Genomic DNA, 57671 nt, shown 5'->3' with positions numbered 1-57671 from the left:
TTCATATGTTAGATATATGTAACCAGGCTTTACAAACCCATCCTGTAAAGGCTAATGGCTCGGGAGGATTAAAAGGTGGTACGGAATTCGGCAATGCCTGGAACCATTACCAGGCGTTATACGAATATCCCGAAGGCATCAATGTAAGCTATCACTCCACACAGTTAGGACCTGTTTTCGGTGATGTATGTGCAAGATTTATCGGAACAAAAGGAATGGCCGAAGCTCATTATAGCGGAGGAGTGTTTATTTCCGGTGACAATGAATGGGATTCCGGTATTGCCAAAGGGAAAGCTGAATTGACGGAAGAGCAGCGTGCTGCCGGAGTTTTTCTTTCTTCCCTTCATAATGCCGATGAAAACAAACACAAAAGTTTTATTCAAAGTATTGAAAGTGGAAATTACCTCAACGAAGCCGAAAGGGGGGCTGAATCCACTTTGACCGCCATACTAGGTAGGAATGCGGCAGAAGCTCAGGATACTGTGTATTGGGATGAACTTCATTACTCCAACCAGGTTATTGACCCGGCCTTGGACCTAAAGCAATTTGACAGATAAATATATTCGGAAAACTATAGGATAATATATATCATATTCTGTACCTAACTGTACTGATCAGTGGGAATATCTATTCCAGCCCACAGATTTCGCATATGTATGCAGATGGTTTTACTGTGTTATTTCTTTCGACTTCTAAAACTTCTGTTCTTATCAGCATCCTCAGAGGAATTGTCGATCCAATTCGCTAAACAAATAACTTGATACTATACCGGCGATCAGGGAAACGGGCATAATGGTCAGGACACTTAGGCCAAAAATTTCTGTAAAAGCAATTAAAATAGCTACCAACAAAGAAAAAATTCCTCCGAAGAACGTTCCCTTATCCGTTGCTTTGGGCACAAACAATGCCATAAAGAACAAAACGAACAAAGGTGCTACTACGAGATTAACTACTTTGATGACTACATCGAGTAAGTTTCCTTCTATATATCCTATGAACATACTACATACTGAAACAACGATACCTAAAATCACGGAAATCAGACGTACCTGTTTCAATGGATCCACCGTTTTGAATAATTTAGGGAAATGACGATCCAGGACATCCTCTGATAGCACGGAAGAAGAAGAATTGAGCCCGGAAGAAAGACTGGACATAGCTGCAGCCATTATTCCTGCTACCACCAGGCCACTGATACCAACCGGAAGTCCAACAAGAATAAACCTCGGGAACAAGGCATCGGCATTCTCATATACATTTGTTCCGAATTCCAAATCTTCGGGAAATTTCACAAAGTAAGAAAGAACAGCCAACCCCAATACTGCCAGCACCAATTGAACCAAGGCATTGGACATTAATGAAACTTTAAGCGACCATTTAGCTTCTCTTTTACTACCCGTTGAAAGGTAACGTTGAATAGCCATTTGATCGGAGCCAGCAGTACATACCTGCCACACAAGGGTCATTACAAAGATATTGCCAATAGTCATTCTCTGTTTGAAATCAATCCCCCACTGCAATTCTTCCCAGTGGGACAACCATTCCCGGGGAAACCAATCCATCGAATTACCGAATCGGGAAGATATAATAATTATGGTCAATATCGCCCCACCCAGTAAAATAAAAGACTGAATCGCATCTGTCAGGACAACTGCTTTTATTCCGCCCAGAGTAGTATATAAAACCGTAATTAACGCTATAATCAGGCAAATAAGGGGAACCCATTTCTCAGAAAAGCCCATAATCGTAGAAAGTGCCGTGGTGACCGTAGCATATATGATCGTGGACATCCATAAAAAACGGAGAAGAAGGAAAAATACTGTTCCCAGATTCCGTACGTTATGTCCCAGCTTCAGCTCCAACACTTCATAGGCACTGGTCACATTGAGCTTCATAAATTCCGGAATAAGGAACTTTCCTACGATCCAATACGCCACGGGAAAGGATAATATACCAAAAGCGACCATAGGCCCGTACTTGATCAGTTCCCCGGGATACGCCAGATAACTCAGTGTGCTCAATAAAGTAGCGAATAAAGAAAGCCCCACCATAAAGGGATTCATAGTCCGGCCTCCCAATAAATAATCTTCTTTACTGGAAGCCCTTCTCGAATAATAAAAACCGATCCCCAACATCATCAGGAGAAAAAAAGCAATAACGCCCCAATCCCAGACTGATAAATGCTTGTCCTTCTTACGCTCAATGGACAATAACGCAAAAGCAGCTGCACTCTGACAATCCAGGTTCATACTTTCCAAAACTGACCTGCCTTCTCCGGATTCCAAAACATTCTGCCCGGTAAGTACTCTATACAGGTCAGGTATCAGCGTTTTGTCCCCGTAATAAGCCATCATTTCACACGCTTCGAAACGAGTGCTCTTTACATTACTAAGAATCATATTCCTGTAATGATCTTTTATTCCCGTATCGCCCATGACCTGATGATTGTCAGCAGTCAGAGCCAAACTTATCCGATTCCGTGTCAAATTCGAAAACGAAAAATCCGCGGTTATGCCTTCCATTTCCAACCGGACCTCCTGCGGTATCTCAGCCTTCATCTTCATAATCCCGTAAGCCAAGATTTCCTGTACCTCTTTTTTTTCTGTCGGAAACAATTCCAGGAGGCCCTGAATATCAATTTCGCCTCCGGGATCTGCGGGAAGGCTGTTTCCCCAAAGTACAAATCCCCTCAATACACCACCGCTTTCCAAATCATTGCTTACCAATCCGGGTGGAAAAGTTTTAAGAGAAACACCCAACTTGGCCAATGTTTCAGCGGCATGCAAACGATCCGGACTTTTAGCGTTAAGGTAAACATCCCGAATTTTATCTATGTAATTTTCCTTTTCTTTCTTTGTTTTTCCTCCACGGACCCCAATTCTCCAAACTCCGATTCGTTTTTCAGGTTCATTTCCATAAACATCTAAAAGTCCGTAAAAAGACGAGTCCACCCACTCGTGATATCCCAATTGTTGTAAAAATTCGTATGCATGAACCCGAACCCAAAAATCATTGGACCGGGTTGCCTCTTTGAGTTTGTTCAGTGCTTGAATATTATTTTCGGGCATACTGGTAGAAATACCAGAACAGTTTAGAAATAAAAGAAAAGTACTAACCCAAAAAACACATCGGATATGAACTTTTAGCATGTTGATATGGAATTAAAAAAACCTAATACTTTCAGGTCTGCCTCCAGCGAGCGATTTTCAACATCTGTTAAATTTCTGAGAGGCAATCGGCAGGGTCCCAGGTCCAAACCCATGATTTTAAAAATTGCTTTGGAACTGACTATAGCATTCTCATATTTAAGCATTAACTTAACAAAGTCAATAGCTCTTGCCTGATAGTCTAAAGCTCCTTTTATATCATTATTCTCAAAAGCTTCTTTAATGTCCAAATACAATTGTGGTATAAAATTAAATGATGTTCCAATACTCCCTTCAACCCCGTATAGCATACCATTTAAAAAATATTCATCATTTCCGTTTAGTATATCAAACTTATAATTTTCCAACCGGATACATTCTTGAAAATCGACTAAATTCTTTGAAGTAAATTTAATCCCACAAAAATTTGGAATTTCATCTTCAACTTTGCTTAAAAATTGAACCATGGGTAAATCAACTCTTGATACACTAGGTATATGATAATAATAATAAGGAATTTCTGGGGCTGAATATGCAATTCTCTTATTAAATTCAACCAATTCTGAAACCCCGTTTGGGGGAAAATAACATGGTCCCATACAAGCTATTGCGTCAACCCCAATAGTTTTCGCATGAGACGCTAAACGTATTGAATCTTTATAACTTGTAGAAGAAATATGAACAATAACCGTAAGATTATTACTATGCAACATCCAAGCTTCAAGAATTTTTTGTCTTTCTTCAACAGAAAGCAAGAGTCCTTCTCCTGTTGTACCGCAAATAAAAACTCCATCCACACCGATCGACACTAAATATCTAGCATATCTATCAATCATTTCAAGTTTTAACTCACCTCTACTATCAAGAGGGGTAAAAGTAGGAACTATCAATCCCTTAATTTTGCTTTTAATTATCATAAATTTTTTAAATAATAAGAAATAAAACTTCTATTTAATACCTGTAAGGTCAGTTACCGACTGAGGAATGGGATAATAATATTTACTTCGATCCGTAAAATTATTAACAAAGGTACCACCTTGTCTTTCCAGGAAAGCTTGCATTACATCCAACGCCCGATCGGTACGTACGAGGTCAAACCACCTTTCGTTTTCGAAACAAAACTCACTCCTACGCTCCTGCTCCATCCACAGGCGGAATGTTTCCTTATCCGTCTGAGGGTTCGGTTCCAGACCGGCTCTTGCTCTTACCCTATTAAGGATAGCCAAAGCTTCTCCATTGGGACCTTCCAATTCATTTAAAGCTTCTGCATATAACATCATTACGTCTGTAAACCTTATTAATATAAAATCAATGTTCCAGTTATTGAGGCCACTTACCGGACCATTTATTTGGTCCTTGTATTCACTGTATTTTCGACACCATGGATCATTTGTTATAGTATCTCCAGATTTATTTAACCAAGACATTCTTAAAGCGGATTGTTTTCTAAAATCATTAGTTGCAGGAAATATTTCCTTAGCAATATCTTCTGTAATATGTAAACGAAATGGAGTCCCACCAAAGACAAAATCAGATGGATCTATTTCATTCGGTGCATTTCTTGAAGGGAAACTATTTCCTTCGTTAGTACCATCAACAAACTTAATAGCAAATAAACTTTGTCCGGCATTTTCATTTTCAAAGGCAAAAATATCATCATAATTTTCAAAAAATTCAAATTCTCCGGACCCAATAACATCTTCAAATAATAGTTTAGCTTGTGACCACTCATTAGTTCTCAATGGATAACCTGATCTATAAATCAATACTTTCCCCAAAAGAGCTTTTGCAGCATAAATGTTGGCTCGTCCAGGAAAAATCTCTGTGGACAACCAATTATTATTCACTATTTCTGATAAATCATTTTTGATAACATCATAAACTTCCTGAATCGTACTTTTGGGAACTTCATAGGCATCATCAATTGTCAACGGTTCAATTACGATTGGAACTTCTCCAAAAATACGGACAAGATCAAAGTACAGTAAACTCCTTATAAATAAAGCCTCCCCCTTCCATTGATTCTTAGAAGATTCTTGAGCATCAATTTCCCCAACATAATATATAACTCTATTACACCTGTTAATATAATTATACAGATTATTCCATGCGGTAGCTAAAGTAGTATTCAAAGCGTCTTCTGAGAATCTACAAAATTGTCCGTCATCGTAAAAGGTTGTTTGCCATGTATTATCAGATCTGGCCTCAGTCAACATATATGAAAAATTCTGATTCACTTTTGCCTCCTGTAATGCATCATAACATCCTGCAAGAGCTTGCTCAATATGCTCCGATGTAATATAAAATCCGGAATCAGTCTTTGAAGAAATTGGTATAAGGTCAAGTTTATTTTGACATGAAAACATCGTAAAGATTAAAATTCCAATTTTAGTTAAAGTTTTCATTTTTATTATTTTGAATTTTTAAAAAGTTACATCAATCCCAAAATTGAATGTCCTTGCCAATGGATATGTGGAATCAAATTCAACTCCAGGAACTAAGGCTGAATTACTCCATGTACCTGTCTGAACATTATGATAATATTCATCAAACATTAAAAGATTATCAATTGTCAAGCTTAATTTCAATACATTCAATCCTGATAATTTACTGAGTATCTTATCCGATAATATGTAACCTAGTGAAACATTTCTAATTCGAATAAAACTGGCATCGTGTAACCAAAAATCAGATGGAGTAGTAAGATTATCGGTCACAACAGCGCGCGGAGTCTTGCCATCACCCGGATTCTCAGGTGAACGCCACCGATTTAACCAATAATCGTATACATTCCCCCGTGATTGACCGTGCTGTGCTTTAGCTATATTTAGTAACTTGTTGCCATATTGGCCATCAATAAAAAAAGAAAATGAAAGATTCCCTAAATCAAATTTATTAGTTAGTCCGAAAATAAACTTAGGCAGATTACTACCTACATGTGTCCTATCTGCAATAGTAATTTGTCCGTCTCCATTTTGATCCACATAAATAAGATCACCTGGTTCCTGTCTTTTGTAAGTCGGATATTTATCTAAATCACTTTGATCCATAAATATACCACTGGTTTCAAACATATAATATTCTCCGATCGACCTACCAATTTCTGTTATTGTGGATGCTTCTCTTATGGAAGAAATAATTGGACTCCCAGTAGGACCCAACTTTTTAACGATGTTCTTGTTAAAAGAAATATTAAAAAAAGTATTCCAATTAACCTTTCCATTAAGATTATTTGTCATGAATTCCAATTCAACACCTTTATTTTGCACTTCCCCAATATTCTGTAGTGCCGAATTAAAACCTGTTATCCCAGGAATTGGTACGTTTAACAGAAGTCCCTTAGTATCGGATATGTAATAATCAATTGTCAAATTAATTCTATCTTTTAAAATACCTATATCAAATCCAAAGTCCAAAATTTCAGTAGTCTCCCATGTAAGATCAGTATTGGAAAATCCATTTTGACTATACCCCACAATAACCTCCTCATTTGGTCCGACGTAGTTATTTTGATTCAGAAGACTTGAATATGCATAATTCCCAACATTATTATTACCCGTAGTACCATAACTAGCTCTTAGCTTAAGAGAAGATAAAAACTTATTATTTACCATAAAATTTTCCCGATCGACATTCCAACCTATCGATAATGAAGGGAACAATCCCCATCTACTACTTTTATGAAACCTGGAGGAACCATCTCTCCTTAGACTCGTTGTCAAAAGATACTTTCCTTCATACTCCATATTCAATCTTCCAAAATATGAAATAAGATCCCATTCTGTTCTTGAATCAGTTGCAGAATTTACAACTGTTCCAGCATTTAATGTTTGTATTTCATCGTCAGGGAATCCGGATTTTTCCAAAAAAGAATTATAATCCATTTGACTTTGGAACGAATACCCAGCTAATAAATTAACCCCCAATTTATCCCTTTCCAATAAATAGGATACAGTTGTCTCACTCAAAAACCCCTTACCAGCATCATTTGTTGCATTTCCAACGGCTCCCCTCCCTCTATTAATATTATTTGGCAGAAAATATTCATTTGACTTATTGCTGACATCAAACCCGGTCATATTTCGTATGAAAAGATTTTTAACTGGTTCAAATTGAATGAAAGGATTGGCAATAGTTCTTTGAATAGTGATTAGATTCTTCATTTCATTAACCAAACTTACAGGATTCAGATACGCATCTAAGTGATATGGGTAATACCCACCCCTGAATGTTTGCTGACCCAACTCAACTATTGGAGCTACTAAAATAGATCTACTAACAGGCCCCTGGTTCCAATTGGACCTGGGATCATTCCCTGTGGAATAAGAAATACTAAAATTTATTCCCAAGGTCAAAAAATCTAAAGGACTTCCTTCTAAATTGGATCTAAATGAAGTCCTCTGAAAATCACTTCCTAAAATAATACCTTTTTGATCCAAATAATTTACAGAGGAATAATATTTAAGAGAACCCAAACTACCGGATAACGAAAGTTGATTGTTATTTATTGGCGCCACTCTATTGATCAAATCTTGCCAGTTGTTATCAGGAAATGATTCCGGATTTGAGATCCATTGTGGATCTATGGAATATCTTGTGTCTGGTGGTCGAGAAGTTAGAGTAGCAGGATCTATACCCTGATAAATGGCACTATTAGTTCTCTCTTCAATCGCAAATTCCAAATATTCGTCACGATTCAACACTCCTACTTCTCCTAATTGTCCCTGTAATCCAAAAGTACTGCTAAAACTAAAGGTCGGTGTTTTTTCTCGACCTTTTTTAGTTGTAATCAAAATAACACCATTAGATCCTCTTGAACCATAAATTGCTGCTGACGCAGCATCTTTCAACACTTCAATGGATTCTATATCTTTTGGATTTATAAAACCAATATCCCCCGAAATAGGAAAACCATCAACTACGATCAAAGGGCTATTAGATCTGGATATTGAATTAACTCCTCTAACTTTGATTGATAAACTCGATCCTGGGGCTCCTCCATTCGATTCTTGCAACTGTATCCCCGCAATTTTGCCTGCCATCGCCTGGTCAACTCGAGCAAAGGTTGAATTATTTAAGTCTTCTGAACTCAGTTTAGATACTGAACTAGAAATTCTCGAACTCCGTAATGTACCGTATCCCACAACAACAACTTCGTCGAGTACATCTGCGCTTTCCCGCAAAGTAATCGATAATCTGTTGTCGTTTTCGATCTTCAAACGTTGCACTGCATATCCTACATAGGAAAATACCAACCAGTCTCCTATTGAAGCCTCTATAATAAAAGTACCATCAAAATCGGTTGTTGTACCCTTACCGGAACTCTCATTTAAGACATTGACTCCTATCAGTATTTCACCCCGACTATCAACCACCTCTCCTTTAATATTTATGGTCTGAGCAGATAAAGTCCACGTTATTGCACAGCATAACGGTATTAAAAAAAGTTTAAAGCCCATATTCCGCAAGTAATACCCTAAAAGGCATTTTGAAATTTGCCAATAATTCATACTTTTGTGTTTTATCTATTAAGTAATATCGGATAAATTTAGAATAAGCAGGAACTGCTATTTCCTGCTTATTTTTCCTTTTTGAACTCATATACATAGTCTAGAAAAGCTCTTAAATGTCTTTCAATTCCTTCCTTATATCCACTTTCGTCACCCTCTTTTATAAAATCAACCAGATCATTATGAGAGACAATCCTACCTTCATCCCTCAATCTTTGAACATAATTATTGAAATCTAAAAAGTTGGAATGAGCATAGCTAAAGATTGGAATTAATACATTCTGTAAGGTTAACAATGAGGAATTATCCACTATTTGATATATTCTAGTATGAAAATTTATTTCATCTTCAACACTCACTTTTACATCCCCTAATTTGTTTTCTCGATCAACAATTTCCTCTAGTTCCAAAATATCATTGTGGTCCACACTCTTAAAAATCATGGGAGTAATACCAATTTCAATTGCGCAACGTAATTCTATCAAGTCAAGCATTGATTGTTTACCAATAAGATTAGACCTAATAACTTTAACAAAATTCACCATAGGATCTGCTTCTTTGATAACCATACCACGTCTTCTTCTACTCTCAATGATATTTAGCATTTTCAACCGAGACAGACTCTCTCTCACTAAATTTCTACTTACATTATACTTTTCCGAAAAGAAACTCTCCGAAGGAAGAGAATCTCCTTCTCTTAAATCAGCCTCTTTAATATATTTTAACAACTTATGTTCTAATTGATCTACTAGTGTAATACTTCTTAATTCTTCTTCCATATTTTAATATTAGTGATAAAGTCAATTTTACCTATTCCATACATAATTAGAGCGTCCCCATTTAATTTTCGAAGCATAAACATTTCCACTTGCTCCAAATAATTCTTCTCCTTTACCCGTCATCCTTTCGGCCACTGTTACCCATGTTTCATTTTCATTTATATTTGTAACACTAAAATTGCCCACACTAGCACCCCGATTGGGAACAAGTATTCTCTCTGTTTCCCTAATCAAGTTCATTGATTGCGAATTTACTTGAGCAATAAAAAGAGGCGCTCTGTGTCTCACTACATGATCATTATTGGCTCCCTTTCGCGTATATACCAGGAACAATCCTTCCGAATGCGTAACCCAATGCTGCATCGTATTATACGTCCCAACTTCTTCTCCGTTATCAAATCTCCAAACCTGAGGTTCCGAAAAATTCAAACCATCTTCGCTTTTTGCCCAATATCCTTTTTTATCATTTCTTATAGTCAGGTAGTATTCATCTCCAAACCGGGTCAGTGAAGGCTCGAACAAACCTCTGTCAATATCTATACTTAGTTCCGAGCCGTGTTCCAAATACCCCAAATCTTTTCCATCAAAAGAACATTTAATAACACAAGTTGTATATGTTTTCCCTCCTTTCCCTCTATAATATATTGGTAATAGAATATCTCCATTTGGCAAATCAATTCTTTGATCGGCACAGGTATTAGTTTCATAGTATTTAGGATCATTAGGGAGTTGCAAAAACTGCCATTTTGTCCATTCATGAGTCTTTGGATTATATATTGACCAAATGGGCGTTCTCTGTTCATAAACAAGCGCTCCATTTCTATACGGGACTGAATGACATGTTCCAAGTAAAGTTTTTGAAACTAAATGCCACTTAGGTGTAAAATTGCACATTCCTATTGTAAGTCCTTTTTCGTCCCTAAATGAAAATGCATCATTTCTATTCTGCAAACTTGACCAAGAAAATCCGTCATCCAGGCTATATTGAGAAACAACAGGAGTAAAAACATCTGATCTTCCCTTTTTCATTTCTTGAATAGTCAATACTAACATCTTCGGACTTTCCATAACTACACCAATACTAGGATAAAACCAGGTTGTACTATCAGTATGACCAGACATAATAGTATCCAAATCGATTTCAAAACTAATCTTTTTTACTCTAAGATAGTCATCATTGACAGTTCTAGTTTCTGAAGTGCAACTATTAAAGAGGATAAGTATGAAAGTAATACACACATAAAACATATCACACTTATTTAGATTTTTCAGATAACTTGTCAAGGGTTCTAATATTAATCCTATAAGCCAAAATATAGGGAGGATAATTTTCTTCCCAATGTCCGTACGTTGCCAAAAAAATATCTCCGTTTTCGAATAAATGGATAGTAGGATACCCGCAATCATATCCAACCAGATTATCCTTAAATCTTATCCTGTATTCACCTTCACTCCCAGCTAAAAGATCATCAAATTTTCCGATCCACCCAACCCAATCACCTCTCGTTGATGACTCTACTCCAACATCTCTAAAAGAAATAAATAGCCTTCCATCTGGCAAGACGACTCCTTGATGTCGGTCCCCTGTAAGTGCATCAGGCAATTGCCGCGGCTGAGACCATGTAATACCTTCATCATGGCTTATTGAAATAAAAGAATTAAAAATTCTATTGTTTTCTCTCATTAGCATAGCAATGGAACTACCGTCAGGGCTCCTTATCAACCCAGCTTCACATAAAAAAGCTTCAGAAAATTCAACAGCTAACTTAGGTTCTGTGAACTCATACCCATTTTCAGTTACAGCAGTAAATATTTTACCATTATTTCCCATTTCTTCATTTCTATCGTCAAAATGAAAGGTTCCTAGATATTTACCATCTTTAAGCTTAATTAAATCGGCGAATAAAACATTGGGTGAAATAGTCTTTCCTCCAAAAACTAAAGGCCGTAATGAAGACCACGTCCTACAGTCTGCAGCTAAATCCATACTAGCATATCTTGCAGGAAAGTATTCACCTGCCCGAGGTGTAAAAACTCCCGTATAAAGAAATACCCTTTCCTCTCCGAAATTTGGATTCAATTTATATGCAGTTGGAACTTGAGTAAAAGGGCTATTAACTTTGTAGCCTGTATAAATATTTGTATCAGGCAAGATATTCCACTCTTCGGGAATATCAAGATTCTCAATCCAGTTTATTCCCCCATCATAACTCTTAACAGACCTAATATTTCCCAAAGCATGACCTGTCAAGTAAATAATAGTAATCTCATCCTTGTTAGAAATAAATGAAGTTGGATGTCCCAAATATAAATTCGAATCAATATCTACGATAGTTTGCAAACCTAAACTATCATTCAAATCAATTTGCATAATGGACATTCCTTTATTCTCTGCTTTATCAAATGGAAATTTTTTTTGGCCATTTACACTACCGATAAAAATGAAGATAAAAATGATGTTATAATAAGCAGGAGACACAAACAATTCCATTAGTAATAAATTAATATTATTGATAAGAGAAAGTAATTTATTTTTTTTCATTATGTACTACATATTGGTTATAATGAACAAATATACACTACAAATTTAAATTTCCTAATTCGTTGTTACCTTTTTTTTAAATTTTTTTTCGTAGCTATTTCGCAATACCGGTTTCAGAATTATTGTAAATCGACCCAATAAATGAATACTTTAAAGGAGTTTCTCCAATGGGATTAACGGTTACAACTTCCACGTCATAACTGCGTTTTATTCTTCTTTCAGGCAGACCTGGTGATATATAAGCACGACTGTTGATAGAGTCAAACCATATCACAATGAGATTATAAACGACCAAGTCATTTCTTGACAAGTTGACAAGAATTTTATATCTTTTTTAAAAATGTATTATGAAAACAATGAGTGTGGGAGAATTTAAAACTCATTTCTCTAAGGTAGTAGAATGGGTCAAACAGGGGAACAAAGTGGCTGTCACCTTCGGTAAAAAGAAGGAAATTATAGGATATTTTATACCCAATAAACCTTTTTCACTGAAAAAGAGAACGTTGGGCATAATGGAAGGTAAAGCGCGGGCCGTTTTTCATAAAGACTTCAAGATCACCGAAGAAGAATTTCTGCAACAATGACGTATTTAACCGATACACATTCCTTAATATGGAGCGTTCTTCAACCGGGAAAATTATCTCGTAAAGTAAGGGAAATTTTAGAAAATCCGGCTTATACGATCTCTGTTAGCGCCGTTAATTTTTGGAAAATTTCGCTAAAATATTCTATTGGTAAATTGGAGTTGAAGGGCATTTTACCCCAGGAATTCCCTCAAATTGTACTCCAAATGGGGTTTCTATCCATTCCCCTTACACCGGTAGAAGCCGTATCGTATCACAATCTGAATGGGAACCGGCATAAGGATCCTTTCGATAAAATGTTAATTTGGCAAGCGATGAGGCATGACTTTACATTCATACGTAAAGATAAAAATGTAATGAAATACGAAGAAAACGGATTGAAAGTAGTGTGGTAAATGGATCATTATTTATGATCCAAATTCTAATTTCATTCGATTACCAGTAATTCCCACTGAAAATTTACATCCATTGTATGTGTCCGCAGATCCTTTTCATGGACTTGCGTCACAGACATTCAGATAGGGAACAAGATCGCTAAGTCAACCCCATTCGCGGCCTGCCGATCCTTTTCGATGACACAAGCGGGCTACCGACTTTTCAGTAGAAATTGCCAGAGAATCCATAAAATGCCTGCGGCATACTCTGTGCTTCAGTGGCAAAAAAGGAACAATTAGCCACGAATGCACGAATGGTGGTCCGCCGCGACGAACCACCCAAAATATCCGAATTGTGATTCACTCGTGCCTGTTTACAGCCAACAGACATTCGTTGCCCGTGAAAATCATAATGTTCGGTGGATTCATTTTAGTCAGATAGAAAAATTCATCATATTTTCCTACATCCGGGCCGAAACTTTCTCCGGAAAAAACATTTTGGGATGAATAGCCCGGATCAATACGTCCTCGTCATATTCTCCGGCACACAAATAATAAAATCCGCCCGTCCCTCGTACTCCTCTTCCAGCCTTTTCACATCTTCTTGCATTACCGTAGTAATGGTCCGGTATTCCCGGTCCGGGTCCAGTCTTTTCAAATACCACAGGATCCCCTCATAATTATCCGAATGATAGGAACCATTGAAGTGGACAAATAATTTCCCGTCCTCAATATTCTTGTGAATAAATTCAGCCATCGTAGCATCCTTTATAGCCTGGGCTTTGGGTAAATTCTCCCCTCCGTGGCCGCCTCCCATTTCCAGCATTTTTTGATAGCCTGGCAATTGCGGGTCATAAGCTATAGGCAAAGTAGCCATCCAGCCTTTTTCCCTGTCGGTCAACGAATCCAGGACACCAAAACCATTGCGGTACACCATACTTGCAAATCTCCTCGGAACATTCGTTCCGATAAAACGGATATCGTGTTCTTTGGCAAAATCCACCAGGGGCGCATAATCCGTATGATAATTTCGCCACAACCGGGCCAACGAATCCAATTCCTTCTCGTTAATTTCCCCGGCAAGGTACTGATCCAAAAAAACCTGGTTGTCGGTCTCAATCATTTCCGCTCCGAGGGTCAATTCGTGCTCCTCCGACAAACTGGTAATCAATTCCAGTTGTAACCAGTGCGAAATTGGATTGTCATGAAACTCCCCGAATAGTATAACATCCGACTGCTTCAACTTTCGAATCATTTTCTCGTATGAAACTTTATTCCCCTTTGTATTGAATAAAATATACGCTGGATTCTTTTGTGCAAATGCAGTGATTACAAAAAACAGGATAATTAGTAGACTAATAATTCGAATCATAAATATTGGTTTATGAAACAAACATACTCTATTTTGAATGATTCTTAATAACATAAAGAAAAAAACTATGAATCTCGTTTACTTATCGTACTATTTTCTTTTTTTAAATACTTCTTTCACAGCCATTTTCACAAACAAAATTACTGGCAACTTGACAAAAATGAGAAATTCCTCCCACAACGACGTCCTGTTATCAAGAAACTTAAATACACGGGACACAGGGTTATCTTGAAATAATGAAAAGAAAATATGGGCTCCTTTTTTAGGATATTCAGAAATTAATCGCAGTAATATACGGTCGTAGTACCAAAATCGGGAACTAAAATATTTTGGTTTTTCTAGAGGATGAATATTTTGCTCAAGATCGTTGACAATATTCTCCACTTCTCTTCTGACAAATGAAAAAGTATATCCTGTAGATGGTTTTGTCCATCCTCCTGCTGTACCTATTGGCAGTATATCCCTATACTTTTGAGAAAAGACTAAATCTGTCATGGGAATAATTCCATCTTCTTCTGAAATTATGGTAAATTTTCCACCCACCTTTTCATTGAGAAAACGGTTTAAAGCATTCTCATAGAATTCTCGCGGCTTTAATTCTAAAGTAAAAAGTGTAAACTCAATTAAAGCTTTTTTCGGGCTTACAGGAAGTACATAATAAAAAGCTACTGCATCTTCCTGGTTCGTCCTGAAATCCATTAAAGTAGCCTTATTCTGATCGAAGACCGCTGCTTCGGTCTCAATATACCACCCCCGAAATTGTTGCCAAAGTTTATTACCTGAATGATTGTTTAGTTCTTCTTTATTAAAACGGCTGTCGAAAACTTTCTGGCCTATATATTTCAACTGTCCAGCCATAACCACAGCCCCACCTCCTTCAAGCTGTGAAATATCCGTAACAATTGCTTCCACCATATCGACTCTTCCTGATGCTTCGATTTCACTGAATGCATAATGACGGAAGTCTTGGGAATCCATCATCTTATAACGATATCTCCCCAAGTCAATATCTAATAATTTATCCGAAAGACAAAGTCTGACATTCCTCCATTCTTTTGTAATAAGATCTTTGTAGGTGAAATTACCCGAATCCCAAAAACACCACGTCCTGTCTGGATAATTTGAAAATGATTTATCTACCAGCAATATCCTCCCTGTTAAATCCATTTTACTGGCTAAAAGTTCCAAACATAAACTTAGTCCAGCTAAACCACTTCCTACTATTATAAAAGAATATTTGTCAAGCAGACCCTGCTCTTCGAATGGATTCATCCTTTTTAATTTTATCCCTGTATTTTCTTTCTACCCATAGGAACCCGAATGATTCACCATCTTCTTTTCCCAGATGTTTGTGATGCATTTTATGCGCCCACCTCATAGCTCTTACATACTTATTTTTGGAATGGGTCCACCATTTTATTCTTTGGTGAATAACTACATCATGAACTAAAAAATAAGCAATACCATATAAAAACACCCCAATTGCAATGCAGGTCAACCAGGGATTATCATGAAAAGTCCCGAAGTAAAAAAGAGTGATGCACGGAACAGCAAATATGATAGCGAAAAGGTCATTTTTCTCCAAATCATGGTCATGAGGCTGATGATGATCTTTATGTAATACCCACAAAAATCCATGCATTACATACTTATGTGTAAGCCATGTTATTCCTTCCATTATAACAAATGTGGAAATAATTATTAAAAAATATATCAAATATTGCAAAACCATGATCTTAAAGAAATTTAGATATTTAAGCTACTGAAAACTTACTAAATATTGCCGTTTTGAGGATTAAATATAGTTTACTTGCATTGTTAATCCTTACTCTTTTCTGGAATATTACTTCCGGGGGTAATTTGCGAATTTTATTGAATAAAGACATGTAACATTTATAAGCTACCAACACTCCGAATTTAGACTTTACCGGAAGCAATTTTATTCCCTTGAATGCTTCTTCAAAATCTTTTTCTATACTACTTTCTATTGACAACTTAGCGGCTGCATTTAATTCACCATTATTCAATTCCGGAAAATAACTTCTGTTCAGATCCGCCACATCGTCTTTTAGGTCTCGCAGAAAATTTACCTTTTGAAAGGCCGCCCCCAAAGCTCTGGCAGAACTGGATAATTCCTCAAAAAGCCTTCTTTCACCATTCACAAATACACAAAGACACATTAAACCAACCACCTCTGCTGAACCATAAATATAATTATCTAATTCACTTTCGCTTTCCCAATTGGTTTTGTTCAAATCAGTAAACATACTGTCAAAAAATGCTTCTATCAATCCATTGTCGATATTATACGTTCTCACTACATTCTGGAAACCTTGAAGTATTGGATTGACACTAATTCCTTCATTAATAGCCAAATTTGTGTCCTTTTTGAATCGAATTAATAAGGATTTCTTGTCGAAATCGTGAAAAGAATCCACAATTTCATCTGCAAGTCTAACAAAACCATAAATATTCATAATGCTTTGTCTAATATCACGATGGAGAAGATTCGTCGCAAATGAAAATGACGTACTGTATGATGAGATCACAGACTTGTTGCATTTATCACTAACCTTATTGAATAATTGTAGCCTATCCATATTACGCAATTGTTTTGAGATTTTCAGAATAAGTATTGTGTTCCCTGATTACTTCTTTGGCCACTATTTTTCCAGATATTATAGCAGGCGGAACGCCGGGTCCCGGGACCGTTAATTGACCACAGTAATAAAGGTTTTTCAATTTTTTACTTTTCATTCGTGGCTTCAGAAAAGCCGTTTGATCCAGAGTATTGGACAAACCGTAGGCATTTCCTTTAAACGCATGGTAATCTTCCTTAAAATCTCTGATCGAATATGACCTTTCATAAATCACTTGGGATCTAATTTCCACTCCCAACCTCTTTTCAAGTCGTTCCAGTATTTTCTCTTTATACTTCCTGCGCAGTTGCTCCGTGTCCCCATCTAACCCCGCCGCTATTGGAACAAGGATAAAAAGATTTGTACAATTTTCAGGCGCTGTAGAAGCATCTGTCACTGATGTAGTGCAAACATAGAACATTGGATCTGAAGGCCATTTTGGTTGGTCGTAAAGTTCCCTTGCATGCTGATCAAAAGATGAGTCAAAAAATAACGAATGATGATCTAAAGAAACTTTCTTACCAATACCCAGGTAGTAAATTAAACAAGAAGGAGCCATTTTTCGTTTATCCCAGTACCCGGAAGAATAACTTTGTTTATGATTTGGTAATAATGATTCAATATGATGGTAGTCTCCACTGCCGACGAGAACCTGCGTGTCAAAATCTCCTTTATTTGTACAAATACCAGTGACAATATTTTTCTTAATAACGAAATCCACAACCTCTTTACCGCAATTAATTTCAACCCCCAATTCCTCTGCTAAAGATGCCATCGACTCAACAATCTTAAACATACCTCCCATTGGATACCATGTACCCAATTTAGTATCAGCGTAATTCATGAGACTATACATTGCAGGTATTTTGTCAGGCATTGCACCGAGGAATATTACGGGAAATTGCATAATTTTACGCAAGTACGGATGTTGAAAGTATTTATTAATATGTTTGTCCATGTTGTTGAACAAATTCATCTTAAAGGCAGCTTTTAACAACTTGGGATCAGCATATTCTTTTATCCCAAGTGAAGGCTTCGTTGCAAATCCCTTCATACCCAATTTATACTTGGCAGCAGCGTCGCTAAAAAATTGATCTAGTTTTAATGAACTACCCGGTTCAAACTTTTCGAAAAGGGATACAAATTCATTATATGATGCTGGTATTTCAATTTTTTGTTTTTCAAAATAAATTGAATAAGATGGATCCAATCTTCTCAATTCATAATAATCTTCAACCTTTTTGCCGAAGTCATTAAAAAAATCTTCAAATATATCAGGCATCCAGTACCAACTAGGCCCCATATCAAATGTAAATCCATGGGATTCAAACTTTCTTGCTCTTCCACCTATTTCCTCATTCTTCTCAAAAATACGGACCTTATACCCTGCTTTAGCCAGATAGCAAGCGGTTGTTAACCCTGAAATTCCAGAACCTATAATTGAAACAACTTTCACAATTAATATATTTACATACAAAAATATAAAAAAAAAGAATATTTACATTCTATTTTTAATTGAATTTCTAATATTTTTACGCAAAAGATTGTAATTTGGATTTTTGAATCAGATTTTGATCCATGAATGGAATTAAACTAGTAAAGGATGTTCTTGAAGAAATAGAAGACTTTGCTCTAGAGAATAACTTTAACGAAAGAGACGTATCACTATTTGAGTTTAGAGAGTGGTTGAATAAAAAATATAAAGGTGAAAAAGAGTCTCAGGAAATATATAAAGAATTAGAATGGCCGGGCAAAGGACGCGGAGTTGATCCACATTTTATTGCATGTTCCCTCGTAACTCATTTATCCCGTTACAAATTACATTATATAAAATTGGCATTAACCGATTCTATTTTTGATACATATGATGAATTTTCTTATGTGCTTAACTTAATTTTTACCGGATCTAAAAATCAATCCCAATTGATTGAAAAAAATATACAATCAAAACCTACCGGATCTGAAATAATACACCGTCTTGAAAGGAAAAAAATTGTATCTAAAACTCCTTCTAAAGAAGATAAAAGAGTCAAAATTCTAGAAGTTACCCCTTTGGGTAGGAAAGAATTTTATAAAATACTGAATAAGATCAGTTCTATATGTGACATGGTAACTTCTCCCATCACAGAGTTGGAAAAATTGCAATTATTAAAAATCCTACAGAAATTGGACGCTCCGCACCGGGAATTATTCTCTATACAAGGTAATTTGGACCTAAATGAATTAATGGATCATTTTGACACAGATATTAGACCTGCACTCAATCCCGAATAATACAGGCTGATTGAATACTCATATTAATTGGTCCACACTTAATAGTTTCGGATAAAACTGTCCTTCAATAGGATTCCCCCTTTTTATAGAAGGTGTACCCGGGAGAAGGGGTTCATCCGTATCACTGAATGTTCCATCCTTAAAATAATTCAAAACAACACCCCTTCGAGGTCTTTCAGAATGATTCTCATATGAACCATGAACTAACAAAGGATGATGGAAGGTTGCATACCCTTGCTTAAGTTCGATAGGTACAGGTTTGAAATCAGCCTGTTGTTTTTCATCCAAATAATCAAGAATCTTGTCCATATCTCCTCCCAATTCAGGCATATCAAGTAAATCCCACTTATGACTACCAGGTATATAATGCATACATCCATTCTCCAGAGTAGCATCATCCAGTCCCATCCAGCAGGTTAAATGTTGCATAGGTTTGGACCGGGTCCAATACGAGTAATCCTGATGCCATGCAACGACTCCTCCGTGTTTGGCAGGCTTGCAAAATAACTGATCATGCCAAAATCGAACATCTCCCTTTAGTAATTGCATTGCAGGCACTAAAATAGAGGGATTCCATAAAATATCGTGAAATCCGGGAAAAACCCGCCAGGCTCCTAATGCGTGAAATAAGGTAGTATCCGGATTTCCTGACTCATTAGAATAATATTCATAAAACAGACCTTGCTCACTCTCATTCATATCAAAAATATGCTGTAATTCTTCGCGTAGGATGCTTATATGTTCGGGTTCCAGAACTTTTACACCTGCTACATAACCAAATTCTTCAAAATGGTTCAACTGGTCTTGCGAAAGCTTATATTGCTTCCAATCAGTTTTCAAATCTTCAAAAGAGAAAAGATCATTGATAGGCGCATGAACAAAAGATAAATCTTTCATAATCTCAATAATTAAAATGTTATACCACAAAGTAAAATCAATAATCTTTAAATATCTACCCGAAATTTGCTTAATTGTGATACTAAATTGAATATTTTATTTTTTTCGGTGGTAAAAAAATCAATATAATACAGTGAAGATATACGACGAATCCATTCTTATTCCTTATGGCCAGACTCTTAATATAAAGTATATACAGCTCCAAAAATTTGATGCCCCTTATCACCAACATCCGGAGTATGAATTAACACTTATTATCCGTGGTTACGGGACCCGATATATCGGAGGACAAAAGGAACCATTTCAACCGGGAGACTTCGTTCTTTTGGGTTCAAAAATTCCTCATGCATGGATTACCGATAACAATTGTAAAATTGCAGAGGCAATTGTCATACAATGGCACAACAACAAAATAGCACGTATTTTAAGCAACGTACCTGAATGGCAAGTTTTGGAAAGCTTGATAGAAAGGGCTCAACTGGGATTACATTTTTCTGAAATACAAAGTATTTTACACAAACTATTTGAATTATATAAGGCACCATTGAGGCTAAGACTAGTAAGGTTTTTAGAAATCCTATGTATTTTGTCAGATCATTCAGAAAATTCTAAACAAATCCTTACCCATCGCTTCATTCATACATCCCGTAAAGATTGCCGCCGTATGGCACAAGTCCTGGAATACATTTCAGAAAATGTATTTAATGATGAAATTTCAGTAACTACTATCAGTAGAATATTATACATGACACCATCTGCCTTCTGTCACTTTTTTAAGAAAAGAACAAACAAAACTTTTATCGAATATATTAATGAAATAAAACTCTCTAAATCTACCCAACTATTGATCGACTCCGATGAAAAAATATCAGTAATTGCCTTTCAATCGGGGTTTAAAAACCTATCCAACTTCAACAGGCTATTCATTAAGAAATATGGAAGTTCTCCCAGCAATTACCGTAATCAATCCAAATCCGCCATGATACCTAATGAAACAAACCCCAAATAATTGGTGCCAGAAATACAGTTATAACGGCATTAATGGCCATTGCTAATCCACTATACAGGCCTGCTTTCTCATGTATTCGAATAGCTCTGGCAGTACCAATTCCATGACTACCCGTCCCAATGCCGACTCCAAGCTCCTCACTTTCTATAATTCCCAGTTTGTGTAATATCCACGGAGCACACATGTTTCCAAAAATACCTATAGCAATAACCACTACCGAAGTAATCCCGGGATCACCACCCAATCCTTTCGCAACATCAATTGCCACTGGTGTCGTAATGCTAATAGGCACCAAGGAGGCACTTAAATCATCAGGCAACTGAAATACCAAAGTGAATACCATTACTGAAAATACACTAATCAAAGTACCTCCACCAATAGATAATACAAGAGGTGTTAAATTCTTTTTGACATTACGAACCTGTTTAAATAATAATACACCAAGTGCAACAACTGAAGGACCAAGAAAGAATGTTATAGCTTCATTTTCCTTGAAATATTGATCGAAGGTAAAATCAAAAATCCAGAGGAATAGGATTGAACCAGAAACTGCGAAAAAAACAGGTACAAAAAGTAAAATAGGTAATTCCTTATACAGCTTGTTACCCAGCCAAAACAATAATATGGTTACCAACATTAACCATCCCATAATTACCTTTTCTTTAAGAGTTTAAACAAGGTCCCAGAAATGGCGAATGTTGCTACAGAAGTCAAAACTGCAATTAGAATGATATATAATCCCCAGCTTTCTACTAAATACCATGCATCAATTATACCCACTCCATAAGGAACAAAAAATAATCCCATCAATCCAAGTAAAACCATTGATGCTGCTTCAATCCATTTAAGTTTTATTATTTTTAATGAAAGTGCTGTAAATATAAGAATCATTCCAATCACACTCCCGGGAATAGAAAATGGCAAAAGACCTGCTATCCCTTTACCTACGAAGAAAAAGGTTAATAAAAGTAGTAATCCAACCGAAAATTCTCCAATTTTTTTTAATTGAGTTTTCATCATATATAGATTCGAAATTGTATAGTTTAATAGATAAAACTATTCATTAATGCTTTTATATCAACAATTTCTACCTATTTTCTTTGTAAGAAGGAATTTGGACGGTCTCAGGATCCCAGATAGTGGCCGCTATATGTTGCTGCTGGTGTTGTGGTGAAGACCAATAATAGACAACAATCAATTGCCCCCTATTATTCTGTGCGATCCTGGGATATCCAAAATCCCAGGTATTTTTCACATCTCTAAATCCGTCTCTTATTATAAATTCTTTCCCCCAGGTTTTTCCTTCATCGCTGCTATACTTACCCGCCATAACACTATTATGGCGGTCCCCGTATACACAAATAATTCTACCATCAGCCAACCTTAAGATTGCGGGGGGATTAGAACTGGATTCAAACTTTTTGACAGTGCCGTTTGATTTCCAGGTTTTTCCACCATCTTCAGAAATATATGACTCCACAGAATTATCTTCTTTATCTTTTGAAATTTTACGGTCTACTACCAGAAATCTATCGTTTGAAAGTTGAACCGAACTACTCATAATATGCCTTACTTTTTTCTTTCGGGGTGTAACCCACCCCAAAAAATCAAAAGTCTGTCCGCCATCTGTCGTTTTTATACATCCAATTCTTTTCGTTTTATCATTTCCGGCAGTAATGAAAACAAGCATCTCTCGCTGGCCTAAAATAATATAATCTGTCCGTGCTTGAATATCAACTTTCTTCAATTCCCTGCTATCTTTTACCTCTCCGAGGAAAAAAGGACCTTTCCAATTTTGACCGCGATCGTAAGAATAATAAAAACCTCCTTCAGGGTCATCATTACCATGATACCCCGAAGAAAACACCCTCAAAGCAAATCCGGGATGTCTAAAATCAAGGGCAGATTCCAAATGCTTTTTGCCATTTGGAAGCCATTTTTCGTTCGCATCGTCTAAAAAGTTTTCCGGATCAAAAACAGTCCAGTTAATACCACCATCCTTACTCCGTGTAAACAAACTTTCTTGAATTCCAGTAATATTATGTCCGTCCTGAATAGCATAGTCTCCCTGTGTAAAACCCACCAATATTTCGTCTTCCCAAAACCATAATCCATTATTTGCAGGCCAACCATGAAATCGATCCTTTTCTATGGCTGCAATATAATGTTCAGCTCTAATAACATCCTGCGCCTCTAATTCCACTGACAATGTAAAAAAGCAATAAAAGAAGTAAATCCAGACTAATCGACTAATCATTATTGTAGTTTATTATTGATACGCAAAATATCATATTCAAATGTAATCTTTACATACAATTATAACCAGATTTGTGCAAATTCTAACTGGGACCTGAATCCTTTTAAATCGTCTTTTAATTCTGCTCTGCCTGTGAATCACTATATAAATCCTCCAGGGATAAACCTCCTAGTTCTTCAAAAAATTCTGCAACCGAACCTGACACCTCTTCTATAAATCTTCTTCCATTTTCGGAAGTGGAAAATTGAGGATTACCCACTCCCGTATCCCGGGTAGCCTTACTCCATACCCTTTGAGTTGATACCCAACCCTCTTGTATTGCCTTTAGATTGAAGGGAAAGCTTTTTCCATCTCCGGCTTGCTCCAATGGCAAGACCAATTCCGGAAAAAGATACATAATAGCAGAAGTTTCCAACTCCCCAGCGTGATCCCCCGGTTCTTTAAAAAACTTCTCTGCCGGTTGTACTTGCCACCAATTTAATGCACAAACAAAAATATCGGGAAACTCCAGGTAGACCTCCCTTATCATTTGTTTGAAGTGATTGCCTCCATGAGCATTAAATATTACTAATTTTTGAATACCACTTTTCTTAATTACCAAAAGTAAATCTTTCAGGAGAGCTAACTGTGTAGAAGGGTTCATATTTAGACACAAGGGGATATCAATTTGACCGGTATTGACTCCGAAGGGTACAGGAGGAAGAACTACTGCTTTGACCCCCTTGCCCCATGCTTTTTCCGCACTAAGTATAGCTACCTCTTCTGCCAAATAGGTATCCGTACCATATGGCAAATGGAAATTATGCGCTTCCGTAGCTCCCCAGGGCAAAATTGCTATTTGATAATCTTCTTTTTTTACAGACTTCCAATTCGTCTCTTTAAGGACAAAAGGCCGAATATTATTAGACATTAAATTTCTTTTTATATTAATTAATAAAAACTAATATAATATTTTCTTCTAATCATATAGTTTGATAATTCCATTCATTTGGTAAATAGGAGCTTTTAATTATTTCCCTATCGTGGTTCTACATATTTATCTTCCCCTTCAGTCAACCACTCCAGCGAAAATTTGACAAAGGAATTTTGAGAATAGTCGTCCTTTTCAAATAATAACCCAATCTCCCCATTTTCTAAAACCGTCAAGGTAGAATAAGCTGATGGGCCATCATAAATGGTTCTCCCTTCAGTCCAGGTTTTACCTTCGTCATAACTGATCCTTACCGTCATATTCTTTCGACCATCTTTCATTTTGGCATTAGAAAATAAAAGCCGACTTTTATTATATCCGTCTCTAACAGAAGTATAGCGTATCAGACTGGCATTATTCCCCGGATCAATCAATTGTTTGTCAGTTCTTGTTTTCCAGGTATCTCCGTTATCATTTGAGACATGTACATAGCGAATTCCAGTCTTTTCCTTATCCCTTGAATTTATCATCCAATCGCCATTATCCAGTTCAACAATTTTGGATTCATCTCCCGGCTTTACAGGAGTGCCTTTATAAAACCATGTTTTCCCATGATCCTTGCTTCCGTAAACATAAACAGAGTTTTGAGTAACATTTACGAGAGTATGGAGAATTGTACCGTCTCGCGTCTGTATTCCCCGGCCAGAAGTTATAAACTTAAAGTCTTCATGCCATTCCTGTCGGGTAACCTGTGATGTAATGTCCCTTGGTTCACTCCAGGATTCACCGTTATCTTTACTTTCCGTAACATGGAGATAGTAGATCCCGTTCTCATTATCAAGGTCCATAAAATTGTAAAATAAAAATATATGCCCCGTTTCCCCATCCACTATCATAGAAGGATCTGAAGCAGATTGACCGTCCGGAAAATCTACTACAGTTTTCACCTTTGACCATGAGTTACCATTATCTTTGCTTATTCTCAATACTATATTAATATCCCGGTTATCACGTAAATCCCCACAGTGCGGCACCCTCTCGTCAATGGCAGCAATTAGATAACCATTGGGTGCTGTTACTAAGGAAGGGATTCTAAAACATTCTACGCCATGGGTCAGAGAAGCATTGAAAAGATCCTGGAAATTAGAAATTTTATCCAGTGCAATCATATCAGGGGACATCTTACGATTGCATGAAAAACCAAATAGAATTACAATAATTAAGTATAATGCTGTTTTCTTCATCCTGAGAGATTATGATACTTTATGAAAATAAAATTTCAAAATAATTACTATTTTCCAACTTTTCTATTAAATAGAAATAATTAATCACATACTACTATATGAAATGGATTAAAACCATTGGTCCCGGGCTTGCAGTAGCGGCCACAGGTGTAGGCGCAGGTGATATGGTAGCCGCAGCTGTAGCCGGATCAAAATATACTGTCGCCGTTGTATGGGCCGTAGTTTTGGGTGCAATTCTCAAATATACTTTAAACGAAGGAATCGGGCGCTGGCAATTTGCCACAGGCACTACTCTACTCGAAGGTTGGATCGCTAAACTCCCCAAATGGGTATCCTGGTACTTTCTAATTTATCTCTTCCTTTGGACTTTTATCGTCGGAGGAGCACTTATGTCTTCCTGTGGAATAGCAGCCCATTCAATTTTCCCAGGGATTTCCGTTTCTCAATGGGCCATCATCCATTCATTCGGCGGAATGGCACTAGTATATTGGGGCAAATATAGTTTTTTTGAAAAAGCCATTAAGTTTTTCATTGGGCTCATGTTTGGCACATTGATTATTTCTGCCGCTATGATTTTACCAGACATAGACTTTTTACCACTAACAACTACAGCCTCCTACATTCCTAAAGGTTCCGGTAAATTTTTGGTAGGCATATTGGGAGGTGTAGGAGGTAGTGTAACATTATTGAGTTATAGTTATTGGCTGAGGGAATCAAAATCATCTTCAAAAAGCAATTTCCGTAACTCAAAGTGGGAATTGTTAATATCATATGGTTTTACAGGATTATTTGGAATAGCCGTTTTGTTAATCGCTTCATCAGTTAACCTGCCGGGTGAATATTCCGGCTCACAACTTATACTGGCTATTGCAGATACATTGGAATCAAAGACAGGTACCCCAGGGCGTTTTATTTTCCTGTTTGGTTTTTGGGGAGCAGTAGCCTCTTCACTTCTAGGAGTTTGGCAAGGCGTCCCCTATTTATTCAGTGACTTTATCCATTCCTCAGGTTTCACGAAAACTTTAAAGGTCAATAACCTACAGAATAAATATTACAACGGATATTTGTTGTACCTGGGACTGGCACCCGTACTACTTTTGTATTTTGACAAACCGCTTTGGGTAGTCATTATTTACTCTATAATTGGTGCATTTTTCATGCCGTTCCTAGCCATCATTCTCCTGATATTGAACAATAAGAAAGAATGGGTAGGCGACTTTAAAAATCCCGTATTGATTAATATTTTACTTATACTATCGATACTAATTTTTGGATATTTGTGTGTAGTGGAAGTACTGGAAACCGTGTAGTGTTTTAATAATTTTCAAATTTGATCAAATCATTTTTGATTTCTACATGTTGTAAAATCGTAAAACATAGACAGTTGAATTTTATTTAGACAACAAAATGTTGCCAAGGAGTCAAAAATTCGATTTACATCATAGAAGTTCATAAAAGGTAGTTAATGATTCCCAACAATCTCTGCCTTCAGACTCTACTCCTATATTCACCTGACTTACAACCTGATATATCAAAAAAAATCCATATATTTATGGGTTACAATAAATAGTAAGAGGCCATGATCACCAAACTATCACAACTCGATTTTAATAAAAAATACACGTACGCCGAGTATCTCACATGGCGCTTAAAAGAGCGCGTAGAACTAATCAAAGGATATATATCCCGGATGAGTCCTGCTCCTACACGGAAACACCAGGAAATTTCGGGAATTATTTTTAATTCCATGTACAGTTTTCTAAAAGGAAAAAAATGCAAGGTTTATTCCGCTCCCTTTGACGTACGGTTTTTTACAAAAACTGAAACTGGTGAAATCATCCTTGACAATGTGGTACAACCCGACATTTGCGTAATCTGTGACCTGGACAAATTAGATGATAAAGGATGCCTGGGTGCACCGGATCTCATCGTAGAGGTCCTGTCCCCTTCTACTTCTGAAAAAGACCTCACCTACAAATACGATCTTTACCGTCTTAATGGGGTAAAAGAATATTGGGTGGTCAGCCCGGAAGATAAACATCTGGCCATATATATCCTGGATGATTCCGGAGAATATATCCCCAGTAGGTTATATACCCGTGGCATCACAGTCACTTCCACTGTACTTTCTGGTTTCTCTGTCGATCTGTCAGAAGTCTTCGAACCCTTTAATTGGAAAGTTCTGGAAGAACAAGAGAAGTATTACAATAGAGTCTAGAAATAATTCTGCTCATCCGAAGGCCTGATATTATCACTCCCCTCCCGGCCTCTTCAATTCCTCACCCGCCGGTAGAGGCTCCCCAAAGTCCGGAAAGCCATCCTCCTTCCAGGAAAAAGGCTGCATTCTCACATCGCGGTTCCACCCCGGCTCTGTCCCTTTTTTCGAGTGATATATAATCCAATCCTCCTTGCCGTCCGGTGACATGACAAAGCTAGCATGACCGGTACCATGAACATCCTTGGTTCCCTGAAATACCGGCCCTCGCTTTGACCAACTATCCGGATTTAGTATGTCTGTATTTCCCTTCTTTAAATACAACATGCCCAATCGATATTCAGGCAACCAGGATTCCCGGCAAGAATAAACAATAAAAACCCGGTCTTCATTTTTCAAAATCTGAGGCCCTTCATTCAGATTCAGGGGCCCTCCCGTCTCCCAATTCTCCTCGGGAGAAGAAAGCAGAACGCGCTCTCCGATCAACGTATATGGATTCTCCATTTTCTGAATATAGATATGCTGAGAAGTCTTATCCGTGTCTCTTTGCTCTTTCCAACCTGACCAAACAGCAAATAATTTATCTTTATACTCCAATACCGTCATATCGATAGCCCAAATATTACTTTTCGGTATTTCCGGGGTATCCCCGGTATACAATACCCCCATATCCTCATATTCGCTAAATACATCTGAATCCTTGGAACGCAACACCCCTGTTCGTTGATGAATATAGGGAGGACCTGAATTACCAGCAGCATAATAAACATACCAATGGCCGTCAAGGAAATGGATCTCCGGCGCCCAAACACATGACTGATTCCAGCCATCGTCAGGAGCTTCCCAAATCGTCTTGATTTCACCCATTTCCGTCATCTTGAGAGATTGCGACACTTTAATCTCATTATTCACTGTAAAGCAATAAAAGTACTCATTATCCACCTTCGTCATCCAGGGGTCTGCTCCGTCCCAAACCGGGTTGGTAAAATAAAGTTCATTTCCTTTCGAATCCTGAGACTTCCCTTTACCTAAAGTAGTTATAAAGACAAGCACTAGAAAGAATCCCATTACGATCCACCTTCCAATTTTTTTCTTTTGACCAACTCTAAATCCTGAAATATGCATTTCACACTACTTTTTCAAAGAATCTAAAATATAATTGCAGGAAATCACTTTTTCCATTAAATCCTCAGGTAAATAATAATATTGATTGGTAGCTTCAAAACCTATACGGGAATCATGGCAAGTAATCTCATATAATTCCTTGGCAAGTTGTATCTCTTCTTTAACAATCTCCAGAAGCCGCCCTTTTTCAGACTCGATACCTCTCTTCATAATAAATTCGCATTGGTTGGCTACAGAGGTATAATGCAGATATACCGCTTTAGCAATACCATAATCTTTTAGAACTATTTCCTTTCTGTCAGGATCTACTTCAGTAAAAATTTTTTCGAATTCTCCAAGACCCTCTTTCCACTTTTCGGAAAGCTTCCGAAATTGATTTGTAAAACTTTCGGGAGAATACGAACCGCGCCACCCATCCAGGTCATCGTAAGGAAATCCGACCATAGTAGCTCCATAATTAGTTGGATTCTCATACAATAAATTGGCCGGCCCATATTGCTGAGGTGCTTTGTATACAACACCTCCCCCATACGGAAACTCCGAAAATGCCTTACTGAACGCGGTCCAGGCATTCCGGACAAAGGCTGAAAACTCCTTTCCATACCTTTCCCTCGCCATTTCATTAAGGACTTTTTCCTTTGACAAACCAGGATCCTGATTAAATTGTTGAGCAATCCTTAAATTTGGAGAGGGATATCCACCCAAAGACCAACTCAACATATATCCATCCACTCCAGATTGCGTAAGATTTTCGGCATGTTCTGCGATGAGGTCCATCACGGGAATCCAGGGTACTGACGACAATTCCCAGGTATTATTAAACTGAACTTTTGCAGCTGTATTCAGTCCCATTTCATTTGCAACTTCCCAGTGCTTCCGGGCCCTCGGGCCGGGTCCAACAACAGAAATGGAATATTCCCCGACTTTTGAGTCCACACCTCCGCGATGAAAGGGTTGCGCCCATTCACTAACGGACATAAACCACACATCATCCGGCAATTTCCTGATGATCTCCGTACCATCTCCGTGCCCATTCCACCCCCAATCCCAAACAATAACCTTGGCTTCAGGATTGCCTTTATGCACTCCCTCTTCAATAATATGATTTACTTCTGCTATAATATCCGGATACTCCCTGTTTTTACAATTTTCGCACTCTTTCCAGTGGCCATGGGATGCACAACTTGTCAAATTTTCTGAGGCAGTAATTGTGAAAACGCCCCCTAAGCCATGCACTTGAGAAAATACATGCTCTAACGCTTTTTTCATCCAATCCTGCACTGTAGGAATACTTGTGCATAAAGTCTGGTATCCATTTTTTACTACGCCCCCCAATTCAGAATGATTATCAAAAAAAGAAACTGGCATTGATCGGGGTTCATTAATATATAAATAAATCTTAATACCATATTTTGCGGCCCTATCGACTATGGTTTGCAATCTTTTCAGCCTGATCGAACTATCCTCACCAAATTCAGGAAATACTGACGATTGATGTGACAATTGATTTAATACTACATGCATCCATACACCATTTACTCCAAATTCAGCTAATTGAGCAAGTAATCCATCGGGATAAGGATCTAAATCGGGATCCATAAGCGGGTCACCAAACACTCCGAAATAAGAGTATATAAACCTCAATCCCTCTTCGTTGTTCCGTGCAACACGAGACTGGTATTTTGACAGGTCTTTAATAAAACTTAATCGCGGTTCTTTATCAGTATCATCTCCATTAAAGTGGTTTTCAACTACTCCTTTTATCCAGGCCGCCTTTTCCCATTCACTCTCTGATGGAATTTCATATATTAATGGATTACATTTAGGTTTGAGATTGCCCAGTTTGATAAACAAGAAATCATCCTCTCGAAGGGAAAAGGCCAATTCTTCGGCACTCATTTCCAACAATTTCATAAGTTGGGAGTAAGGCAATAGATGCCAATTACGTCTAATTATTGTTATATATAATTGCTTTTGATATTTCCGTGAAGGATTCAGTGGTTCTGACAATCCCATAGAATACCCTACCTCCAATACATCTCTTGGGTGGCACTCAATTACCTCTGCCATTTTTTTAATATCGACCAAATTCCAGTTGCGCCATATAAATGCAAAAATCTTATTTGGGAAATGATCAAATTCTAGCGAAGAAGGATGTGAGCCCAGCGGTAAGGACTCTTGTGAACAGCCATATTTAAACAAACTCACCCACATAAAAACAAAAGAAAAAATGAAAATCTTCACATTTGTCATAATACAATTCCTCTAACGAACAAACCTATCTGCGAATTCAATATATTTTACCCAGTCATATTGCTTGACATCATGGTTCCCCGATCGCATATGATAAGATACCCCGGGAGACATTCTAGCTTCATTTACTTCCGGAGGTGTAGGATCATTATAAGATTGAATATTATATAGTTCATATACGGGATGTGCATAATATCCCGACAAATACTCCCCTTTCGGATCCGCCCACTCATCTCCTTGTGCACTTGCTATATACACCGGACGCGGAGCCATCAAAGAGATCAACATATGCTGGTCAAACGGCAAATCTTCCTCCTGGTCATTATACCTGGTAAAATAATCATTAAACCAATGCGGAAAAGCATTATTAATTACTTGTAAAGTTTCCCCGAATTCCCTTTTGGATAAAGCTGCCCCTCCGCACCCCGAGTCATTGGAAATAGCTGCTGCAAAGCGCTCGTCCTGAACACCTGTCCACAGGGATGTTTTCCCCAAACGGGAATGGCCAAATACAATTACCTTTTCTTCATCTACCTGAACATCCGTTTCAAGATAATCCAATGCACGTGATAGTCCCCAGGACCACAAACCTATACTACCCCATTCTTTTTCCGTTGGCCTGGATTGCCCATCTTTGTAAAAAAGAGGATGTAATCCATTTTGAAAATCATCATCAAAATCCGGATCCAGATCCCCATAATAAATAACACCTAAACCATATCCTTGTCGGATAATATATTCTACAGGCCAACGGGAAGAACGAACACCCCTAGAATTATCATCCACACGATTATTAAAAATGTAAAAATTGGGATTGTTTCTTGCAAAACTCTGATGCAAAGAAATTTCTAAACTTGGATTGACGGTATGATTCCCATAAAAATTTAGTCCCAGGAACATGGGAACCGGCCCCTTTACACCATTGGGAATAAATAATAATAAAGAAGCTTTATGTCTTCCGTTTTTACTACTGAAAATCATATCTATTTCCTTGAGAGTTGCTTCGCCACTTAAAGCCGTATTAATTTCCTTCCTTACAACAAAATTTACACTTACTTCTGTTTCTGGAACAGTCCCATACATTTGTTCACTAAACATCTTAAGGACTTCCGGTCTTCGTATATTTTCCCAATCATTTACACTCGAAACATCCTTTCCAGATTTAGAAAGTAATACCTTAGGTAATTCAAAATTAGGAACCTTGCTCTCGTCGTAATTAGTCTCCTGACTATATCCGATAGAACAAAACAGTGAAAAGAAAATAAAACAAATATTTTTTCGGGTATTCATTTGTAAAAAGCATTATAATATTACGTGAAAAACTCTAAATGTAAGGAAGAATTAAGGTTTGTAGCAACTTTCCAGGTAAAAATTCAATTCCAACTGGAAAAGGAATAAATTTGAAACAACTATCCTTTTAACATTAAAAAAAAATATGAAAACAGTAATAAAGTGGGAAGAAGCAGGAATGGTCTTACTTTCCGTTTTCGCATTTAACCAGACAGCGTTCCCATGGTGGCTATACCCATTATTGATTTTGGTTCCCGACATTGGGATGTTGGGATATCTAGTGAACCCCAGGATAGGTGCCCTTACCTACAACATTTTCCATCACAAGGGAATTGCTATTTTCCTATGGCTAATAGGATGGTACTGGTCCATTCCATGGGCAGAGTTGATCGGCATAATCCTTTTTGGACATAGCAGTTTGGACCGGATTTTTGGATTCGGGCTCAAATACCCGGACGACTTCAAAAATACCCATTTAGGAAGAATGGACTGACCAAATAAGTGCCTAAAGTTTGAAGTTTCTAAAACATTTAAAGTTGATTTCAGAAGCCACCTACAACTTCGCAGCTTTGGCGACCGGGGGAAGTCGGGGAACGGAATGTGCTTCTGACTCCAGCTTGAAGCTTGCGGCTTAAGTATTGTGGATTTCCTGACTTCCAACTTCTAACCTCGGACTTCCTACTTTAGGCACTCCCCGGACTGTAGACACTTCAAACTTCATATTCCCCTAAATATTCCCAAAAATATTCCAACATTTATTACATTAGCCAAATTTAAACAACCTAACAATCATGAAAAAAATCAATACATTCTTGTTTCTAACATTAATCACAATCTTACCTTTTCTATCCTTTTCGCAAACGATACTGCCCTCATTTTTTGCAGATCACATGGTATTGCAACAAAATGAAGAAGTCGCTATCTGGGGGTGGGATGAACCTGGTAAAAAGATCATTGTAGAAGGAAGTTGGGATCAGCAAACTAATGTTAGGACAGATGACTCGGGCAAATGGCAAACTTCAATAAAAACACCTACGGCCGGAGGTCCTTATACATTATCTATCTCTGGAAGTGAAGATATTACCTTCGATGATGTAATGATTGGTGAGGTTTGGATTTGTTCCGGTCAATCCAACATGCAAATGACGCTAAAGGGATATACAAACCAGCCCATCTTTGAAAGTGGAGAAGCTATTTTACGTGCCAACCAATCTGACATTAGGATGTACACAGCTACTAGAAATGCCAGCGCAGAACCAATCAGTGAAATGGAGGGCTCCTGGGAGGTCTCAAGTACAGCCACAGCCCCTGGATTTAGTGCAGCTGCATACTTCTTTGGTAGGTACCTGGAAGATGTTTTAGAAGTACCCGTAGGATTAATTGTCACCTCCTGGGGTGGATCTAAAGTAGAAGCCTGGATGGATGAGACTTCATTGCGCTCATCAGGAGTAACAGAATTTCCGAACGAAGTCCCTGAAGATAGGCCACATCAGACACCTACCCTTCTTTACAATGCAATGATAAATCCTCTTGTTCCTTTCAATGCTAAAGGTTTTTTATGGTACCAGGGAGAATCCAATGTAGGCAATGCCGAGGATTATACCGAGTTATTTTCCAATATGATCACCTTATGGAGAAAAGATTTCAAAAATTCTGAAATGCCATTTTATTTCGTAGAAATTGCTCCTTATAATTATGGTGGTAGAAATTCTGCATATCTCCGTGAAGCACAGCTTAACACTATGAAAAATCTTTCTAATGCTGGAATGGCTGGTACCATGGATATTGGAAATTGCACTAACATTCATCCGGGTGATAAAAAAAATGTAGGGAGGAGGCTGGCTCTGTGGGCACTTTCTCAGACCTATGGGCTGGAAGGATTTGAATACAGTGGCCCTGTCTACAAATCCATGGAAAAAAGTGACGATAATAAAATCAAACTTTCATTCGATCATGCAGAGAATGGATTTTCGACTTTTGGCCAACCTTTGAAAGGATTTGAAATTGCAGGCGAAGACGGAAATTTTGTAGAAGCAGAAACTTCTTTCAACAGGGGAGAAAAAACAATTTCCGTATGGTCAAGCCAGGTAAGTAGCCCACAGGTTGTGAGATATGGGTTTTCTAATTGTCCCGAAGCAAACCTCTACAATATGGAAAAACTACCGGCACCATCTTTCCGAACTGATCAGTAATATAAAAAAATAAATGCTTTAACTACTCAATGCCTCCTTTATGGGAGGCATTTTTATTTATTGTACAATTATTCTATGGAGGAGATCTTTTCGGCCAACTTTAAATAATATAAAGTATACTCCTGATTGTAATTCTCCCAGCAAAATGTGGTCATTTACCAAATTTTCAGATTTCACAACCTGTCCCAAGGTATTAATAATTGTGTATTGAATTTCTTCTTGACTAAAATTCCCAATATGTAACTTCTCGACCACCGGATTAGGATAAATAGAAATAACATCTTCATCGTTTCTATTATTGGTTAGTTGTATTGTATGAGAATACGAATCTTTACCGTCTTTATCCCACTGGTGTAATCGATAAAAATGAGTTCCATTATAATTCAAAAAATCTTCATATTCATAGGTATGTTCATTTCTATTCCTTTCGCTATCAACTGAGTGAATTTTCGTAAAATAATTTCCATCCAAACTATACTCAATATCAAAATGAGATGTATTTATTTCATTTGCGGTTACCCATTTAAGGGAGGCAACATTATGAGATATTTCCCCGGTAAAAGATAGTAAATTGAAGGGTAATGCCTGACTTTCCAAGTATGTATAATCAAGGCATTCTATATCCAGAGAAGAAATATCATTGCAACAATTCGGATTCATATTTGCAGCCCCTTCCGAACCTGAAATATGTCCAATTCCTAAAGCATGAGTTAATTCATGTGTAAGCATAGAAATGTAATCCGATGACGATTGGCACTCGCCCAAATCATTGTTTACGACTACAAAACCGGCACCAATCGTATACCAATTTTCTCCTTGAAAAGCATGAGTAGAAGTGGTACTCCAATACGCTCCTCCAATGGCTAAAGTTCCACTACAATTATTTAAATCCGAGATTTCATCAGCCGGATCATTATATTGTACCAGTATTTCATTAATACTGATATAGTCTAAATATGAATCATTGTCATAGGCTGAATTTTCCGAAGAATCCGGAAAATAATCGTGAGTACCACTAAACCCTAAGTTAATACCCGAATAATTATTATTTAAATTCGCCACAGCATCTGAAAGTAACATATTCACTGCAGAAACAGTAGAGTCACCATCTTCATGTCCATATACTTCCACCTGAATATCGGGAAATACATTCCATCTTACGGGTGTTTCAGAACTACTCCGTAAATTACTACAATGAGAAGGGGCCTCTCTGGGCTCAATTCCCCTGAAATCGCTGAGATTATATGGGGCTAGTACATTATTTTCATTCCACTCATCATTACCACTTAAATACGCTTCCATTTGATTGATCAACCTACTTTTCCAATAAACACCCATCGGCTCAGAATGTGTACTTCTTGCAATTGGTATAACCTCCAGTCCCCTGCTTTCGGGAACCGGGACTAATAGACTTTGGTCCTTCCTGTTTTCTTCTAAAAACACACCATATGAAAGCATTTTAGTTTTCCAGATATTCCTTTCTCCTGTGGGTTCCAAAATCATAAAATATGTACTCCCAACCTCAAAATTGACGTCACCAGACACACTTCTATACCATTCTCCTATAGTAAATTCAAGATTCTGGACAAAGAATCGATCAGCAATATTACCATGTATCCGATCACCTACAATAAACTCCGTTCTTTCTCTTTTAATTTGACCATCTGAGAAATTAATTTTCCCTATCGCTTGTGCTAAAACAACTACACTTCCATTCCTTGCCATTTCTCCCAAATTCTCAAAGGGAATTACTGTTGAAGCTTGCAAGGATTGAAAATTCAACATAAAAATAAAGCATATTGATACATAAACCATTAGTGCTCTATACTTGTAGAACAAATTTGTCATATCTTCCCTCCTATTTTATTAATAAAACCTTTACAAAGAGATTATAAAGTGTACCACATCTATGCGCAGCAAACAAATTATAGTCTGTTTGGCATTATTATCTTATCCATTTTAAACAGATTAAATACAAGATTATTGGATTGTTAAGAAAATTAACAAAAAAAGCTGAGAGTAAATTCTTACCCTCAGCTTCCATTGAAATATATATTATTATTTAATTACTCACAGTTATACAACTGCAGCTCCTGCCTTATTTTTACTTTCCAGATTAGAAAATCCCATCAAATATTCATCAACAGCCAACGCAGCTTCCCTACCTTCAGAAATAGCCCACACGACCAGGCTTTGCCCTCTGCGCATGTCACCAGCAACAAATATTCCATCAACAGAAGATTGATAATTCTCAGCCAATACATTCCCTCTGGGATCATATTCCACCCCAAGATCATCTAACATTCCTTTATGCTCAGGATGAATAAACCCAATAGCCAAAAGTGCCAATTCGCAAGGTATCTCCCTGGCAGACCCCTCTATTTCTACAAACTCACTTTTCCCGGTATCGGGATTAATTTTCCATTCAATATCAACTAATTCAACCCCTTTCAGATTCCCTTTATCATCACCGACAAAACGTTTTGTCAGTATGGCCCAATGCCGATCACATCCCTCTTCATGAGAGGTTGAAGTCCTCAGTTGCATAGGCCATTGAGGCCATGGAGTAGATTCGTGCCGCTCTTCGGGAGGTTTACTTAATAATTCAATTTGTGTAATAGATTTCGCCCTGTGTCGATTCGAAGTTCCTACACAATCCGATCCGGTATCACCACCGCCAATGACCACCACATTTTTGTCCTTTGCATGAATTTCTTCACTTTTAATCTCTTTACCACTTACCCTTCGATTATTCTGCTCCAAAAAATCCATTGCAAAATGAACACCTTTTAATTCACGTCCGGGGATCCCCAGGTCCCTAGGTATTGTGGACCCACCTGCCATAACAATTGCGTCAAAGTTTTCCTTCAGTTCAGATACTGGAACATTTCTACCAACGTAAGCGTTGGTTTGGAATTTAATCCCCTCCGACTCCATAACTCTTATACGACGCTCAACTATTTTCTTTTCCAGTTTAAAATCCGGAATTCCATACCGCAATAATCCTCCGACCTCATCATTTCTTTCCAAAACAGTAACCGTATGTCCTGCTCTATTGAGCTGAGCTGCGGCTGCTAACCCAGCAGGTCCACTGCCGACCACTGCTACTTTGTGATCCGTTCTCACGACCGGAGGAACCGGACGCACAAATCCTCTTTTAAAGGCCTCTTCTGCAATGCTTTTTTCAATATGTTCAATAGCTACAGGAGGTTGATTAATACCTAAAACACATGCGGTCTCACAAGGTGCAGGACAAATTCTTCCTGTAAATTCCGGAAAGTTATTGGTAGAAGACAGTATCTCATATGCCTCTTTCCAATTTTCCTTGTAAACAGCATCATTGAAATCCGGAATAATATTTCCCAGCGGGCACCCGCTATGACAAAAGGGAATTCCGCAATCCATACAACGTGCTGCTTGCTGATTGGTTTTTTCGTAATCAAATTCTTTATAAAACTCGTCGTAATGATCTATTCTCTTTTTTGGATCTTCCTTCTCTGGAAGTTCTCTGGTATATTTTAAAAAACCTTTTGGATCTGCCATAAATTTATGTTTTAGCTTACTGCTACTTTTTCTGTAATTTTTTCCGTTTCATTCATTTGTATAACGCGCTTGAGATCTTTTGGCATTACTTTAATAAAGTGTTTTTTCAATCGATCCCAATTCTGAAGCAATTCCAATGCTTTTTGACTGGAGGTGTAGTTGAAATGGTTCCTAATCAACTGTCGAACTTCCCCCAAATCATCACCTGTCGGACGATCCAGGTCCACCATTTCCAAATTACATGTTTCATGGAATGTGTTATCGATATCGTAAATAAATGCCATCCCACCACTCATTCCAGCGGCAAAGTTTTTACCCCAGGACCCAAGATTGAGCACAATTCCTCCCGTCATATATTCACATCCGTGATCCCCTACTCCTTCAACCACTGCTTTTACTCCTGAGTTTCGAACAGCAAAACGTTCTCCCGCCATCCCGTGTATATAAGCTTCTCCAGATGTTGCCCCGTATAAGGCTACATTTCCTATAATGATATTTTCCGAAGGATTAAATACTGCCTCACGGTCAGGAGTAGCTACTAAAATAGCTCCTGATAGACCTTTACCAAAATAGTCATTAGACTCCCCTTCAAGTCTAAATAATAATCCATTGGCCGAAAAGGCTCCAAAACTTTGACCTGCAGACCCTCTGAACCGATAATCGATAGTACCGTCCGGCAATCCCTTCTGGCCGAATTTTAATGATATCTGATTACTCAACATCGCACCGGTAGCCCGATCCGTATTCTGAATCCTAAATTCTCCACTAATCTTTTTACCTCCGGATTCCAAAGCTACTTTTGCATGTTCGATCAACTTCCGGTCAAGTACATTTTCCAAACCATGGTCTTGCTCCACCTGCTTATACTGTCCTGTTTCTTCATCAACAGGCTCTTTATATAATATGGGACTTAAGTCAAGGTTTTTATATTTCCAGTGATTGATCTCCTTTTGAGTTTTAAGTAATTCTACTTTTCCGACCATTTCATTTACGGTTCTGAAACCAAGTTGAGCCATTATCTCTCTCAATTCCATCGCCAGGAATGTAAAGAAATTGATCACGTGTTCCGGATCTCCGGTAAAACGTTTCCTTAATTCAGGATCCTGCGTGGCTATCCCTACCGGACAAGTATTCAAATGACATTTTCGCATCATAATACATCCCTCAACTACAAGTGCCGCTGTAGCAATACCCCATTCTTCTGCACCTAACAAAGTAGCTATTGCCAAATCCCTTCCGGTCCTGATTTGACCATCCGTTTGAAGGACCACACGATTCCTTAACTTATTCTTCACCAAGGTTTGATGCGACTCGGCAAGCCCCAACTCCCATGGAAGCCCTGCATAAGAAATGGAAGTTAAAGGAGAAGCACCTGTACCACCATCATGACCGGATATTAAAATCGCATCTGCATGGGCCTTTGTCACCCCGGATGCAATAATCCCCACACCCGCCTTAGATACTAATTTAACATTGATCCTGGCCTCCGGATTAGCATTCTTGAGATCATAAATTAGCTGGGCCAAATCCTCAATACTATAAATATCATGGTGCGGAGGAGGTGAAATTAAACCTACACCAGGTGTAGAATGACGAACTCGTGCAATCCACTTATCAACTTTGTGCCCCGGCAACTGCCCCCCTTCACCGGGCTTGGCACCCTGGGCCATCTTAATTTGGATCTCAATCGCATTGCTTAGATAGTGACTTGTCACTCCAAAACGTCCGGAAGCAACCTGTTTGGTTGCAGACTTCATAGAGTCTCCATTCTCATCAGGTTCATATCTAATTTCGTCTTCACCACCTTCTCCACTATTACTTTTACCCCCGATTCGATTCATGGCTATCGCCAGGGTAGTATGTGCTTCAAAACTAATACTACCAAAGGACATAGCACCCGTGGCAAACCTTTTCAATATATTTTCAACCGGCTCTACTTCATCGATGGCGATAGGACTTCCTTTCCTAAAATCCAATAACCCTCTTAATGTCATTGCCTGTTCACTCTGATCATTAATCAGACTTGAATACTTTTTAAATATTTTATAGTCTCCTTTACGGGTAGAAGTTTGAAGTAGATGAATAGTCTGGGGATTGAATAAATGCTTCTCTCCTCTCTGCTTCCATTGATAAATCCCCCCTTCATCCAATCCTTTATGCACAATAGCTGATGAAGGATACGCCATTGAGTGCCACTTCAATATTTCATTTGAAAGCTCATCAAATCCGATACCTTCAATTCTACTAACGGTTCCGCTGAAACATTTCGAAACAACTCTGTGATTTAATCCGAGTATTTCAAATATTTTTGCTCCCTGATAACTCTGGACAGTAGAAATACCGATCTTGGACATGATTTTAAGCAATCCTTTTTCAACGGCAGCATTATATACTTTAATTACTGCATCAAGTGACGCCAATTCTCCAAATTTTCCTTCTTTGTATAAATCAGCAAGGCAAGCGTAAGTCAAATATGGATTAATAGCATCCACTCCAAATCCGATCAACGTTGCAAAATGGTGAGTTTCTCGAACATCTCCTGCTTCTACCACCAATGAGGTCAAGGTCCTTAGCCCCTTATCAATCAAATGATGATGGATGGCCCCTGCTGCTAAAAGTGATGGAATGGGAGCCAAAAAGGAGTCTCCGTTTCGATCACTTAAAATTATTATATCGCAATTATTACGAACTAAGTCTTCGGCTACTGCACAAATATGATCAAGGGCCGCTTCCAGCCTTCCCTTCTGCTTATCTGCTTTGTAAACGATATCCACTACCCCGACTTTATGGTCAGGGTGATTTATATATTTTATCTTATTAAATTCATCATTGGTCAAAACCGGAGATTTTAACCGAATAAACTTGGCCAGTTCTTCTGAGGGTTGTAAAACATTTCCACTTTTTCCCAGTTTTGCCTTAAGAGACATAACCGATCTCTCCCGAATTGAATCTATAGGGGGGTTTGTTACCTGTGCAAATAACTGTTTAAAATAATTGGAAATGTGCTGTGCCCGACTTGACAATACAGCCAACGGAATATCTGCCCCCATAGATCCTATTGGATCTTTTTTTGAGTGTATCATCGGTTCCAACAAGAAGTTTATATCTTCCCTCGTGAGACCGTGTAACTTTTGCTTTCTCAATAGTGTTTTCGAATCAAATTCCACATATCCGGGGATATGCTGATTTAATTCTTCAAGGTTAATGGTATTAGCGTCCAACCAATCCCTGTAAGGTAATCTTTTACAAATTATTTTCTTGAGTTCATCATCACCGATAATCTTCTTTACCTCCATATCGGCAATCAACATTTTCCCAGGTTGCAGCCGTCCTTTGTACACAACTTTTGCCGGATCTATTTGCAAAGCACCAGCTTCAGACGCAACCACTAAAGTATCGTCTTCTGTAAGACAATATCTTGAAGGCCTCAGACCATTTCTGTCCAGTGTCGCCCCTACCAATATCCCATCAGTAAAACAAATAGATGCAGGACCATCCCATGGCTCCATTAATTGCGAACTATATTCGTAAAATGCTTTCTTATAATCATCTACATGGGGATCGTGTTCCCAGGCTTCCGGAATCATCAACATTAATGCATGTGGCAAAGAATATCCATTAAGTACTAAAAATTCCAACACATTATCAAAAGAACCCGAATCTGAAAGACCAGCCCAAATAATCGGCTTCATTTTATCTAATTCATTTTCGGAAAAGACATTTGATTCCAGAATTTGCTCCCGTGCTTGCCACCAATTAATATTACCTTGTATTGTATTGATTTCACCATTATGGGCAATGTATCTAAAAGGTTGCGCCAACCTCCATTTAGGGATTGTATTTGTTGAGAACCTGGAATGGATAAGCGCTATTGCTGATTTAAAATCAGAATCAGATAAGTCCAGGAAATATTGCTTTACCTGAAAAGTAGTTAACTGCCCTTTATAAATTATTGTCTTATAAGACAATGAACAAATATAAAACTCATCCATCGTCTGCGGGTAAGTTTGCCATATATTATGACCGGTAAACTTCCGTAATATGTACAATTTTCGTTCGAGGGTTTTCGGATCAATGTAATCTTTGGGTTTTACAAATACCTGTTCGATTCTTGGCTCCACACTTTTCGAGCCTTCACCGATCATTTCATTATCTACCGGTACTTTTCGATACCCCAACAGCTCAAACCCGGCTTCATCTATATAGTCATTAAATAATACCCTACATTGCTCTCTTAGATTTTTATCCCTCGGAAAAAACAACATTCCGACACCGTATTGTCCAAATTCGGGTAGATCAATCGAAAGTTCCTTACACTTTTTAACAAAGAAATCATGTGGATTCTGAAGGAGTATCCCCGCACCATCACCTGTTCCAGGATCTGCCCCGATAGCTCCCCTATGCTCCATATTACTGAGCATAGACAACGCATCCAAAACTAATTGATGTGTCTTATTCCCTTTTAAATTAGCAATTAAACCTGTTCCGCAAGAATCCTTTTCCATCTGCGGTCTATATAATCCCTGTTCACTTTGTTTCATACCTTTCATCCATCATGATGTTTATACAGATTCAAAAATATCAAATAGCAAATATATTAATAATATAGGTAAAGAATTGGATACCTGTTAATAATATTTAACTGATTTTGATACTCTTTAAAAAATAAAGCCAATTTTATGAATTGACACAAATTGATGCCAATTCAATTAAAATTGCAACCTTTCTCGATAAAATATACTAAAAAACACTGTCATATATGAATTGTTCTATCAAATATTTTACCCTCAAAAAGGAAATTGAAAATTTTAACAAAAAAATTATGAATATATATTACAAAAAATTTGAATATATAAAACCATCATACTATATTTGTAATAGAAACATATTAAAGAAATATGTAATACAAAATAAAAATATCAACACGATATAAAAATTCTAGTTTAGGTTCTTTTAGGTTTTTTCATTCACAGAGTCAAGTTCTTCTTCGAACTTGGCTTTTTTTTTAATACCATTCAGTAAACACAAGGGAGACAGCTCTTTATACAACTATCACTCAACTTGACATCGTACAAAAGACCTCTGCTAATTTATACTCATTTTAATTAGTCGAAACCAGAAAAATCTTCTTTGCCGATGCAAACTTAATAGCGATCTCAGATTTTGCAGCCAATAAAGCTCCCTCACCGGCCGATAGTATAGAAGTTCTTTTCATGGCTTCAAGCTCTACTTTACCTTCCAAAACAAATAATATTGCAATTCCTTCCGTCCGGATAATAGTATCAATATTTTCGTCTCTAATACGAAGAACTGATAGTTTAAAATCACGAACGGGCGGGACAAAATTTTCAAACTCCCTGAGATGAGGAAATTCATTTGACCCAGTCAATAGTGAGATACTCCTATCTTCAAAATTGACAAGCTCTATTAGCGATTGATAATTTATATACTTTTTTGTCAATCCCCCGCGAATCACATTATCAGAATTAGACATTACTTCTACATTTTGCCCTTCCAGGTATGCATGTGGGATCCCCGCCCCCTGAAAAATAACCTCTCCCTTTCTGAGATAAACTAAATTCAATAGATAAATTGAAAGCAATCCCCTATCTATCCAACCCGGGGTGCAAAACGTTTGAAATGCTTTGTAAGCCCAATAATCCGGATGATCCTTGGTATAAGTATCTGCTGACTTTTCTAGCTCGTCAAGCAAAGGATTCAACAAGGCATTTATTTCCTCCTGCTCCTTTTGCATAAATTCACAGTAAAACTTCTCCAACCCCATCTCTGAAATTGTATCTTTTACCCACCTGAGAGCATCCTTTTCTGAAAGTATTCCTATCAAATCTCCCTCTTCCCTAAAACCGTGCAATAAGTAAAAATCACTTAAAGCATACATTAATTCAGGTTTGTGATTCGGGTCCTTATAAGTCCTTTCAAAAGCTGTTATGGGAATTCCCTTGCTTTTTTCATCATCAAAGCCCAATTGAGCCTTTTCAATATCCGGATGTAATTGGATAGACAACATATCCCTAACATCCAGAACTTTACAAAGAAACGGTAGCGCCAAATGGGAGCCACCCAGGAATCCCGGATTTTTTTCAAGGAAATCAATTAATAACTCTCCATCTTCGGTAATCGAAGGACATGCTGGATGAACCCCCATCCACAACTCAGCAAACGGCTCACTTTCTGCATTCTCTCGACCCATAATTTGGGGAATAAAATCATAACCACCCCATCCATAATGCTGGACGCATCCTTTAAAGATCTTTACAGGATATTCACCCATTACTGATGCCATGACTTATATCTTTCGATCAAACCCTTAGTAGATGAATCATGGTTTTCGGTAGGTTCCCCATCTTCCAATTCTTTTAAAATATTACTCGCTAATTCTTTCCCGAGTTCAACACCCCATTGGTCAAAGGAGTAAATATTCCAAATTACTCCCTGGGTAAATATTTTGTGCTCATACATTGAAACCATCCACCCCAATGATTGAGGGGTTAGTTTTTTAAGCAGAAATGTATTTGTAGGCCGGTCACCACTAAATTCTTTAAAAGGTGACAGTTCCTTGATCTCATCTTTACTGGATCCGGCAATCTTCATCTCAAGTGCCACCTCTTCTCTGGATTTACCAACCATGAGTGCTTCTGTTTGAGCAAAGAAATTAGCCATCAGTATATCATGGTGATTTCCCGTCTCATTGTGGCTTTGGGCAAATCCAATAAAATCACAGGGAATTAATTTTGTCCCCTGATGAATTAATTGAAAAAATGCATGTTGGCCATTTGTTCCGGGTTCACCCCAAATTACTGGCCCGGTTTGATATCCGATTCTTCCACCGGCCCTGTCAATACTTTTCCCATTGCTTTCCATATTTCCCTGCTGGAAATAGGCCGGAAATCGATGCAAGTATTGATAATACGGGATAATAGCTTCCGTTTCAGCCCCAAAAAAATTATTATACCAAATGCTAATCAGTGCCATGGTCATGGGAATATTTTTTTCCATAGGAGCATTTCTGAAATGATTGTCCATTTCATGTAATCCTTGCAAAAACTCAAAAAAGTTTTCTGAACCAATAGCACACATTACGGGAAGTCCAATGGCGGAAGGCACACTATATCTACCCCCTACCCAATCCCAAAAAACAAACATATTCCTGGGATCAATACCAAACTCCTTTACCTTTTGCTCATTAGTAGAAACAGCTACAAAATGCTTCTTGATATCTTCTTCTCCAGCACCCTGGTCCAACAACCATTGCCTGGCAGTATGTGCATTGGTCATCGTTTCTATAGTTGAAAAAGATTTAGAAGAAATAATAAATAAAGTTTCCCCGGCATCTATCGAATTCAAAACTTCAGTAATCTGGTTGCCATCCACATTGGATACAAATTGGCAAGTAATACCAGTACTATGATATGGAGTCAGTGCTTCATAGACCATAACAGCCCCCAAATCCGATCCCCCAATTCCAATGTTTACAACTGTTTTGATCGAATTTCCATTATATCCCTTCCAGCTTCCACTCGTCAGTTCTCCTACAAATTTCTCCATTTGACGAAGGACTTCCCAAATTTGCTTATTAACATCCTCACCGTCAACAGTTAAAGGGCTTCCTTCCGGCATTCTTAAAGCTGTATGCAAAACAGCACGGTCTTCAGTTTCATTAATGTGTTCACCGCTAAACATATCCTTTATTGAAGATTCCAACTGGCAATCACGTGCTAAAGCCCTCAAAAGGTCCATCGTCTCATCAGTCACGAGGTTCTTTGAAAAATCAAATAACATATCCTCAAATGATAATGAATATTGCTCAAATCTTCGGTCGTTGAATAATTCAATAATAGAACGATCCCTCAATTCGTCAAAATGATCTGAAAGTCTGTACCAGCTATTGGTTCGGGTTGGGTTAATTTTCTCTAACATCAATGATTTATTTTATAGGGTTAAATATAAAAAAGACTCAGAACAATCAAACTTTCAAAACCTACGTAATTTATTTGATTTTTTTTATTTTAATTCAAAAGAAAATTAAAATCCTGTAATGGATTTCAAAAATAATTATCAAAAAGGTAAAAAAGGTGAGCGAATCGCTGTCGCCTTTCTAAGAACAAAAGGGTATAAAATGCTTTTTACGAATTGGCGACACAGTACCCTCGAAGTAGATATAATTTGTAAAATCAATACTACCATCGTTTTTGTTGAAGTCAAATACAGGAGCACTGACAAATTTAGTAATCCACTTGATGCTATTGACGAAGACAAAATTGAAAATCTTGCCATTGCAGCCGGTCATTTTACAGAACAATTCCAACACTCAGGCCCCTGTAGATTCGATATTATAATAATCCTTCCCAGTCAGGGGAATCTCTATAAAATTCGTCACTATAAAGATGCATTTTTCCCGGGGTGGGAGTAAATGACTAGTCCGGTATCTCATCCGGAAATGGTATTAGAACATCGGAAAATCTACAATTATGTGTAGAAAAAATTTGGAACTTGATTTTTTTGGGGTTGATAGGAAAGGTATATAAACTAACGCCTAATTGGAGGAAAAATTTATTTACCAGTTTTCTTGCGAAAGGAAAATGCTCCCATTTAAACATAGATCTTTACAAACTTAAAGGTCAATCCAAAATTCTACTTGATGCTAGCCCGATTAGCTACAATATCATTTATCTAATCAAAATTAGGTCGGTACTGTATTACGAGAGGGAAATTCAACCCGTCGCTTCCGAGGTTTAATTAAGGATCCAATTTGAGCCAAAATCAGAAATACAGGCTTTCTCCTTCCCCACATGATTCATGCCGGGTTTATCGACTAACTGATTCCACTGGAATACAAGGGAACCAATATTCAAAGAAAATGATGGACGGATACAATTCCATGACAAGTTTTTAAATTGAACATTTGGGAAGGCCAACGTTTACTACCAGTGCTCTTTTTAAAATAGTATCAAAACAGAATTGAAAACTCAATATTCACGTCTGAATAAGTCCTCCCTGTTAGTTCTTTTGGTACGAGGAAATTTCAAAGGAACGGAAGAGGTAAGAACAATATTAATTGACTATTTTCACCATCAATTCCTTGACCAATTGCCCGTTCTCTCCTGAAGGATTGTCTATTCCTTTTGATCGGCAATCGTACGTAAATAACGTTTGTAAAATTTCCTCACATCTACGAATGGAATAACTCCGTGCGGCAACTTCAAATTCCTTTAGGAAAAACTCGTGAGAAAGTCCCAAAGCCTTCATTTTCTCCCGGGGAGAAGCATTCCTTACAAAATGCATTTTATAAATTTTGGTAAAATAACTGTGAACAACTGGTACTATCATCACCAAAGGAAAATCCCTTTCATTGCCAGTCATATGGCGAACAATACGTGTCACTTTCTCCAAATCCCTATGCCCTAAAGCACTTTGCAATTCAAAAACATTATATTCCTTACTTATTCCTATATACTTTTCTATATCATCAGCACCAATGGTCTGGTTATCTTCCTTATTGATCATCATCTTATTAACTTCATTGACGATCTTGCCGAGATCTGTCCCGAGGTGATCAGCCATCATCTGGGCATTGGGGACGCTAATCTCCCAACCATGCTCTTTGATATAAGAAAGTATCCATTTAGTAATTTGATAATCCCGTACCTTTTGTGATTCAAAAGCAGTGTCCAGTTTGGCCAATAACTTAAATTGCTTCAACCTCTTGTCTATTTTGTCCTTATACTCAATTATAAAGACAGTCGTTGTTTGCGGATTGGCAAAATAAGATTGTAATTCAGCAAAGTCTCTCATCCGTTGGGCTTCTCTCAATACTACGACCTGGTACTCTGCCATCATTGGATACCTCCCTACCGCATCCAATACGGTCTTATAATCTGCATCCTTTCCGTAAATAATGGAAAAATTAAAATCTTTCATTGCCGGGTCTATTGTCTTGTCAACAATATATTTGGACAGCTCATCTATGTAATACGACTCTTCCCCGTATAAAAAATACAGCGGCTGAAAGGGGTTGAGATCTATCTTGTTTTTAAATTTTAAAAAATCCAAAAGAATATATTTTTAATACTCGCGAACCATATTTTCCAATACATCTACCCAGGGTTCAGCCACATTCAGGCTCTCTACCATATCAAATACTTCTCCGCCATTTTCCAGGAACAAATCCCGGTATTCCATTCCCAACTCTACAGTTGTTTCCAGACAATCTGCCACAAATGCGGGACTGAAAATCAGTACCTTTTTATACCCTTCAACCGCAAGGCGCTCTACAGTAGCTTCTGTATATGGTTGGGTCCATTCAGACCTCCCCAACCTGGATTGGAAGGTAGTAATACATTTTTCAGAATCCAGCCCCATACTATTAATAAGCAACCGGGTATTATGAAAACACTGAGCGGAGTAACAAAATTGATTTTTTCCGGAAATCTCCTGGCAACAATGGCCGTTTGCCTTACAGATATTATTAGTATCTGCCTTGAACAATTGCCGCTGGGGAATTCCATGATAACTAAAAATAATCTTGTCGTATTTTTCCAGATCGTATTTATTTCCAATTGAAGTCCATGCATCAATAAAATCCTTCCGATCATAAAATTTATTGACAAAATTCAATTGCGGGAACGTTAAATTTGAACGCACAACTTTCATTACTTCTTCAATTACTGAACCCACTGTGGCTGAGGCGTACTGAGGGAACAAAGGAATGACTATAACTCGTGATACATTCTCTTTAAATAACATATCCAACGATTCTTCTACTGAAGGACTTTGATATCTCATTCCGAGCGAAACTACGTACTCCTCCCCTAATCTTTTCTGCAATTTATCCCGCAAGCCATAACCAAAAATTTTAATTGGCGACCCTTCCTCTGTCCACAACTTTTTATATTCAGCAGCAGATTTTGGCGCACGAAAAGGAGCTATACTTCCCCTAACCAACAATTGCCGATTCCATTCGGGAATATCAATTACCCTGGCATCTAACAAAAATTGTGTGAGATACTTCCTTACATCTGAGACTCGAGTGCTATCCGGCGTCCCTAAGTTGACCAGGGCAACCCCCGTTTTTGCTTTTTTCTCCACTTGATTTATTTCTTCCATCTAACTTCCTTTTAAACGCTAATTTCTCCAATTTTCAGCTAAACTATAAAAAACACAGGGAATCAGTCGCAGCAAAGTTATAAAAAATCAGATCTATTAAAGTCGCGGTATTAAGTGAGATTGAGGAAGGAAGTAATTCGTAAAACCAGACCGTATTTCGGTGGTACTTTCCTGTAGATATGTGGGATAAACCAAGGTAAAGAAGGACATAAATTCATTCCCGGATTACAAATTTACCCATTATTAATACCATCCCCCCTAACAAAAGTACCCTTCTACCACATAAGGGCACCAAATATTTCAAACGACATAGGTAAACCTCACTATTTTCAAGCACTCTGAATCTTCCTTGCTGATTGAAATCAGGTTAATCGGAATGCCTTTGGCAAGAATTGTTTGTGTACATTTGCAATTTAAATAAAAGTCTTCAATATTAATTATGGATGAAAAACCACTTATTTTAGTAACCAACGATGACGGAATGTTTGCGCCAGGTCTGAGAGCTCTAGTAGAATCTGTAAGGACTCTTGGTAGGGTAATTGTGGTTTCCCCTGATTCCCCACAAAGTGGGAAAGGACATGCCATCACATTGAGAGAACCAATACGGGTACACAAAGTCGACCCATTCAGGGATATTGAAGCTTATGAATGCAGTGGAACACCTGTCGACTGTGTCAAGTGGGCTAAAAATGTCTTACTGAAAGAAAAAACTATAGATCTTTGTGTTTCCGGTATTAATCATGGAGCCAATCATTCTATCAATATATTATATAGCGGGACGATGTCTGCCGCTATGGAAGCGGCTATGGAAGGCATCCACAGCATTGGATTTTCTTATCTCGATTTCTCCTTTGAGGCTGATTTCACAATACCCGGAAAATTTGCTACAAAAATCAGTAAATACATGCTCGGTCTTGAGAAAAATCCTCAAAAGCCTATTTTATTAAATGTTAACATACCTAATATCAACCAGACTGAAATAAAAGGGATCAAAGTTTGCCGGCAATCCAATGCCCGATGGGTAGAAGAATTTCAACCGGGGATTGACCCAAGAGGAATGAAATATTACTGGCTAAGCGGACAATTAGTAAATAATGACAAAGGTGAAAATACGGATTCGCGTGCCCTTGATGAAGGCTATGTTTCTGTAGTTCCTGCCCAATTCGACCTTACCGACTATGGTGCATTCGATTCGCTGAAAGGATTGTCTGATGCTGAATAAAAAATACAACAATATGGGGTTTGGTATTTTGTGCGGTCTACTATTACCCCTTTTAACTTTTTTAGTTCTTTATATTATATTCCAGGAATTTTCCTCCATGAATCTGGTGTCCACAGAGGGGTTTTCTGAAGGTTTCCGCTTTCGGACTTTAAGCCTGATAGGTATTGCTTCCAACGCAATATTGTTACAATATTTTAGAAAACGGTATGCTTTCAATACCGTAAGAGGAATTACTATTCCCACTTTTATTTATATTATTGCCTGGTTAATTTACTTTTCTACCCAAATACTATAATGAAGAAATTCTATGTCATAGCGGGAGAAGCTTCCGGTGACCTTCACGGAGCCCACTTGGTAAAAGCATTAAAAAAACAATTCCCCAATGCTATATTCAGGGGTTTTGGTGGTGAAAAAATGAAAAACGAAGGGGTTTATCTCGATCTGGAGATTGATAAGCTCTCTTTCATGGGATTTGCAGAAGTAATTGCAAACCTGAGAACCATTTTTAAAAATATAGCCCTGGCAAAGGAATGCATTACCCAATTCAATCCCAGTGCAATAATCTATGTTGATTTTCCAGGTTTCAATATGAGAATTGCCAATTGGGCAAAACGGTTGGGATTTAAAAATTATTATTATATAGCTCCCCAGGCATGGGCATGGAAATCAAACCGGGCTTACAAAATACAAAAGGACGTAGATAAGCTTTTTTGTATTCTACCTTTCGAAAAGGAATTTTTTGAAAAATATGGTTGTAACGTCCACTACGTAGGCCACCCATTGGTAGATATTATTCAAGATTTTAAAAATTCGATTATCTCGGATTCCATTTTCTCAAATGGCCAAAAAGTAATAGCACTTTTACCGGGAAGCCGCCAGCAAGAAGTACGTAAAATATTACCAGTTCAACTCGAGGCAGCAAACAAATTTTCAAGTCATGAAATTGTAATAGCCAAATCATCCCACTTGCCATTATCATTGTACAATGACATGACACACAAATATGGTAGTCGGGTTCGTATAATTGAAGGAAAGACCTATGAAATATTAAAACGTGCAGATATGGCCTGTGTGGCTTCGGGTACCGCGACCCTGGAAACTGCTTTATTTAAAGTCCCTGAAGTAATTTGCTACAAAGGGAACCTTATTTCATACCATATAGCAAAAAGATTGGTTAAAGTTCCATTTATTGGGTTGGCTAATTTAATCATGAATAAAAAAATTATTGAAGAATTAATTCAAGATGAATTGACATCAAAAAACTTATACAAAGAGCTCAAAAAATTTGAAGAAAAGAAATATCTTAAAGATTTACTTGAGGAATACAATCACTTAGAAAAAAAACTTGGACTAGGGGGAGCTGCAGAACGCACCGCTTCGATAATTAATCAAGATCTGGAGTAATTAGAAAACCTCGGAATACTTGAATTTATAAATTATTATAACAAACATATGGCTCTATCGAAAAGAGAAGAAAAAGAAATCCAAATTCTAAATTCAGCAGAAAAACTATTCGCGTCCAAAGGATACGAAAACACTAAAATGGAAGACATTGCCGAAGCTTTGAATATAAGCAAAGGACTGGTTTACTTTTATTACAACAGTAAGGAGAATTTGTACATGGCTATCACCTACAAGGGAATGCAAAAAATGAATGACCTTTTTTACAGTATTCATTACGATACACAATCTGATTCCGGATATGATGCCACGACTAAACTCATAGAAGCTTATGTTGACTTCCTGGGAGAAAATCCATTTTATTTAGAATTATTCCTCAATTACACCCGATTGGTCCGATCTTCAAATCAAAAGACCAACCAATTGACTGAGGCTATGAAATCCTCTATTTATTTTAGAAAGATAAAGGATATTCACAATATCCCAATTACGATCTTTCAGGAAGAGATCTTGAGAGGACAAAAAGACCATTCCATTGACAATCAGGTATCACCCAATTTACTATATATGACCATATGGAGTATCATTCTGGGCTTTAGTCAATTACGATCAGCTGCCTCGCAAAACAACAGAATGACGATGTATAAGATCGATATTACCGAATGGAAAAAATATACATTAAAAATTGTCAAAAATACCTTGCTAAGTAAAATAGACAAAGACTGATATCAAATTAATTACCTATCTTCAATGGACAGAAAATCCAAATTATGTGGACAAGAAAAATACTTCCATTTAGTGTTCTGTATTTCTTAGCCGTATTTCTAACTTCATGTTCCCCGAAACAGAATATACCGTCTCCACAACTAGAAGACGCCTTGTTATGGGAAATCACAAACCCCGACAATGATTCCCGTTCTTATCTTTTTGGTACTATCCATATGATCCCGAAAGACATGTATTTTTGGCCTGATATCTATGAAGAAAAATTTAAATCTACAGAACAAGTTGCCTTCGAAATAAATATGAATGACCTTGATGCCACATCTTTATTTTCGATAATGGATCAGGCATTGATGAAAGAAAATACAACTATCAAGGACCTTGTTTCCGAAGAAGAATATACCAAAATTGAAAACTATTTCAGTGACATGGGAATTCCATTCGTGTTTATGGAAAAATTAAAACCTTTTTTCCTTTACACATTTATAACTATGGATATTTCCAATATTGATCAGGAAGACATCAAATCGTATGAATTGGAATTAATAGAAAAAACCCGGGATTATGATCAAGTCATTTTCGGATTGGAATCCATAGAATACCAACTTTCTATTTTCGATAGTATTCCCTATCAGCAACAAGCAGATTTATTGGTTGATGCAGTAGAAGCAAGTGACATAACAAATAAAAAAGGAAATAACGACGATAATATTCTGTTTGACACTTACATTCGACAAGACCTCAATGAAATCTATAATATGATTTTACAGGGTGATACGATTACCCAGCAATATCAGGATTTATTGTTGGACAAGAGAAATCAAAACTGGATTCCAAAGATAATTGAATTAACGTCTAATGCTCCCACTTTTGTAGCTGTTGGAGCAGGCCATTTACCTGGCGAAATGGGTGTTATAAATCTTTTAAGAAAGGCCGGACTTGATGTAAGTCCGATAAAAGCAAAACCATATGGCACTCATTAAAAAGGTAAGAGGCTTTACCCCAGTATGGGGAAAGGATTGTTTTATAGCCGAAAACGCAACTATAATTGGCGATGTCATGATGGGAGATCAATGCAGTGTTTGGTTTCAGACAATAATAAGAGGGGATGTCAATAGTATACGAATCGGAAAAAAAGTTAATATTCAGGATGGGGCAGTAATCCATTGTACCTATGAGCGGTCAAAAACGGTCATTGAAGATAATGTATCCGTAGGACATAATGCTATCATCCACGGTTGCCACATTCACCCAAGTGTTTTAGTGGGTATGGGAGCCATAATTATGGACCACGCTGTGGTACAATCAAATTGTATAATCGGAGCCGGGGCCGTAGTCCCAGCCAAAATGGTATGTGAAAGCGGATATGTCTACGCCGGGATCCCCGCCCGCAAGATCAAAGCTGTTTCAGATGACCTCAAAAACGGTGAAATTGACCGAATTTCAAATAATTATATAAAGTATGCCGGGTGGTTTTCCGAAGATGAAAGCGATAAGCCTTAAGCCACACCTTAAATACTAAAAGACTCACAAACTACAGAAGGTGTTAATTAGTTTACAATTATATTCAGGCATGTTCAATGATCATACCGATTACTATTTAACGTGAATAATGTATAAGATCAACCTGCAAACACGATCAAAATCAAATCAAAATATTGATTGCTTTTTTCATTTTCTTTGCATGCCCAAAGAAAACGAAACAAAAGAAAAGGCACTTTTTCAAAGGCATTTTTTGTTTTCCAGACAAAAACCGTATCAAAAAAGGCTAAATTTTCTCCAAGGTTTCGAAAACTTTTAACGCTTTTTCGCTACATATGCTGTTGAAAAAGAGCAAAATCGTGTAAAAATTACGACCGGTTTCTTATCAATTATTGATGTTATTTACTGCCTACCGAATTACTCCCCAACAGGTACCCAAGGCTAAACCACAGCTTCACAGGATTGTAATCCTCGTACTCTTCCGTCAATATAGGATCTCCATCTCCTGCTGCAGGAATCGTCCGGTCCGAGAATACCACCCGGTCGATTTTTTTGAACTGCCATAACCGGTAATTAACACCTACCCGGAAGCGGTTCCATTCGTATTCAAGACCCGGATTAATTTCCAGGGAATAAAAATTGAAATCCGTATCTTCAAGGACTACAACTCCCCCGTCTTTTCCCACCTTTCGCCAGTCGAATAAAGGCAATAGTGATAACTGTGCTTTAAACCCTGAAAACAATTCAGCTTGAAAATTAATGGGCAATTGTACCATGTGAACCTGGTAGTTGTCTGACCGGACCGGCACTTTAGTGCAAAATCCCTTTGGATCGGGATAACAATGGTCTATTCGCCTTCTAAAAGTCATTTGTTCATGACTATACCCCACTCCTATTTCAGCTGAACCCCCTTTCCAATCCAGTACCTCTGCACTTGCAGAAAGCCCATATTGCCAGGTTCCCCATACCTCCGGATTTTGCCTGTTACTCCTCTCCCGGTAGGATTGGGACCATCCGATGAGCCGCTTGTCGTGATGCGCCGCAGCAAACTGGGCTGAAATCGTCACATCATCCCAGAAAGACTGCCCATCGGAGGTGAGGGACAGCATCATAAAAACCATTATCGATAGTATTTGCTTTTTCATAATTTCCATTTTTACTGCATAATGACGAATCGCTTCCATACTGCATTTCCATCGTATTCAATCCGCATAAAATACACCCCTGTAATCAAACCCACTGTAGATGCAAGTGCCTGAGTACAGTCATACCAGCATGGGGTAATCGTTAACTATATTCGGGCATGCTCATACCGATTAAGATTTACTGCCTACTGATTACCGAACTACTACCTCCTATTCACTCCCCAATCGATATCCTAGGCTAAACCATAGCTTGAACGGATTGTATGCTTCGTAATTTTTTGTAATAATCCGATCCTCAAAACTATTAGTATGTACCGTAGCTTTAGAATATAGAATCCTGTCGATTTTTTTGACCTGCCAAATCCGATAGTTCAAGCCCAAACGAAACTGATTCCATTCATAGTTCAATCCAGGATTCACTTCAAGAGAATAAAAATTCAATCCTGTTTTATTGATCCCGGATCTTCCATCAAATCTTACATCTTTGCTCCAATCTATAAATGGGAGCACATATACATTCACAAATAAATTCGTAAACACTTCAGTTGAAAATAAAACAGGTACCTGAACCATATGAATTTTGTAGTCATCCGTATAATAGGCTATGCTATGACAAATACCAGCTGCCGATTGATATTGACAAAAATCTACTTCCTTGATCATTGTCATATGTTCCAAACTATACCCCAAGCCAATTTCAGTAGTAAAACTACCCCTCTGATAAATTTTCTTGTTAGCTGATATACCGTACTGCCAGGTTCCCCATGTCTCTGGATTTTGTCGTTCTATCCTCTCCCGGTAGGATTGGGACCATCCGATGAGCCGCTTGTCGTGATGCGCCGCAGCAAACTGGGCTGAAATCGTCACATCATCCCAGAAAGACTGCCCATCGGAGGTGAGGGACAGCATCATAAAAACCATTATCGATAGTATTTGCTTTTTCATAATTTCCATTTTTACTGCATAATGACGAATCGCTTCCATACTGCATTTCCATCGTATTCAATCCGCATAAAATACACCCCTGTAATCAAACCCACTGTAGATGCAAGTGCCTGAGTACAGTCATACCAGCATGGGGTAATCGTTAACTATATTCGGGCATGCTCATACCGATTAAGATTTACTGCCTACTGATTACCGAACTACTACCTCCTATTCACTCCCCAATCGATATCCTAGGCTAAACCATAGCTTGAACGGATTGTATGCTTCGTAATTTTTTGTAATAATCCGATCCTCAAAACTATTAGTATGTACCGTAGCTTTAGAATATAGAATCCTGTCGATTTTTTTGACCTGCCAAATCCGATAGTTCAAGCCCAAACGAAACTGATTCCATTCATAGTTCAATCCAGGATTCACTTCAAGAGAATAAAAATTCAATCCTGTTTTATTGATCCCGGATCTTCCATCAAATCTTACATCTTTGCTCCAATCTATAAATGGGAGCACATATACATTCACAAATAAATTCGTAAACACTTCAGTTGAAAATAAAACAGGTACCTGAACCATATGAATTTTGTAGTCATCCGTATAATAGGCTATGCTATGACAAATACCAGCTGCCGATTGATATTGACAAAAATCTACTTCCTTGATCATTGTCATATGTTCCAAACTATACCCCAAGCCAATTTCAGTAGTAAAACTACCCCTCTGATAAATTTTCTTGTTAGCTGATATACCGTACTGCCAGGTTCCCCATGTCTCTGGATTTTGTCGTTCTATCCTCTCCCGGTAGGATTGGGACCATCCGATGAGCCGCTTGTCGTGATGTGCCGCAGCAAACTGCGCTGAAATCGTCACATCATCCCAGAAAGACTGCCCCTCAGAGGTAAGGGACAGCATTATAATAAGCACTATTGGTATTATTTGCTTTTTCATGGTTTTTCATTTTTCTGTCTGATGACGAATCGCTTCCAAATCCTGTTTTGAATCACTAATCATATATGTTTAGTTTTAAAATACTAAATTGCAAGAAATGACCGTCATTAACAATTGACCATTAACTACTTCCAACTACCCCCCAGTCGGTATCCCACACTAAACCACAGCTTCACAGGATTGTAATCCTCGTACTCTTCCGTCAATATCGGATTACCATCTCCGGCTGTTGGAATTGTATGCTTAGAAAACAACACCCGGTCGATCCTTTTAAGCTGCCATAGCCGGTAATTGACACCTACCCGGAAACGGTTCCATTCGTAGTCAAGACCCGGATTAATTTCCAGTGAATAAAAATTGAGATACATTTTTTCATTTGATTCTGCCCATTTAAACTCCATTTGTTTTTTTAAAGCAAAGAACGGGAACACTGATAAATTAATTTCCAACCCAGAGAATACCTGATACGTCAATGCGATCGGCATCTGAATTTGATGTATTTTATAATTACTGGAGTATTTAAGAACGT

Annotated in this window: 48 protein-coding genes (2 of these 48 running past the window's edge); 15 read left to right on the top strand and 33 right to left on the bottom strand. The window is 37.7% G+C overall.

The features are described 5' to 3' along the window. On the top strand, nucleotides 1-557 hold the 3' portion of the coding sequence (locus tag LVD47_RS14635; RefSeq protein WP_236978060.1) for a Gfo/Idh/MocA family protein. It extends 712 nt beyond the left edge of the window; only the last 557 of its 1269 coding nucleotides appear in the window; its start codon lies beyond the left edge, outside the window; its stop codon occupies nucleotides 555-557. Between the two features lie 162 nt (nucleotides 558-719). Here the strand turns inward: LVD47_RS14635 and LVD47_RS14630 are convergent, their stop codons facing one another. From LVD47_RS14630 to LVD47_RS14595, 8 genes are all read right to left on the bottom strand, one after another. After that, entirely contained in the window at nucleotides 720-3068 is a 2349-nt protein-coding gene (locus LVD47_RS14630) for a sodium:solute symporter family transporter (protein ID WP_236978058.1), read from the bottom strand. 74 nt (nucleotides 3069-3142) lie between these two features. Beyond that, the gene (locus tag LVD47_RS14625; protein ID WP_236978056.1) at nucleotides 3143-4063 is read right to left on the bottom strand and encodes a dihydrodipicolinate synthase family protein; all 921 of its coding nucleotides are present in this window, start codon (nucleotides 4061-4063) and stop codon (nucleotides 3143-3145) included. Between the two features lie 30 nt (nucleotides 4064-4093). After that, entirely contained in the window at nucleotides 4094-5551 is a 1458-nt protein-coding gene (locus LVD47_RS14620) for a RagB/SusD family nutrient uptake outer membrane protein (protein WP_236978047.1), read from the bottom strand. Between the two features lie 18 nt (nucleotides 5552-5569). Next, on the bottom strand, nucleotides 5570-8656 hold the full coding sequence (locus tag LVD47_RS14615; protein ID WP_236978045.1) for a SusC/RagA family TonB-linked outer membrane protein: 3087 nt from the start codon (nucleotides 8654-8656) through the stop codon (nucleotides 5570-5572). A 68-nt stretch (nucleotides 8657-8724) separates the two neighbouring features. Beyond that, complete coding sequence (locus LVD47_RS14610; RefSeq protein WP_236978043.1) at nucleotides 8725-9435, bottom strand: FadR/GntR family transcriptional regulator; 711 nt, start codon at nucleotides 9433-9435, stop codon at nucleotides 8725-8727. A 27-nt stretch (nucleotides 9436-9462) separates the two neighbouring features. Then, nucleotides 9463-10683 (bottom strand): hypothetical protein, encoded by a 1221-nt coding sequence (locus LVD47_RS14605; RefSeq protein WP_236978035.1) that lies wholly within the window; start codon nucleotides 10681-10683, stop codon nucleotides 9463-9465. A gap of 7 nt (nucleotides 10684-10690) precedes the next feature. Further along, a complete protein-coding gene (locus tag LVD47_RS14600) occupies nucleotides 10691-11977 on the bottom strand; it encodes a sialidase family protein (RefSeq protein WP_236978033.1) in 1287 nt (428 codons plus the stop codon). A 94-nt stretch (nucleotides 11978-12071) separates the two neighbouring features. Beyond that, nucleotides 12072-12287, bottom strand: coding sequence for a hypothetical protein (locus tag LVD47_RS14595; RefSeq protein WP_236978031.1), 216 nt, complete (start codon nucleotides 12285-12287; stop codon nucleotides 12072-12074). Nucleotides 12288-12324: 37 nt separating this feature from the next. Between LVD47_RS14595 and LVD47_RS14590 the strand changes: the two genes are divergently transcribed. Continuing rightward, nucleotides 12325-12561, top strand: coding sequence for a type II toxin-antitoxin system Phd/YefM family antitoxin (locus LVD47_RS14590; protein WP_236978029.1), 237 nt, complete (start codon nucleotides 12325-12327; stop codon nucleotides 12559-12561). After that, entirely contained in the window at nucleotides 12558-12956 is a 399-nt protein-coding gene (locus LVD47_RS14585; protein ID WP_236978027.1) for a type II toxin-antitoxin system VapC family toxin, read from the top strand. The genes LVD47_RS14590 and LVD47_RS14585 overlap by 4 nt, the downstream gene beginning before the upstream one ends. A gap of 496 nt (nucleotides 12957-13452) precedes the next feature. On the opposite strand, the gene LVD47_RS14580 is transcribed toward LVD47_RS14585, so the two are convergent. The 5 genes from LVD47_RS14580 to crtID all read right to left on the bottom strand — a co-directional run bounded on the left by LVD47_RS14580 (nucleotide 13453) and on the right by crtID (nucleotide 18402). Continuing rightward, a complete protein-coding gene (locus LVD47_RS14580; protein WP_236978025.1) occupies nucleotides 13453-14307 on the bottom strand; it encodes a ChaN family lipoprotein in 855 nt (284 codons plus the stop codon). 90 nt (nucleotides 14308-14397) lie between these two features. Beyond that, nucleotides 14398-15579 carry a lycopene cyclase family protein gene (locus tag LVD47_RS14575; protein WP_236978023.1) on the bottom strand — a complete coding sequence of 394 codons (1182 nt, stop codon included), beginning with the start codon at nucleotides 15577-15579 and terminating at the stop codon, nucleotides 14398-14400. Beyond that, the gene (locus LVD47_RS14570; RefSeq protein WP_236978013.1) at nucleotides 15548-15985 is read right to left on the bottom strand and encodes a sterol desaturase family protein; all 438 of its coding nucleotides are present in this window, start codon (nucleotides 15983-15985) and stop codon (nucleotides 15548-15550) included. The genes LVD47_RS14575 and LVD47_RS14570 overlap by 32 nt, the downstream gene beginning before the upstream one ends. A 76-nt stretch (nucleotides 15986-16061) precedes the next feature. Further along, the gene (locus LVD47_RS14565) at nucleotides 16062-16907 is read right to left on the bottom strand and encodes a phytoene/squalene synthase family protein (protein WP_236978004.1); all 846 of its coding nucleotides are present in this window, start codon (nucleotides 16905-16907) and stop codon (nucleotides 16062-16064) included. A 1-nt stretch (nucleotide 16908) separates the two neighbouring features. Then, the gene (crtID, locus tag LVD47_RS14560; protein WP_236978002.1) at nucleotides 16909-18402 is read right to left on the bottom strand and encodes a bifunctional phytoene desaturase/3,4-desaturase; all 1494 of its coding nucleotides are present in this window, start codon (nucleotides 18400-18402) and stop codon (nucleotides 16909-16911) included. Nucleotides 18403-18524: 122 nt separating this feature from the next. Between crtID and LVD47_RS14555 the strand changes: the two genes are divergently transcribed. Beyond that, nucleotides 18525-19220: a MarR family winged helix-turn-helix transcriptional regulator gene (locus tag LVD47_RS14555; protein WP_236978000.1), complete on the top strand. Its 696-nt coding sequence runs from the start codon at nucleotides 18525-18527 to the stop codon at nucleotides 19218-19220. An 18-nt stretch (nucleotides 19221-19238) separates the two neighbouring features. Here LVD47_RS14555 and LVD47_RS14550 read toward each other — a convergent pair whose 3' ends face one another. Continuing rightward, nucleotides 19239-20117, bottom strand: coding sequence for a phytanoyl-CoA dioxygenase family protein (locus LVD47_RS14550; RefSeq protein WP_236977998.1), 879 nt, complete (start codon nucleotides 20115-20117; stop codon nucleotides 19239-19241). Between the two features lie 133 nt (nucleotides 20118-20250). On the opposite strand from LVD47_RS14550, the gene LVD47_RS24120 reads away from it, so the two are divergent. Continuing rightward, nucleotides 20251-21126 (top strand): AraC family transcriptional regulator, encoded by an 876-nt coding sequence (locus LVD47_RS24120; protein ID WP_236977996.1) that lies wholly within the window; start codon nucleotides 20251-20253, stop codon nucleotides 21124-21126. Here LVD47_RS24120 and LVD47_RS14540 read toward each other — a convergent pair. The 5 genes from LVD47_RS14540 to LVD47_RS14520 form a co-directional block, all read right to left on the bottom strand. After that, the gene (locus LVD47_RS14540) at nucleotides 21104-21775 is read right to left on the bottom strand and encodes an LrgB family protein (RefSeq protein WP_236977994.1); all 672 of its coding nucleotides are present in this window, start codon (nucleotides 21773-21775) and stop codon (nucleotides 21104-21106) included. The genes LVD47_RS24120 and LVD47_RS14540 overlap by 23 nt on opposite strands. Before the next feature lie 2 nt (nucleotides 21776-21777). Beyond that, entirely contained in the window at nucleotides 21778-22143 is a 366-nt protein-coding gene (locus LVD47_RS14535; RefSeq protein WP_236977992.1) for a CidA/LrgA family protein, read from the bottom strand. Between the two features lie 70 nt (nucleotides 22144-22213). Beyond that, the gene (locus LVD47_RS14530) at nucleotides 22214-23383 is read right to left on the bottom strand and encodes an exo-alpha-sialidase (RefSeq protein ID WP_236977990.1); all 1170 of its coding nucleotides are present in this window, start codon (nucleotides 23381-23383) and stop codon (nucleotides 22214-22216) included. 115 nt (nucleotides 23384-23498) lie between these two features. Further along, on the bottom strand, nucleotides 23499-24293 hold the full coding sequence (locus LVD47_RS14525) for a creatininase family protein (protein WP_236977988.1): 795 nt from the start codon (nucleotides 24291-24293) through the stop codon (nucleotides 23499-23501). A gap of 107 nt (nucleotides 24294-24400) precedes the next feature. After that, on the bottom strand, nucleotides 24401-25537 hold the full coding sequence (locus LVD47_RS14520) for a sialidase family protein (protein WP_236977980.1): 1137 nt from the start codon (nucleotides 25535-25537) through the stop codon (nucleotides 24401-24403). 98 nt (nucleotides 25538-25635) lie between these two features. On the opposite strand from LVD47_RS14520, the gene LVD47_RS14515 reads away from it, so the two are divergent. Both LVD47_RS14515 and LVD47_RS14510 read left to right on the top strand, forming a co-directional pair. Continuing rightward, nucleotides 25636-26847 (top strand): Nramp family divalent metal transporter, encoded by a 1212-nt coding sequence (locus LVD47_RS14515; protein ID WP_236977978.1) that lies wholly within the window; start codon nucleotides 25636-25638, stop codon nucleotides 26845-26847. A 269-nt stretch (nucleotides 26848-27116) separates the two neighbouring features. Further along, complete coding sequence (locus LVD47_RS14510) at nucleotides 27117-27755, top strand: Uma2 family endonuclease (protein ID WP_236977969.1); 639 nt, start codon at nucleotides 27117-27119, stop codon at nucleotides 27753-27755. Between the two features lie 33 nt (nucleotides 27756-27788). Here LVD47_RS14510 and LVD47_RS14505 read toward each other — a convergent pair whose 3' ends face one another. Genes LVD47_RS14505 through LVD47_RS14495 form a run of 3 tightly spaced genes read right to left on the bottom strand, consistent with a single transcriptional unit; the run spans nucleotide 27789 to nucleotide 32420 of the window. Further along, nucleotides 27789-28877 carry a glycoside hydrolase family 43 protein gene (locus tag LVD47_RS14505; RefSeq protein ID WP_236977967.1) on the bottom strand — a complete coding sequence of 363 codons (1089 nt, stop codon included), beginning with the start codon at nucleotides 28875-28877 and terminating at the stop codon, nucleotides 27789-27791. 6 nt (nucleotides 28878-28883) lie between these two features. Beyond that, nucleotides 28884-31121 (bottom strand): hypothetical protein, encoded by a 2238-nt coding sequence (locus tag LVD47_RS14500; RefSeq protein ID WP_236977965.1) that lies wholly within the window; start codon nucleotides 31119-31121, stop codon nucleotides 28884-28886. Between the two features lie 21 nt (nucleotides 31122-31142). Next, entirely contained in the window at nucleotides 31143-32420 is a 1278-nt protein-coding gene (locus tag LVD47_RS14495) for an alpha/beta hydrolase family protein (RefSeq protein ID WP_236977963.1), read from the bottom strand. Between the two features lie 145 nt (nucleotides 32421-32565). Between LVD47_RS14495 and LVD47_RS14490 the strand changes: the two genes are divergently transcribed. Both LVD47_RS14490 and LVD47_RS14485 read left to right on the top strand, forming a co-directional pair. Beyond that, nucleotides 32566-32913, top strand: a complete 348-nt coding sequence (locus LVD47_RS14490) for a DUF4260 domain-containing protein (protein WP_236977961.1) — start codon at nucleotides 32566-32568, stop codon at nucleotides 32911-32913. A gap of 298 nt (nucleotides 32914-33211) precedes the next feature. Then, the gene (locus LVD47_RS14485; RefSeq protein ID WP_236977960.1) at nucleotides 33212-34612 is read left to right on the top strand and encodes a sialate O-acetylesterase; all 1401 of its coding nucleotides are present in this window, start codon (nucleotides 33212-33214) and stop codon (nucleotides 34610-34612) included. 57 nt (nucleotides 34613-34669) lie between these two features. On the opposite strand, the gene LVD47_RS14480 is transcribed toward LVD47_RS14485, so the two are convergent. The 5 genes from LVD47_RS14480 to pgi all read right to left on the bottom strand — a co-directional run bounded on the left by LVD47_RS14480 (nucleotide 34670) and on the right by pgi (nucleotide 46093). Continuing rightward, nucleotides 34670-36460, bottom strand: coding sequence for a zinc-dependent metalloprotease (locus LVD47_RS14480; RefSeq protein ID WP_236977958.1), 1791 nt, complete (start codon nucleotides 36458-36460; stop codon nucleotides 34670-34672). Between the two features lie 228 nt (nucleotides 36461-36688). Continuing rightward, nucleotides 36689-38155, bottom strand: a complete 1467-nt coding sequence (locus tag LVD47_RS14475) for a glutamate synthase subunit beta (protein ID WP_236977956.1) — start codon at nucleotides 38153-38155, stop codon at nucleotides 36689-36691. Nucleotides 38156-38166: 11 nt separating this feature from the next. Then, nucleotides 38167-42705, bottom strand: coding sequence for a glutamate synthase large subunit (gene gltB / locus LVD47_RS14470; protein WP_236977954.1), 4539 nt, complete (start codon nucleotides 42703-42705; stop codon nucleotides 38167-38169). Between the two features lie 551 nt (nucleotides 42706-43256). Further along, nucleotides 43257-44459 carry a mannose-6-phosphate isomerase, class I gene (gene manA / locus LVD47_RS14465; protein WP_236977952.1) on the bottom strand — a complete coding sequence of 401 codons (1203 nt, stop codon included), beginning with the start codon at nucleotides 44457-44459 and terminating at the stop codon, nucleotides 43257-43259. After that, nucleotides 44447-46093: a glucose-6-phosphate isomerase gene (gene pgi / locus LVD47_RS14460; RefSeq protein WP_236977950.1), complete on the bottom strand. Its 1647-nt coding sequence runs from the start codon at nucleotides 46091-46093 to the stop codon at nucleotides 44447-44449. Before pgi ends, manA begins: the two co-directional genes overlap by 13 nt. Before the next feature lie 118 nt (nucleotides 46094-46211). On the opposite strand from pgi, the gene LVD47_RS14455 reads away from it, so the two are divergent. Beyond that, a complete protein-coding gene (locus LVD47_RS14455) occupies nucleotides 46212-46586 on the top strand; it encodes a YraN family protein (RefSeq protein ID WP_236977948.1) in 375 nt (124 codons plus the stop codon). A gap of 641 nt (nucleotides 46587-47227) precedes the next feature. On the opposite strand, the gene holA is transcribed toward LVD47_RS14455, so the two are convergent. Both holA and hemH read right to left on the bottom strand, forming a co-directional pair. Then, nucleotides 47228-48226, bottom strand: a complete 999-nt coding sequence (gene holA / locus LVD47_RS14450) for a DNA polymerase III subunit delta (RefSeq protein ID WP_236977946.1) — start codon at nucleotides 48224-48226, stop codon at nucleotides 47228-47230. Between the two features lie 12 nt (nucleotides 48227-48238). Further along, nucleotides 48239-49279 (bottom strand): ferrochelatase, encoded by a 1041-nt coding sequence (gene hemH, locus LVD47_RS14445; RefSeq protein ID WP_236977938.1) that lies wholly within the window; start codon nucleotides 49277-49279, stop codon nucleotides 48239-48241. A gap of 439 nt (nucleotides 49280-49718) precedes the next feature. Between hemH and surE the strand changes: the two genes are divergently transcribed. The 5 genes from surE to LVD47_RS14420 all read left to right on the top strand — a co-directional run bounded on the left by surE (nucleotide 49719) and on the right by LVD47_RS14420 (nucleotide 54128). After that, nucleotides 49719-50501, top strand: a complete 783-nt coding sequence (surE, locus tag LVD47_RS14440) for a 5'/3'-nucleotidase SurE (RefSeq protein ID WP_236977930.1) — start codon at nucleotides 49719-49721, stop codon at nucleotides 50499-50501. Nucleotides 50502-50795: 294 nt separating this feature from the next. Further along, a complete protein-coding gene (gene lpxB / locus LVD47_RS14435) occupies nucleotides 50796-51905 on the top strand; it encodes a lipid-A-disaccharide synthase (RefSeq protein WP_236977928.1) in 1110 nt (369 codons plus the stop codon). Between the two features lie 48 nt (nucleotides 51906-51953). Beyond that, a complete protein-coding gene (locus LVD47_RS14430; protein WP_236977926.1) occupies nucleotides 51954-52628 on the top strand; it encodes a TetR/AcrR family transcriptional regulator in 675 nt (224 codons plus the stop codon). 44 nt (nucleotides 52629-52672) lie between these two features. Further along, nucleotides 52673-53608, top strand: coding sequence for a TraB/GumN family protein (locus tag LVD47_RS14425; protein ID WP_236977924.1), 936 nt, complete (start codon nucleotides 52673-52675; stop codon nucleotides 53606-53608). After that, nucleotides 53595-54128, top strand: coding sequence for a gamma carbonic anhydrase family protein (locus LVD47_RS14420; RefSeq protein WP_236977922.1), 534 nt, complete (start codon nucleotides 53595-53597; stop codon nucleotides 54126-54128). Before LVD47_RS14425 ends, LVD47_RS14420 begins: the two co-directional genes overlap by 14 nt. A 377-nt stretch (nucleotides 54129-54505) precedes the next feature. Here the strand turns inward: LVD47_RS14420 and LVD47_RS14415 are convergent, their stop codons facing one another. The 4 genes from LVD47_RS14415 to LVD47_RS14400 form a co-directional block, all read right to left on the bottom strand. After that, nucleotides 54506-55252 (bottom strand): hypothetical protein, encoded by a 747-nt coding sequence (locus LVD47_RS14415; RefSeq protein WP_236977920.1) that lies wholly within the window; start codon nucleotides 55250-55252, stop codon nucleotides 54506-54508. Nucleotides 55253-55462: 210 nt separating this feature from the next. Then, entirely contained in the window at nucleotides 55463-56197 is a 735-nt protein-coding gene (locus LVD47_RS14410; RefSeq protein ID WP_236977918.1) for a hypothetical protein, read from the bottom strand. Nucleotides 56198-56407: 210 nt separating this feature from the next. Beyond that, nucleotides 56408-57142 (bottom strand): hypothetical protein, encoded by a 735-nt coding sequence (locus LVD47_RS14405; protein ID WP_236977916.1) that lies wholly within the window; start codon nucleotides 57140-57142, stop codon nucleotides 56408-56410. 125 nt (nucleotides 57143-57267) lie between these two features. Then, nucleotides 57268-57671, bottom strand: partial view of a hypothetical protein gene (locus tag LVD47_RS14400; protein ID WP_236977914.1) — the 3' portion only. 322 nt of this gene lie beyond the right edge of the window; only the last 404 of its 726 coding nucleotides appear in the window; the start codon falls outside the window, past its right edge; it ends in the stop codon at nucleotides 57268-57270.

The sequence above is a fragment of the Membranihabitans maritimus genome (assembly GCF_021729145.1).
Lineage (GTDB): Bacteria > Bacteroidota > Bacteroidia > Chitinophagales > Saprospiraceae > Membranihabitans > Membranihabitans maritimus.
This window is presented reverse-complemented; position numbering and strand designations above follow the sequence as displayed.

What these genes read in the sequence shown, in the direction of transcription:
- LVD47_RS14475 (WP_236977956.1), bottom strand. Translation starts at nt 38,155, where the DNA reads ATGGCAGATCCAAAAGGTTTTTTAAAATATACCAGAGAACTTCCAGAG.
- LVD47_RS14495 (WP_236977963.1), bottom strand. Translation starts at nt 32,420, where the DNA reads ATGAATACCCGAAAAAATATTTGTTTTATTTTCTTTTCACTGTTTTGT.
- LVD47_RS14485 (WP_236977960.1), top strand. Translation starts at nt 33,212, where the DNA reads ATGAAAAAAATCAATACATTCTTGTTTCTAACATTAATCACAATCTTA.
- LVD47_RS14610 (WP_236978043.1), bottom strand. Translation starts at nt 9,435, where the DNA reads ATGGAAGAAGAATTAAGAAGTATTACACTAGTAGATCAATTAGAACAT.
- LVD47_RS14510 (WP_236977969.1), top strand. Translation starts at nt 27,117, where the DNA reads ATGATCACCAAACTATCACAACTCGATTTTAATAAAAAATACACGTAC.
- LVD47_RS14555 (WP_236978000.1), top strand. Translation starts at nt 18,525, where the DNA reads ATGAATGGAATTAAACTAGTAAAGGATGTTCTTGAAGAAATAGAAGAC.
- LVD47_RS14625 (WP_236978056.1), bottom strand. Translation starts at nt 4,063, where the DNA reads ATGATAATTAAAAGCAAAATTAAGGGATTGATAGTTCCTACTTTTACC.
- LVD47_RS14630 (WP_236978058.1), bottom strand. Translation starts at nt 3,068, where the DNA reads ATGCCCGAAAATAATATTCAAGCACTGAACAAACTCAAAGAGGCAACC.
- LVD47_RS14425 (WP_236977924.1), top strand. Translation starts at nt 52,673, where the DNA reads ATGTGGACAAGAAAAATACTTCCATTTAGTGTTCTGTATTTCTTAGCC.
- LVD47_RS14540 (WP_236977994.1), bottom strand. Translation starts at nt 21,775, where the DNA reads ATGGGATGGTTAATGTTGGTAACCATATTATTGTTTTGGCTGGGTAAC.
- LVD47_RS14590 (WP_236978029.1), top strand. Translation starts at nt 12,325, where the DNA reads ATGAAAACAATGAGTGTGGGAGAATTTAAAACTCATTTCTCTAAGGTA.
- LVD47_RS14525 (WP_236977988.1), bottom strand. Translation starts at nt 24,293, where the DNA reads ATGTCTAATAATATTCGGCCTTTTGTCCTTAAAGAGACGAATTGGAAG.
- LVD47_RS14535 (WP_236977992.1), bottom strand. Translation starts at nt 22,143, where the DNA reads ATGAAAACTCAATTAAAAAAAATTGGAGAATTTTCGGTTGGATTACTA.
- hemH (WP_236977938.1), bottom strand. Translation starts at nt 49,279, where the DNA reads ATGGAAGAAATAAATCAAGTGGAGAAAAAAGCAAAAACGGGGGTTGCC.
- LVD47_RS14530 (WP_236977990.1), bottom strand. Translation starts at nt 23,383, where the DNA reads ATGATTAGTCGATTAGTCTGGATTTACTTCTTTTATTGCTTTTTTACA.
- LVD47_RS14455 (WP_236977948.1), top strand. Translation starts at nt 46,212, where the DNA reads ATGGATTTCAAAAATAATTATCAAAAAGGTAAAAAAGGTGAGCGAATC.
- pgi (WP_236977950.1), bottom strand. Translation starts at nt 46,093, where the DNA reads ATGTTAGAGAAAATTAACCCAACCCGAACCAATAGCTGGTACAGACTT.
- surE (WP_236977930.1), top strand. Translation starts at nt 49,719, where the DNA reads ATGGATGAAAAACCACTTATTTTAGTAACCAACGATGACGGAATGTTT.
- LVD47_RS14430 (WP_236977926.1), top strand. Translation starts at nt 51,954, where the DNA reads ATGGCTCTATCGAAAAGAGAAGAAAAAGAAATCCAAATTCTAAATTCA.
- LVD47_RS14600 (WP_236978033.1), bottom strand. Translation starts at nt 11,977, where the DNA reads ATGAAAAAAAATAAATTACTTTCTCTTATCAATAATATTAATTTATTA.
- LVD47_RS14570 (WP_236978013.1), bottom strand. Translation starts at nt 15,985, where the DNA reads ATGGAAGGAATAACATGGCTTACACATAAGTATGTAATGCATGGATTT.
- LVD47_RS14405 (WP_236977916.1), bottom strand. Translation starts at nt 57,142, where the DNA reads ATGAAAAAGCAAATAATACCAATAGTGCTTATTATAATGCTGTCCCTT.
- LVD47_RS14410 (WP_236977918.1), bottom strand. Translation starts at nt 56,197, where the DNA reads ATGAAAAAGCAAATACTATCGATAATGGTTTTTATGATGCTGTCCCTC.
- lpxB (WP_236977928.1), top strand. Translation starts at nt 50,796, where the DNA reads ATGAAGAAATTCTATGTCATAGCGGGAGAAGCTTCCGGTGACCTTCAC.
- manA (WP_236977952.1), bottom strand. Translation starts at nt 44,459, where the DNA reads ATGGCATCAGTAATGGGTGAATATCCTGTAAAGATCTTTAAAGGATGC.
- LVD47_RS14620 (WP_236978047.1), bottom strand. Translation starts at nt 5,551, where the DNA reads ATGAAAACTTTAACTAAAATTGGAATTTTAATCTTTACGATGTTTTCA.
- LVD47_RS14415 (WP_236977920.1), bottom strand. Translation starts at nt 55,252, where the DNA reads ATGAAAAAGCAAATACTATCGATAATGGTTTTTATGATGCTGTCCCTC.
- LVD47_RS14490 (WP_236977961.1), top strand. Translation starts at nt 32,566, where the DNA reads ATGAAAACAGTAATAAAGTGGGAAGAAGCAGGAATGGTCTTACTTTCC.
- LVD47_RS14515 (WP_236977978.1), top strand. Translation starts at nt 25,636, where the DNA reads ATGAAATGGATTAAAACCATTGGTCCCGGGCTTGCAGTAGCGGCCACA.
- gltB (WP_236977954.1), bottom strand. Translation starts at nt 42,705, where the DNA reads ATGAAAGGTATGAAACAAAGTGAACAGGGATTATATAGACCGCAGATG.
- LVD47_RS14565 (WP_236978004.1), bottom strand. Translation starts at nt 16,907, where the DNA reads ATGGATAGGCTACAATTATTCAATAAGGTTAGTGATAAATGCAACAAG.
- LVD47_RS14505 (WP_236977967.1), bottom strand. Translation starts at nt 28,877, where the DNA reads ATGCATATTTCAGGATTTAGAGTTGGTCAAAAGAAAAAAATTGGAAGG.
- LVD47_RS14580 (WP_236978025.1), bottom strand. Translation starts at nt 14,307, where the DNA reads ATGATTCGAATTATTAGTCTACTAATTATCCTGTTTTTTGTAATCACT.
- LVD47_RS14480 (WP_236977958.1), bottom strand. Translation starts at nt 36,460, where the DNA reads ATGACAAATTTGTTCTACAAGTATAGAGCACTAATGGTTTATGTATCA.
- LVD47_RS14520 (WP_236977980.1), bottom strand. Translation starts at nt 25,537, where the DNA reads ATGAAGAAAACAGCATTATACTTAATTATTGTAATTCTATTTGGTTTT.
- LVD47_RS14615 (WP_236978045.1), bottom strand. Translation starts at nt 8,656, where the DNA reads ATGAATTATTGGCAAATTTCAAAATGCCTTTTAGGGTATTACTTGCGG.
- LVD47_RS14605 (WP_236978035.1), bottom strand. Translation starts at nt 10,683, where the DNA reads ATGTTTTATGTGTGTATTACTTTCATACTTATCCTCTTTAATAGTTGC.
- LVD47_RS14420 (WP_236977922.1), top strand. Translation starts at nt 53,595, where the DNA reads ATGGCACTCATTAAAAAGGTAAGAGGCTTTACCCCAGTATGGGGAAAG.
- LVD47_RS14585 (WP_236978027.1), top strand. Translation starts at nt 12,558, where the DNA reads ATGACGTATTTAACCGATACACATTCCTTAATATGGAGCGTTCTTCAA.
- LVD47_RS14575 (WP_236978023.1), bottom strand. Translation starts at nt 15,579, where the DNA reads ATGAATCCATTCGAAGAGCAGGGTCTGCTTGACAAATATTCTTTTATA.
- LVD47_RS14550 (WP_236977998.1), bottom strand. Translation starts at nt 20,117, where the DNA reads ATGAAAGATTTATCTTTTGTTCATGCGCCTATCAATGATCTTTTCTCT.